54 protein-coding genes and 1 tRNA gene (2 of these 55 running past the window's edge) are annotated in these 56,247 nt (G+C 65.1%); 30 read left to right on the forward strand and 25 right to left on the reverse strand.

Features of this window, described 5'->3' with window-relative positions; translation table 11 throughout:
• On the reverse strand, positions 1–637 hold the 5' portion of the coding sequence (locus tag VGR99_RS03455) for a polysaccharide deacetylase family protein (protein ID WP_326896901.1). It extends 425 nt beyond the left edge of the window; the window shows 637 of its 1,062 coding nt (coding positions 1–637); it begins with the start codon at positions 635–637; its stop codon lies off the left edge, out of view.
• 252 nt (positions 638–889) lie between these two features.
• Between VGR99_RS03455 and VGR99_RS03460 the strand changes: the two genes are divergently transcribed.
• The gene (locus VGR99_RS03460; protein ID WP_326896902.1) at positions 890–1,198 is read left to right on the forward strand and encodes a hypothetical protein; all 309 of its coding nucleotides are present in this window, start codon (positions 890–892) and stop codon (positions 1,196–1,198) included.
• 187 nt (positions 1,199–1,385) lie between these two features.
• Positions 1,386–1,601, forward strand: a complete 216-nt coding sequence (locus VGR99_RS03465) for a hypothetical protein (RefSeq protein WP_326896903.1) — start codon at positions 1,386–1,388, stop codon at positions 1,599–1,601.
• A gap of 94 nt (positions 1,602–1,695) precedes the next feature.
• On the opposite strand, the gene VGR99_RS03470 is transcribed toward VGR99_RS03465, so the two are convergent.
• The gene (locus tag VGR99_RS03470) at positions 1,696–3,384 is read right to left on the reverse strand and encodes an MFS transporter (RefSeq protein WP_326896904.1); all 1,689 of its coding nucleotides are present in this window, start codon (positions 3,382–3,384) and stop codon (positions 1,696–1,698) included.
• 137 nt (positions 3,385–3,521) lie between these two features.
• Here VGR99_RS03470 and VGR99_RS03475 point away from each other — a divergent pair, with 137 nt between their 5' ends.
• The 7 genes from VGR99_RS03475 to VGR99_RS03505 all read left to right on the forward strand — a co-directional run bounded on the left by VGR99_RS03475 (position 3,522) and on the right by VGR99_RS03505 (position 11,285).
• Positions 3,522–4,895, forward strand: coding sequence for a hydrolase (locus VGR99_RS03475; RefSeq protein ID WP_326896905.1), 1,374 nt, complete (start codon positions 3,522–3,524; stop codon positions 4,893–4,895).
• Positions 4,896–4,928: 33 nt separating this feature from the next.
• Positions 4,929–6,296 carry a cytochrome P450 gene (locus VGR99_RS03480; RefSeq protein WP_326896906.1) on the forward strand — a complete coding sequence of 456 codons (1,368 nt, stop codon included), beginning with the start codon at positions 4,929–4,931 and terminating at the stop codon, positions 6,294–6,296.
• Positions 6,297–6,346: 50 nt separating this feature from the next.
• Positions 6,347–7,756 carry an adenylate/guanylate cyclase domain-containing protein gene (locus tag VGR99_RS03485; RefSeq protein WP_326896907.1) on the forward strand — a complete coding sequence of 470 codons (1,410 nt, stop codon included), beginning with the start codon at positions 6,347–6,349 and terminating at the stop codon, positions 7,754–7,756.
• A gap of 175 nt (positions 7,757–7,931) precedes the next feature.
• Complete coding sequence (locus VGR99_RS03490; RefSeq protein ID WP_326896908.1) at positions 7,932–8,420, forward strand: TerB family tellurite resistance protein; 489 nt, start codon at positions 7,932–7,934, stop codon at positions 8,418–8,420.
• Positions 8,421–8,645: 225 nt separating this feature from the next.
• On the forward strand, positions 8,646–9,425 hold the full coding sequence (locus tag VGR99_RS03495; protein ID WP_326896909.1) for an SDR family oxidoreductase: 780 nt from the start codon (positions 8,646–8,648) through the stop codon (positions 9,423–9,425).
• A 129-nt stretch (positions 9,426–9,554) separates the two neighbouring features.
• The gene (locus VGR99_RS03500) at positions 9,555–10,349 is read left to right on the forward strand and encodes a glutamine amidotransferase (RefSeq protein ID WP_326896910.1); all 795 of its coding nucleotides are present in this window, start codon (positions 9,555–9,557) and stop codon (positions 10,347–10,349) included.
• Between the two features lie 123 nt (positions 10,350–10,472).
• Positions 10,473–11,285: an enoyl-CoA hydratase gene (locus VGR99_RS03505; protein ID WP_326896911.1), complete on the forward strand. Its 813-nt coding sequence runs from the start codon at positions 10,473–10,475 to the stop codon at positions 11,283–11,285.
• Between the two features lie 126 nt (positions 11,286–11,411).
• Here VGR99_RS03505 and VGR99_RS03510 read toward each other — a convergent pair.
• Positions 11,412–11,487 (reverse strand) — tRNA-Ala (locus VGR99_RS03510).
• Between the two features lie 203 nt (positions 11,488–11,690).
• On the opposite strand from VGR99_RS03510, the gene VGR99_RS03515 reads away from it, so the two are divergent.
• Genes VGR99_RS03515 through folD form a run of 3 tightly spaced genes read left to right on the forward strand, consistent with a single transcriptional unit; the run spans position 11,691 to position 13,236 of the window.
• Positions 11,691–11,981, forward strand: coding sequence for a YggT family protein (locus VGR99_RS03515; protein ID WP_007598721.1), 291 nt, complete (start codon positions 11,691–11,693; stop codon positions 11,979–11,981).
• Positions 11,982–11,996: 15 nt separating this feature from the next.
• The gene (locus VGR99_RS03520; protein ID WP_326896912.1) at positions 11,997–12,341 is read left to right on the forward strand and encodes a DUF167 domain-containing protein; all 345 of its coding nucleotides are present in this window, start codon (positions 11,997–11,999) and stop codon (positions 12,339–12,341) included.
• A gap of 10 nt (positions 12,342–12,351) precedes the next feature.
• On the forward strand, positions 12,352–13,236 hold the full coding sequence (gene folD, locus VGR99_RS03525; protein WP_326896913.1) for a bifunctional methylenetetrahydrofolate dehydrogenase/methenyltetrahydrofolate cyclohydrolase FolD: 885 nt from the start codon (positions 12,352–12,354) through the stop codon (positions 13,234–13,236).
• 153 nt (positions 13,237–13,389) lie between these two features.
• On the opposite strand, the gene VGR99_RS03530 is transcribed toward folD, so the two are convergent.
• The 3 genes from VGR99_RS03530 to VGR99_RS03540 form a co-directional block, all read right to left on the reverse strand.
• On the reverse strand, positions 13,390–14,871 hold the full coding sequence (locus VGR99_RS03530; RefSeq protein WP_326896914.1) for a M20 family peptidase: 1,482 nt from the start codon (positions 14,869–14,871) through the stop codon (positions 13,390–13,392).
• Between the two features lie 67 nt (positions 14,872–14,938).
• Positions 14,939–15,475, reverse strand: a complete 537-nt coding sequence (gene ppa, locus VGR99_RS03535; RefSeq protein ID WP_326896915.1) for an inorganic diphosphatase — start codon at positions 15,473–15,475, stop codon at positions 14,939–14,941.
• A gap of 180 nt (positions 15,476–15,655) precedes the next feature.
• On the reverse strand, positions 15,656–16,165 hold the full coding sequence (locus VGR99_RS03540) for a GNAT family N-acetyltransferase (RefSeq protein ID WP_008136728.1): 510 nt from the start codon (positions 16,163–16,165) through the stop codon (positions 15,656–15,658).
• Positions 16,166–16,431: 266 nt separating this feature from the next.
• Between VGR99_RS03540 and VGR99_RS03545 the strand changes: the two genes are divergently transcribed.
• The 4 genes from VGR99_RS03545 to VGR99_RS03560 are packed head-to-tail and all read left to right on the forward strand — an operon-like array spanning position 16,432 to position 19,530.
• Entirely contained in the window at positions 16,432–17,331 is a 900-nt protein-coding gene (locus VGR99_RS03545; RefSeq protein WP_326896916.1) for a dienelactone hydrolase family protein, read from the forward strand.
• A complete protein-coding gene (locus VGR99_RS03550; protein ID WP_326896917.1) occupies positions 17,328–17,795 on the forward strand; it encodes a DUF2269 domain-containing protein in 468 nt (155 codons plus the stop codon). The genes VGR99_RS03545 and VGR99_RS03550 overlap by 4 nt, the downstream gene beginning before the upstream one ends.
• A gap of 8 nt (positions 17,796–17,803) precedes the next feature.
• Positions 17,804–19,123 carry an SDR family oxidoreductase gene (locus VGR99_RS03555; RefSeq protein WP_326896918.1) on the forward strand — a complete coding sequence of 440 codons (1,320 nt, stop codon included), beginning with the start codon at positions 17,804–17,806 and terminating at the stop codon, positions 19,121–19,123.
• A complete protein-coding gene (locus VGR99_RS03560) occupies positions 19,123–19,530 on the forward strand; it encodes a thiol-disulfide oxidoreductase DCC family protein (protein ID WP_326896919.1) in 408 nt (135 codons plus the stop codon). Before VGR99_RS03555 ends, VGR99_RS03560 begins: the two co-directional genes overlap by 1 nt.
• A 105-nt stretch (positions 19,531–19,635) precedes the next feature.
• Here VGR99_RS03560 and VGR99_RS03565 read toward each other — a convergent pair whose 3' ends face one another.
• The 3 genes from VGR99_RS03565 to VGR99_RS03575 all read right to left on the reverse strand — a co-directional run bounded on the left by VGR99_RS03565 (position 19,636) and on the right by VGR99_RS03575 (position 23,952).
• Positions 19,636–20,880: an NAD(P)/FAD-dependent oxidoreductase gene (locus VGR99_RS03565; RefSeq protein ID WP_326896920.1), complete on the reverse strand. Its 1,245-nt coding sequence runs from the start codon at positions 20,878–20,880 to the stop codon at positions 19,636–19,638.
• A 171-nt stretch (positions 20,881–21,051) separates the two neighbouring features.
• Entirely contained in the window at positions 21,052–22,878 is a 1,827-nt protein-coding gene (gene typA, locus VGR99_RS03570) for a translational GTPase TypA (RefSeq protein WP_326896921.1), read from the reverse strand.
• 297 nt (positions 22,879–23,175) lie between these two features.
• Entirely contained in the window at positions 23,176–23,952 is a 777-nt protein-coding gene (locus VGR99_RS03575) for a Crp/Fnr family transcriptional regulator (protein ID WP_326896922.1), read from the reverse strand.
• Positions 23,953–24,142: 190 nt separating this feature from the next.
• Here VGR99_RS03575 and VGR99_RS03580 point away from each other — a divergent pair, with 190 nt between their 5' ends.
• On the forward strand, positions 24,143–24,526 hold the full coding sequence (locus VGR99_RS03580) for a response regulator (protein ID WP_326896923.1): 384 nt from the start codon (positions 24,143–24,145) through the stop codon (positions 24,524–24,526).
• A 17-nt stretch (positions 24,527–24,543) separates the two neighbouring features.
• Here VGR99_RS03580 and VGR99_RS03585 read toward each other — a convergent pair whose 3' ends face one another.
• A complete protein-coding gene (locus VGR99_RS03585; RefSeq protein ID WP_326896924.1) occupies positions 24,544–26,085 on the reverse strand; it encodes an alkaline phosphatase D family protein in 1,542 nt (513 codons plus the stop codon).
• Between the two features lie 173 nt (positions 26,086–26,258).
• Positions 26,259–27,704 carry a TAXI family TRAP transporter solute-binding subunit gene (locus VGR99_RS03590; RefSeq protein ID WP_326896925.1) on the reverse strand — a complete coding sequence of 482 codons (1,446 nt, stop codon included), beginning with the start codon at positions 27,702–27,704 and terminating at the stop codon, positions 26,259–26,261.
• A 151-nt stretch (positions 27,705–27,855) separates the two neighbouring features.
• Between VGR99_RS03590 and VGR99_RS03595 the strand changes: the two genes are divergently transcribed.
• Positions 27,856–28,146: a 4a-hydroxytetrahydrobiopterin dehydratase gene (locus VGR99_RS03595; RefSeq protein ID WP_326896926.1), complete on the forward strand. Its 291-nt coding sequence runs from the start codon at positions 27,856–27,858 to the stop codon at positions 28,144–28,146.
• Positions 28,147–28,248: 102 nt separating this feature from the next.
• Positions 28,249–28,641, forward strand: coding sequence for a YkvA family protein (locus tag VGR99_RS03600; protein ID WP_326896927.1), 393 nt, complete (start codon positions 28,249–28,251; stop codon positions 28,639–28,641).
• Positions 28,642–28,822: 181 nt separating this feature from the next.
• Here VGR99_RS03600 and VGR99_RS03605 read toward each other — a convergent pair whose 3' ends face one another.
• The 3 genes from VGR99_RS03605 to VGR99_RS03615 all read right to left on the reverse strand — a co-directional run bounded on the left by VGR99_RS03605 (position 28,823) and on the right by VGR99_RS03615 (position 32,236).
• The gene (locus VGR99_RS03605; RefSeq protein WP_326896928.1) at positions 28,823–29,983 is read right to left on the reverse strand and encodes a TAXI family TRAP transporter solute-binding subunit; all 1,161 of its coding nucleotides are present in this window, start codon (positions 29,981–29,983) and stop codon (positions 28,823–28,825) included.
• Between the two features lie 18 nt (positions 29,984–30,001).
• Positions 30,002–30,838, reverse strand: coding sequence for a hypothetical protein (locus VGR99_RS03610; protein ID WP_326896929.1), 837 nt, complete (start codon positions 30,836–30,838; stop codon positions 30,002–30,004).
• 423 nt (positions 30,839–31,261) lie between these two features.
• Positions 31,262–32,236: an NADPH:quinone oxidoreductase family protein gene (locus VGR99_RS03615; RefSeq protein WP_326896930.1), complete on the reverse strand. Its 975-nt coding sequence runs from the start codon at positions 32,234–32,236 to the stop codon at positions 31,262–31,264.
• 259 nt (positions 32,237–32,495) lie between these two features.
• Here VGR99_RS03615 and VGR99_RS03620 point away from each other — a divergent pair, with 259 nt between their 5' ends.
• The 6 genes from VGR99_RS03620 to argG all read left to right on the forward strand — a co-directional run bounded on the left by VGR99_RS03620 (position 32,496) and on the right by argG (position 38,370).
• Positions 32,496–33,335: an SDR family oxidoreductase gene (locus VGR99_RS03620; RefSeq protein WP_326896931.1), complete on the forward strand. Its 840-nt coding sequence runs from the start codon at positions 32,496–32,498 to the stop codon at positions 33,333–33,335.
• A gap of 105 nt (positions 33,336–33,440) precedes the next feature.
• Positions 33,441–34,076, forward strand: a complete 636-nt coding sequence (locus tag VGR99_RS03625) for an invasion associated locus B family protein (protein WP_326896932.1) — start codon at positions 33,441–33,443, stop codon at positions 34,074–34,076.
• A gap of 184 nt (positions 34,077–34,260) precedes the next feature.
• Positions 34,261–35,463 carry a 23S rRNA (adenine(2503)-C(2))-methyltransferase RlmN gene (rlmN, locus tag VGR99_RS03630; RefSeq protein WP_326896952.1) on the forward strand — a complete coding sequence of 401 codons (1,203 nt, stop codon included), beginning with the start codon at positions 34,261–34,263 and terminating at the stop codon, positions 35,461–35,463.
• A gap of 163 nt (positions 35,464–35,626) precedes the next feature.
• Positions 35,627–36,121, forward strand: a complete 495-nt coding sequence (locus VGR99_RS03635; protein ID WP_326896933.1) for a hypothetical protein — start codon at positions 35,627–35,629, stop codon at positions 36,119–36,121.
• A 41-nt stretch (positions 36,122–36,162) separates the two neighbouring features.
• Positions 36,163–36,939 carry a phosphatase PAP2 family protein gene (locus VGR99_RS03640; RefSeq protein WP_326896934.1) on the forward strand — a complete coding sequence of 259 codons (777 nt, stop codon included), beginning with the start codon at positions 36,163–36,165 and terminating at the stop codon, positions 36,937–36,939.
• Positions 36,940–37,032: 93 nt separating this feature from the next.
• Positions 37,033–38,370 carry an argininosuccinate synthase gene (gene argG, locus VGR99_RS03645; RefSeq protein WP_326896935.1) on the forward strand — a complete coding sequence of 446 codons (1,338 nt, stop codon included), beginning with the start codon at positions 37,033–37,035 and terminating at the stop codon, positions 38,368–38,370.
• Between the two features lie 158 nt (positions 38,371–38,528).
• Here argG and VGR99_RS03650 read toward each other — a convergent pair whose 3' ends face one another.
• From VGR99_RS03650 to sdhC, 10 genes are all read right to left on the reverse strand, one after another.
• A complete protein-coding gene (locus VGR99_RS03650) occupies positions 38,529–40,706 on the reverse strand; it encodes an OmpA family protein (protein ID WP_326896936.1) in 2,178 nt (725 codons plus the stop codon).
• 210 nt (positions 40,707–40,916) lie between these two features.
• Positions 40,917–41,144 (reverse strand): hypothetical protein, encoded by a 228-nt coding sequence (locus VGR99_RS03655; RefSeq protein ID WP_326896953.1) that lies wholly within the window; start codon positions 41,142–41,144, stop codon positions 40,917–40,919.
• 63 nt (positions 41,145–41,207) lie between these two features.
• Positions 41,208–41,594, reverse strand: a complete 387-nt coding sequence (locus VGR99_RS03660) for a VOC family protein (protein ID WP_326896937.1) — start codon at positions 41,592–41,594, stop codon at positions 41,208–41,210.
• Positions 41,595–41,615: 21 nt separating this feature from the next.
• Positions 41,616–42,440: an FkbM family methyltransferase gene (locus tag VGR99_RS03665; protein ID WP_326896938.1), complete on the reverse strand. Its 825-nt coding sequence runs from the start codon at positions 42,438–42,440 to the stop codon at positions 41,616–41,618.
• A gap of 164 nt (positions 42,441–42,604) precedes the next feature.
• On the reverse strand, positions 42,605–44,563 hold the full coding sequence (locus VGR99_RS03670; RefSeq protein ID WP_326896939.1) for an ABC transporter ATP-binding protein/permease: 1,959 nt from the start codon (positions 44,561–44,563) through the stop codon (positions 42,605–42,607).
• Between the two features lie 53 nt (positions 44,564–44,616).
• Complete coding sequence (locus VGR99_RS03675; protein ID WP_326896940.1) at positions 44,617–46,755, reverse strand: ATP-binding protein; 2,139 nt, start codon at positions 46,753–46,755, stop codon at positions 44,617–44,619.
• A gap of 189 nt (positions 46,756–46,944) precedes the next feature.
• Positions 46,945–47,727 carry a succinate dehydrogenase iron-sulfur subunit gene (locus tag VGR99_RS03680; protein WP_212303218.1) on the reverse strand — a complete coding sequence of 261 codons (783 nt, stop codon included), beginning with the start codon at positions 47,725–47,727 and terminating at the stop codon, positions 46,945–46,947.
• A gap of 24 nt (positions 47,728–47,751) precedes the next feature.
• The gene (gene sdhA, locus VGR99_RS03685; protein ID WP_326896941.1) at positions 47,752–49,587 is read right to left on the reverse strand and encodes a succinate dehydrogenase flavoprotein subunit; all 1,836 of its coding nucleotides are present in this window, start codon (positions 49,585–49,587) and stop codon (positions 47,752–47,754) included.
• Positions 49,588–49,590: 3 nt separating this feature from the next.
• The gene (sdhD, locus tag VGR99_RS03690; RefSeq protein WP_326896942.1) at positions 49,591–49,995 is read right to left on the reverse strand and encodes a succinate dehydrogenase, hydrophobic membrane anchor protein; all 405 of its coding nucleotides are present in this window, start codon (positions 49,993–49,995) and stop codon (positions 49,591–49,593) included.
• Positions 49,992–50,390, reverse strand: a complete 399-nt coding sequence (gene sdhC, locus VGR99_RS03695; protein WP_326896943.1) for a succinate dehydrogenase, cytochrome b556 subunit — start codon at positions 50,388–50,390, stop codon at positions 49,992–49,994. Before sdhC ends, sdhD begins: the two co-directional genes overlap by 4 nt.
• 523 nt (positions 50,391–50,913) lie before the next feature.
• Here sdhC and VGR99_RS03700 point away from each other — a divergent pair.
• Positions 50,914–51,774 (forward strand): sulfite exporter TauE/SafE family protein, encoded by an 861-nt coding sequence (locus VGR99_RS03700; protein WP_326896944.1) that lies wholly within the window; start codon positions 50,914–50,916, stop codon positions 51,772–51,774.
• 151 nt (positions 51,775–51,925) lie between these two features.
• Here VGR99_RS03700 and VGR99_RS03705 read toward each other — a convergent pair whose 3' ends face one another.
• A complete protein-coding gene (locus VGR99_RS03705) occupies positions 51,926–53,455 on the reverse strand; it encodes a malonyl-CoA synthase (RefSeq protein WP_326896945.1) in 1,530 nt (509 codons plus the stop codon).
• Positions 53,456–53,549: 94 nt separating this feature from the next.
• Here VGR99_RS03705 and VGR99_RS03710 point away from each other — a divergent pair, with 94 nt between their 5' ends.
• The 4 genes from VGR99_RS03710 to VGR99_RS03725 all read left to right on the forward strand — a co-directional run.
• The gene (locus VGR99_RS03710; RefSeq protein ID WP_326896946.1) at positions 53,550–54,311 is read left to right on the forward strand and encodes an SDR family oxidoreductase; all 762 of its coding nucleotides are present in this window, start codon (positions 53,550–53,552) and stop codon (positions 54,309–54,311) included.
• A 406-nt stretch (positions 54,312–54,717) separates the two neighbouring features.
• A complete protein-coding gene (locus VGR99_RS03715) occupies positions 54,718–55,272 on the forward strand; it encodes a fasciclin domain-containing protein (RefSeq protein WP_326896947.1) in 555 nt (184 codons plus the stop codon).
• A gap of 181 nt (positions 55,273–55,453) precedes the next feature.
• On the forward strand, positions 55,454–56,083 hold the full coding sequence (locus VGR99_RS03720) for a cytochrome b/b6 domain-containing protein (protein ID WP_326896948.1): 630 nt from the start codon (positions 55,454–55,456) through the stop codon (positions 56,081–56,083).
• A gap of 12 nt (positions 56,084–56,095) precedes the next feature.
• Positions 56,096–56,247, forward strand: partial view of a molybdopterin-binding protein gene (locus VGR99_RS03725; RefSeq protein WP_326896949.1) — the beginning only. 631 nt of this gene lie beyond the right edge of the window; only the first 152 of its 783 coding nucleotides appear in the window; the start codon lies at positions 56,096–56,098; the stop codon falls past the right edge of the window.

Genomic DNA, 56,247 nt, shown 5'->3' on the forward strand with positions numbered 1-56,247 from the left:
CCGCGCTGATACCCTTTTCGACCTCGTCCTTGGCCTGCTGCTCCGTCATCTTCTTGCTGTTCAGATTGACATGCGACCAGGTGTGCGTGCCGACCGTGTGGCCCTGGGCCAGCACCTGGCGCAGGATTTCGGGATGATAGGTCGCATGCTTGCCGACCGAGAAGAACAGGCCCTTGGTGCATTCATCCGCGAGCGCCTTCAGCACCGCGGGCGTGTTCACCGGCCAGGGACCGTCGTCGAAGGTCAGCACGACCTCCTTGTCGGTGAGGAAGTCGAACTGCTTGAAATGGTCGAAGCCGAAGCCGGGGCCGCCGGTGGTGTCGATCTCGACCACGCGGGAGACGCCCAGGGCGTTCGGATTGGCGCAGGTCTGCTTCGGCTGCACCGGCATGACCGGGGCGGGCGCCGGCGCAGGCGCCTGGGCAACGGTCGTCGGCTTGGCCGCGATCGTCGCGGTGGTCGCGACGTCGTCCTTGGCGGCAAGCTTCGCCGGTGCCGGCAACGGGTCGGCGGCACGGGCGGCAACTGTCTGGGGAGCGCCCTGATCGGCGCGCGAGGAATAATAAAACCAACCGCCGGCGGCGATCACGACCGCGGCAACTACACTGGCCAGCATCAGGCCCAACGCATTACGCATCGCTACTCTTTCCAATTACGCAACCAAACCGGCGGAATCCCCGGTGCGACGAGCCATTAATGCGAAGGAACAGTTAACGTGACACCAACACGACAGCGGATGCGCAGGAATTTCAGCATGGTGCGCCAACGTGACCGATGTCACAGTTGGGGTGCCACTCGTGACCGTCATCACAGTGGAAACTGTTTTGCTGGAGCATCGTAGTTCCCATCAACAACGGGCCCGCTTTTGCGGCGCTAATGGGAGCTTCAAATGACCACCTCTCTGACTGCCAAGTCCCTGACCAGCAAGATCCGCGACACCAGCCTGGCGCTGGGCTTCGCCGCGATCGTCTCGATCATCTCGACGACCTCGAGCTTCGCCTTCTCGGCCGAGGCGCAGCAGCAGTGCACCGGCGATGCCTTCCGCCTGTGCTCGTCGGAGATCCCCAACATCCCGAAGATCACGGCGTGCATGATGAAGCATCGTTCGGATCTGAGCGCCGGCTGCCGCGCGGTGATGGACAAGGACCTCGCCAAGGGCGCCTCACGCAAGGTCGCTGACGCTCAGGACAGTCAGTAAGAGAACGCGCAACGCCGCAAGCGTTGCAATCGAACGAGCTCCCCTCGCGATGGCTCCGGCGTCAAGCCGGGGCCACGTGGCGGCGCCGATCAGCCTGCAAGTTCAGCCCTCCAATAAAGCCGTTGCGGCTGAGGGATCGTCGCACTAGCTTCGCCCGCACATTCTTCCGGGTAAGAGGCATTATGCGATGACCAGATTTCTTTTCATTCTTCCTTTGCTCCTGTGCGCATCGGCCGCGTCGGCGCAACAGCAGCCTGGCCACGATGCCTGCGCGCGCGACGTCACGCGCTTCTGCCGCGCCGTGATGAACAATGGCGATGGTGCCGTGCTCGCCTGCCTGAAACAGAACCGCACCAAGCTCAGCAAGGCCTGCGACAAGATGCTGACCGATCACGGGCAGTAAGACGTGACGTCGTAGCCCGGATGAGCGTAGCGATATCCGGGACGCCTGGCCCCGCATGTCGCTTCGCTCATGCGGGCTACGGTTCTGGCAAACCTTACGTGCTGCTCCCCGCCGCGGTCGCGACCACCGGCAGCACCTCGTCCTTGGTGCGATCCGGCGTCTCTTCCTTCCAGCGCACCGAGCCGAACGGCCGCTCCAGCATGCGACGGATCCGCACCGGGTCGGGGCCCATATGGTAGTCGATCGCCTGCTGATGCAGCGCGCGCTCGGACTGGGTCGAGCGGTTGCGCTGGCGCAGGTAATCGAACCAGGTCGGGCAGTGATAGCGCTCGGTCCACAATTCGGGATCGGCGATGTCGCGTGCGATCGACCAGCCATAGGCGCCGTTGCGCTGCCGGGAGAGCTGCACGTCCTGCATCACATTGTGGAAGGCGCGCGCGTTCTCCTGAGACACGCGGTATTCGATCTCCACCACCAGCGGCCCGCTGCGGCCGGTGATCGACAGCTTCACCTCGGGATCGGCCAGCACGTCGGCGTCCTCGTTGCGGGCACCGACGCGCGGCATCGCGAGCCAGATTCCGAGCAGCGGCGAGAGCAGCATCAGGCCGGCCGCAACCAGCAGCGCGACCTCGACGCCGGCATAGTCGGTGAGATGGCCCCAGCCCCAGGCACCGATCGCGATGCCGCCGGAGATCGAAGCCTGGAACGCGGCGAGCGAGCGGCCGGCCACCCAGCGCGGCGCCGAGAGCTGCACGCCGATATTGAACAGCGCGACCGCCGCCATCCAGACCGCACCCGCGAGCACCAGCGCGGCCGCCGTCAGCACCGGCTCGTTGCTGACCGCAAGCGCGGCCATCGCGAAGGCCATCGAGAGGGTGCAAGCGCGGATCGCGGCCTCGCCGCTCATGCGCTTGCGCAATTCGTGGATGTTGAGCGCGCCGACGACCGCGCCCATGCCGAAGGCGCCGAGCATGATGCCGTAGGTCTGCGCGCCGCCATGCAGCAGATCGCGCGCGACCAGCGGCATCAGCGCCATCACGGCGCCGCCGATCAGGCCCATCACCAAGGTGCGCAACAGCACGATCTTGATCGGCGGCGAATTGGTGATGTAGCGGAAGCCCGAGACCATGGCGCGGTTGAGCTTTTCCCGCGGCAGGCGCGACGGTTCGACCGAGCGGCGCCACATCAGCAGCACCACCAGCAGCGGCAGATAGAGGATCGCGTTGCAGGCAAACGCCGCTACCGCGCCGAGCGAGGCGACGATGACGCCGCCGACCGCGGGGCCGAAGCTGCGTGCGATGTTGTAGCTGATGCCGTTCAGCGCGACGGCCGACGGCAGCGCTTCGGGCGGCACCTGCTCGCTGACCGAGGATTGCCAGGCCGGTCCGAACAGCGCGTTGCCGCTGCCGACGACGAAGCAGAAGGCGAGCAGCGTTTCCGGCGTGATCAGCTTGAGCCCGGCCAGGATCGTCAGCGCGGTGGCGCCGGTCAGCGCGATCGCGAGCGAGACCAGGGTGACGATGCGACGGTCATACATGTCGGCGATGGCGCCGGCCGGCATCGAGATCAGCATGATCGGCAGCATCAGGGCGGTCTGCACCAGCGCGACCTTGTCCGCCGAGGCCGCCATCTGCGTCATCGCCCAGGCCGCGCCCACGCCCTGGATCAGGAGGCCGAGATTGGAGAGCAGGCTGGCGAGCCAGATGCGCCGGAATACGGTGTACCGCAGGGGTGCGGTGATGCCGTCGCCGGCGAATTTCTGACGGTTCGGCTGCTCGGTCATATCCCCTTCCAAATGGGCTGGCAGAAGTGGTCTTTGGGTGATTCCGGCAATGTCAGTGATGCCCGCGAAAGTCCTTCGCTGTCCAGTGCTTAGGCCGCTATAAGCGGTGCAAAGTTGGGTTTGCCGGGGAGGAACGGATGAAGCTGTCGCGACGGACGATCTTGCAGGGTGCCGGCAGCTTGCCTTTCGCGGTTGCGAGCTTGCGGACGGGCGCACTGGCACAATCGGCGCCGATCGCGGCGCAGCCTCCGGAGCTGCCTCCGATCCTGTTCGTCCACGGCAATGGCGACTACGACGCGCTCTGGATGACGACGCTGTGGCGGATGGAATCCAACGGCGTCGCGCGCGAGCGCATGATGGCGATCAATTTCACCGATCCCAATGCGCGCACCGACGACAAGGTCGAGCAGGCGGGCCGCTCCTCGACCGAGGATCAGCGCCGCGAGCTCGCCGCCGCCATCGCTGAGTTGAAGCGCCGTACTGGCGCACCTCGCGTGGCGCTGGTCGGAAGTTCCCGCGGCGGCTACGCCATTCGCAACGTCATCAAGAACGGCGGCGCGGGCGATGTCAGCCATGCCGTGCTGTGCGGCACACCCAATCACGGCGTGTTCGCGACCGACGATCAGCCCAACAACGAGTTCAACGGCCGCGGCACGTTCCTGCGCGGCCTGAACGAGGGCGAGAGCGAGGTAACGCCGGGTGTCGCCTTCCTCACGCTGCGCAGCGACGGCATGGACAAATACGCGCAAGCCGACGGCCGCTTCATCGGCAAGCCCGGCACGCCGACCGGCGTCACCACCGAAGGACCGGAGCTGAAAGGCGCGACCAATCTCGTGCTCGGCGCGCTCGATCATCGCGAGGTGGCATTCCACCCGCGCGCCTTTCGCGAGATCTACAAATTCATCGCCGGACGTGAGCCCGCACGGATCGCGATTGTCCCGGAACAGAGCGTCAGGCTGAGTGGCCTCGTCACGGGCACGCCCGGCGGCGTTTCGACCAATCGTCCGGTTGCGGGTGCAACCGTCGAGATATTCCGCGTCGATCCCGATACCGGTGAGCGCAAGGGCAGTGCGGTGCACAGCGCTAAGACCGGCGCCGACGGCCGCTGGGGGCCGGCACAGGTCGATCCGTCCTGGTCGCTCGAATTCGTCCTGACGTCGCCGGATGCGCCGACAACGCATATCTACCGCTCGCCATTCCCGCGCTCGTCCGATGTCGTGCATCTGCGGCCTGCGCGTCCGCTCGGGCCGCCGGATAAGGAGGCCGGAGCTGTCGTGATCATGTCGCGGCCGCGCGGCTATCTCGGCCTGCCGCGCGACGTGGTGCTGCTCGACGGCAAGGAGCCGGCCGACGTCAAGCCGGGCGTGCCCACGGATTCGGCAGCGACCTTGCGGCTGCCGCCGAGCGAGATCGGGCGTAACATCGTGGCCCAGTTCGACGAAGAACGGATTGTGGCACGCGCCTGGCCCGCCGCCGAGAACAGGATTGCGGTTGCCGAGCTGACTTACTAGCTATTTCCCTGCGTCACATCTCGGGAGGGAGCCATGAATATCGCCAGCGTGCGTCGGCCCATCACTCCTCCGGCCCCGCCGCGTGCGCCCGACGACATGACGTTCCTTGGCCGGGTCGCACTCCTCCGGCAGAACATGATCGCGACCTGGGCGCAGCGCGCCTATGAGGAAGAGGTCATCAAGGGCCGCTTCTTCCTCCACAACAGCTTCATCCTGAACCAGCCGGCCGCGATCCGGCACGTCCTGCTCAACAACTACGAAAATTACACGCGAACGCCGGCCGGGATCCGCATGCTGCGTCCGGTGCTCGGTGAGGGCCTCCTGATCGCCGAAGGTCATTCCTGGACGTTTCAGCGGCGCACGCTCGCGCCTGCGTTCACGCCGCGCGCGACCGCGAATCTCGTCCCGCACATGACAGCCGTGCTCGACGAGACCATTGCGAAGCTGGATACGCAGACCGGCGCACCGGTCGATCTGCGCGAGATCATGCAGCGCATGACGCTGGAAATCGCCGGGCGCACGATGTTCTCGTTCGGCATGGACCGCCACGGCGCGACCCTGCGCAACTTCGTCATGGAGTATGGCGAGCGGCTGGGACGGCCGTATTTCCTCGACATGCTGCTGCCGGTGTCGTGGCCGACCCCGATGGATTTTGCCCGCGCCCGCTTCCGCAAGCGCTGGACCGAATTCGTCGCGATGCTGATCGCCGAACGGCGCAAGATGGGCAAGAAGGACGGCGCGCCGCCGCGCGACCTGTTCGACCTCATGGACGAGGCGCGCGATCCCGAAACCGGCAAGGGTTTTTCGGACGAGCAGCTCGTCGACGAGGTCGCGACCATGATCCTCGCCGGTCACGAGACCACGGCGACCGCGCTGTTCTGGGCGCTCTATCTGCTCGCGCTCGATCCGGAGACGCAGGAGGAGGTGGCGTCCGAGACCCGTGGCGAACATCTCGACAGCATGGCCGATATCGATCGCCAGAAATTCACCCGCGCCGTGATCGACGAGACGATGCGGCTCTATCCGCCGGCCTTCCTGGTCGCGCGGGCCGCGCGCGAGAAGGACAATGCCGCCGGCGTCGAGATCGGCAGGGGCGACATTATCATGATCGCGCCGTGGCTGCTGCACCGGCACGAGAAGCTGTGGGACCAGCCGAACGCGTTCATTCCCAAGCGCTTCATGTCCAAAGAGGCGCCCGATCGGTTCGCTTATCTGCCGTTCGGCGCAGGCCCGCGCGTCTGCATCGGCGCGCCGTTCGCGCAGGCCGAATCCGTGCTGGCGCTGGCCCGGCTGATCGGCGCCTTCCGCGTCCAGCTCGCCGACAAGACTCCCGTGATCCCGCTCGGCGTCGTCACGACGCAGCCGGACCGTTCGCCCCTGTTCAGCATCACGCGCCGATGACGGGCTGTTGCCCGGCCGATGGCGTGATCAAACCAAGATAGAGTTACGCCATGAGCGATATCCAGGCCCAGTTCTCCGTTCTGAAGCAGACTGCGGACGCAAAGGTGGTCGATGCGATTGCCGAGCTCATCGAGCACGGCGAGGACCACGAGCTCAACCGCGTCAACGTTCTCGATTTCTCCCGGCAGCACGGCCTCGACGAGGAGCGCGTCATCTCCGCCTTCCTGCATTCGGCCCGGCTCGGTCTGTTCGATCTCGGCTGGAACGTGCTGTGCCCGGGCTGCGGCGGCGTCCTTGGCGCGCACTCGACGCTGAAGGCGCTGAAGCCCGATGACTACCACTGCGCGCTCTGCGCCTGCGGTTACAAGGCCTCCGTCGACGATCAGGTCGAAGTCTCCTTCACCGTGAACCCGCGGGTGCGGCGCATCGCGGCGCACGACCCTGACACGCTTCCGGTGTGGGAGTATTTCAAGCAGGTGTTCTGGAGCTCCGGCGTCGACTTCAACAAGGAATCGTTCGCGACCTTGTCCGACGAGGTGACGCTCGACACGATGGAGCTGCCGGCCGGCGAGAAGGCGACCATGTCGCTGCAATTGCCGAACGACTTCATCATCATCTTCGAGCCGGTGACGCACGCCGCCCATTTCATCGACGTGCAGGGCGAGCCGACCAAGGACCGTCAGCAGCTCGCTATCATGTACAACAGGGTGCAGGCGCCGACCGGGACCACGACGATGCGGCCGGGTCCGCTGCGACTGTCGCTGGAGAACCAGGCCGGCGTGCGCGTGCTGCCGTCGGTGTTCATCGCCGCCGAGGCGCTCCACCACCTCATCGGCAAGCGCAAGCCGTTCCTCACCGCCAAGCGGATGCTGTCGAACCAGACGTTTCGCGATGTGTTCAAGGCGGACAATCTCAGTCTCGACCAGCGGCTGCAGATCACCTCGCTGACATTCCTGTTCACCGATCTGAAGGGCTCGACCGCGCTCTACGAACGCGTCGGCGATCTCGCCGCCTTCGATCTCGTGCGCGCGCATTTCCATGCGCTGCTCGAGATCATCTCGTCGGAGAAAGGCGCGGTGGTGAAGACGATCGGCGATGCGGTGATGGCGACATTCGTCCGTCCCGAGCATGCGATCGTCGCCGGCTTGCGGATGCGCGCGGCGATGGACGCGCTCAACGCGCAGCGCGGCACCGACGATCTCATCGTCAAGATCGGCATCCACGAAGGTCCATGCCTCGCGGTGATGCTCAACGAGCGGCAGGATTATTTCGGCCAGACCGTCAACATCGCAGCACGCGTGCAAAGCCTGTCGACCGCGCAGGAGATCCACATCACGGGTCCCGTGCTGGACGCACCGGCCGTCGCCGAGGTGCTGGAGCAGCGCGCAATCAAGCCGATCCAGAAACAGGCTGCGTTGCGCGGCATCGCCGACAAGATGGTGGTGTACGAGATTCCGTGAGTTCTCATTCGTCATTCCGGTTTCGCGCTTAGCGCGCCCCGGAATGACAGGGAACAGATTGCCGAAACGTAATCAGCGCGCGGAGTTGACGCACGTTGCGCTGGTTGGGTTTCCTGCTCATATAATGCTGGTAACGGCCGCGCTCCCGCGGCGTCATTGATTTTGGTAGGACCTTATGCTCGACGGCCTGCGCCAATTCATCGCCGACATTGTTGCTCCCCAAGCCCAGGATCGCGCGTTCGGCGACAGCGATTACAGGCTGGCGGCGACGGCGTTGCTGGTCCACGTGGTCTCGCTGGACGGACAGCCGACGGCGACCGAGCAGCGCAAGCTGCACAGCCTGATCGAAAGCCATTTCGGGCTCGATCGCGGCACGGCGGATCGTCTGATCGCCGACGCGACCCAGGTCGAAGGCGATGCGGTCGATCTCTATCACTTCACCAGCGTCATCATGCGCTCGCTCGACGAAGAGGGTCGCAAACGCATCGTCCAGATGATGTGGGAGCTGGTCTACGCCGACGGCCAGGTTTCTGAATTCGAAGATAATGTGGTCTGGCGGGCCTCCGACCTGCTCGGGATTTCCCAGCGTGACCGGATCGACCTCAAGCATGCCGTCGCGGGCCGGGCCGGTGGTCAGGTCAAGGACGGCGCCGTCGGCGGCTGATAGCTGGCCGGTGGCAGATCGCCGGTTGTATCGGGCACATGACGAAACTTTAATGTAGCCCTCGGCCGCCCGGTTCCGGATTCGCCTGCAATTCCGGGGTTTTCTGCCCTCCCTGTTGCCTGCTCAAGCCGCCATGACGATGGCGACGCTTGCCTGTCGCGCATGCCCTATGCTCTCGTTCGGCGATTGTGGGGCCAAAAAGCGTCAATTCAAGAGACTTCGATCGTGACTGAGCGGGTAACGTTGATCACCGGTGCTTCGGCGGGCATAGGTACGGAGCTGGCGCGTGTGTTCGCCGCCAACGGGCATCGTCTCGCGCTGACGGCGCGACGAGCGGACCGGCTGGAAGCGCTCGCCAATGAGCTTGCCGCCAAGGGCGGCAAGAAGCCGATTGTGATCGCCTGTGATCTCCGGGACATCGACGCCGGCGAGAAGATCGCCGCGGCGCTCGCGGCCGAAGGTGTCGAGCTCGACAACCTCGTCAACAATGCCGGCTTCGGCGTGTTCGGCGATGCCATCGAGCGCGACCGCTGTGAGCAGGTCGGCATCGTCGACGTCAACGTCCGCGCGTTGACCGATCTGTCGCTGCGCTTTGCCGATCAGCTGATCAGGAACAAGGGTGGCCTTCTCAATGTCGGCTCGGTCGCAGGCTTCCTGCCCGGCCCCGGCATGGCCGTGTACTACGCGTCCAAGGCCTATGTGATTTCTCTCACCGAGGCCTTGCGGGCGGAGCTCGCGCCGCACGGCGTTCGTGTCACCGTGCTTTGCCCGGGTCCGGTGCCCACCGAATTCCAGGCGCGCGCCGGCGTCGGGTCCGGCCATGACACGGCTCTTCTCAACGTGCCTGCGGCCGTTGTCGCGGAGCAGGCCTATCGCGGCCTGATGGCCAACAAACGTGCAGTGCTGCCCGGTCTCGGCATCAAGATCGTGCCATTCGCGCTGCGCTTCTTCCCGCGTGGCTTCATCCTGTCCGCCACCAGCCGGTTCCAGCGGCAGCGGCACTGAAGAAAGCCCTCAGCATCCGTAGTGGCCCGGAGCTTGCTTCAATATCGGTGCGTGTGTGCGCGAACTCACGCGATGTTAACCTTCGCTTAGCTATGCTGGCGATCTGAACCGATAGCACTCGCAGAGGCCATGTCGTTCCGGACGGACAGGTTTGGTGGCGCAGAATTGGTGCCCTTCCCCAGAAGGACGCCGGGCGCGGCCGCCTCCGAGGCCCGGTTGCCGGTTCTGATCGTCCTGCATCAGGAATCCTCGACGCCCGGCCGCGTCGGCAATGCGCTGCGCGCGCTCGGCCATCGCCTCGACATTCGCCGTCCCCGCTTCGGCGATCCCCTGCCCGAGACGCTCGACCGGTATGCCGGCGCCGTGTTCTTCGGCGGCCCGATGAGCGCCAACGATTCCGACGACTACATCCGGCGCGAGATCGACTGGATCGAAATTCCACTCCGCGAACAGCGGCCATTCCTCGGCATCTGCCTCGGTGCGCAGATGCTGGCGATGCAGCTTGGTGCGCGCGTCGCGCCACATGCGGAGGCACTGACCCAGATCGGCTACTACCCGATCCGGCCCACAGCGGCGGGTCACGCGCTCTGCCCGCACTGGCCGGCGCAGGTCTATCACTGGCATCGCGAGGGATTTCAATTGCCTGCCGGCGCTGAACTGCTGGCGGAAGGCGATGATTTTCCGATCCAGGCGTTCCGCACCGGCAATACCTTCGGCGTGCAGTTTCATCCCGACGTGACCTACGCGATGATGCATTGCTGGACCACGCGCGGCTATGACGGTCTCAGCGCGCCCGGTGCGCGCGAGCGGCATCATCATTTCGCCGACCGCGCCGTCTATGACGCCGCGGAACGTGCCTGGCTCGATCATTTCATCGACGGCTGGCTGGCGCGCCGGCCGGTGCTGGCGCAAGCCGCCGAGTGATCGCGGCTTCGCTCAGGTTCTTGGCGCAAGTCCTTGGCGCAAGTGTCCTTGCCTCTTCCCTGGATATGCTAGGCTCGCTGCCAACGAGCGCGCGCGAACGCGTGCCGGCAAAGGGAGAGCGCCATGGCCTACGAACACATTCTCTATGAGGTGAGCGACAAGATCGCGACCATCACGCTCAATCGTCCCGATCGCATGAATGCGTGGACGCCGATCATGGAGCGCGACGTGCGTCATGCGATGGAAGCATCGAGCGCGGACGACAATGTCCGCGTCATCGTGCTGACCGGTGCAGGCCGCGCCTTCTGTGCCGGCGCCGACATGGATGCGCTGAAAGGGCTCGATCCCAACGATGTCAGGCGCGCATCGAATCTGCCGCCGTTCGACATGAACCGCCGGCCGGACTGGCAGACCCGCTACGGATTCTATCCGTCGATCGCAAAGCCGGTGATTGCCATGCTCAACGGCGCCACCGCCGGCATCGGGCTCGTTCACGCGCTCTATTGCGACCTGCGCTTTGCCGCCGACAACACCGTGTTCACAACGGCCTTCGCGCGACGCGGATTGATCGCCGAACATGGCATGTCCTGGATGCTGCCGCACATCGTCGGCCACGCCAACGCGATGGATCTCCTGCTCTCGGCCCGGCGCGTGTCGAGCGAGGAGGCGCTGCGGATCGGATTGGTCAACCGACTCTGCCCGCCGGAAAAGCTGCGCGAGGAGACCTATGCCTATGCGCGCGACCTCGCCGATTTCGTCTCGCCGAGCGCCATGGCCGTGATCAAGCGGCAGCTCTACGAGGTGCCGTTCCAGACCCTGGCCGAGGCGACCATCGAGGCGAATCGCGAGATGATGGTGGCGCTGAACGGCAGCGACTTCCGGGAGGGGGTCGCAAGCTTCATGGAGAAGCGGCCGCCAAGGTTTACGGGGAAGTAGGGGGAGGAACTCGACCGGATAGAGCCCGCCGTCGCCCTCCGGGCTATGGCGGGGCAGCCTTCGCTCACTTCGCTGCGAGAGACTTCCCGGGCTTGCCTAGCCGTAGCTCGCGAAGCGAGCGAAGGCTGGTGGAGCCAGGCGGGATCGAACCGCCGACCTCGTCATTGCGAACGACGCGCTCTCCCAGCTGAGCTATGGCCCCTTTGCTGGCCGCTCTGGTAAATGCGGCCGACAACCGGCCGCCATTTAAGTCCCCGGCAGGGTCAAGTCAAGGACGCGTGTAACCCGGTTTTAGCCATCCCGACACCGACTTCCCTTGTTTGGGCGGGGGGGAACCGATATCTAGCAAAAGGCGTCAATCCCGACCGCAGCCAGAGTTTTCAAAAGCCAGAGTCTTCAAAAGTCATGCGTGCCGTTCTCGACATCGTCATCATCGTGCTCGACCTCTACGTCTGGCTGCTGATCGCCTCCGCGATCCTGTCCTGGCTGATCGCCTTCAACGTCGTGAACACCCGCAACCAGTTCGTTTCGGCGGTGGCGGAGTTCCTGTACCGGATCACCGAGCCGGTCCTGGCGCCCATTCGCAACTTCCTGCCCAGCCTCGGCGGCCTCGACATCTCGCCGATCATCCTGATCCTGCTCATCATGTTCATCGAGCGGGTGATCCTGTACTACATCTACCCGAACGTGATCTGAGCAGGCTGGAGCGCCTTGGTCGCCAAAGACGCCTTTAGGGAACCTTGGCGCTACTCGGCCGCTGGAATCAGCATCGCGCTGCGGGTGACGCCTCGCGGCGGCCGCGACGATATCGACGGGATCGAGCAATTGGCCGATGGCCGCAGCGTGCTCAAGGTGCGGGTGCGCGCGATCGCCGATGGCGGCGAGGCCAACAAGGCCGTTCTGGTCCTGTTGGCGAAATCGCTGGGCGTACCCAAGGCCAGTGTGAAACTGCTATCCGGTGCCACCTCGCGGCTGAAGCAGATCGCGGTCGACGGCGATCCGGCGCGGCTCGGCGAAGCCCTGCGCAAGCTCGCTGCGGCCAAATCGACAGACTGAGGGAACTGACATGACCGCCAAGATCATCGATGGAAAGATCATCGCTGCGGAACTCCGCGCCCGCGTCGCCGACGAGGTCGCGCGCGTCAAGCGCGAGGCCAATCTGGTGCCGGGTCTCGCGGTGGTGCTGGTCGGCAACGACCCCGCCAGCGAGGTCTATGTCCGCTCGAAACATACCCAGACCCAGGCCGCCGGCATGGCCTCGTTCGAGCACAAGCTGCCCGCTGATGTCTCGCAGGCGGATCTGCTGGCGGTCGTCGCCAAGCTCAACCGCGATCCCGCCGTGCACGGTATTCTCGTGCAGTTGCCGCTGCCGAAGGGCCTGAACACCGAGGCGGTCATCAACGCCATCGATCCCGCCAAGGACGTCGACGGCCTGCACCCGAACAATGCCGGCCGGCTCGCCGGAGGTTTCCAGGCACTATCGCCCTGCACGCCGCTCGGCTCGATCATTTTGACCAAGAGCGTGCACGCTTCGCTCGAAGGCATGAACGCCATCGTCATCGGCCGCTCCAATCTGGTCGGCCGCCCGCTGGTGCAATTGCTGCTGAACGAGAACGCCACGGTGACCATCGCGCATTCGCGCTCGCGTGATCTGCCCGGGCTCGTGAAGCGCGCCGACCTCGTCTATGCCGCGGTCGGCAAGCCTGAGATGGTGCGCGGCGACTGGCTGAAGCCGGGCGCGACCGTGATCGACATCGGCATCAACCGTATACCGAAAGAGGATGGCAAGACGCGGTTGGTCGGCGATGTCGCCTATCAGGAAGCGCTCGAAGTTGCCGGCGCGATCACGCCGGTGCCAGGCGGCGTCGGCCAGATGACGGTGGCGTGCCTGCTCGTGAACACGCTGCGTGCGGCGTGTGCGATCGCGGGCTTGCCGAAGCCGGCGGTGTAGCTTTTCTTCACCTCGCCCCGCTTGCGGGGAGAGGTAGGAATTCAAGTGCAGCTTGAATTCCGGGTGAGGGAGACTCTCCGCGGGTCCAACTCTCACCATCGTTGCGGAGGCTCCCCCTCTCCCCGCACGCGGGGCGAGGGAGAAAACAACAACTTACCCCGCGCTATTCTCGATCAGCCGCCGATAGAACCGGATCATGTCGGCATAGCCTTCGATGCTGAGCCGTTCATTGGTGCCGTGAAAGCGCTTGAGATCGTCGGAATTGGCGCGCACCGGCGAGAAGCGGAAGATGTTGTCGGTGAGGCCGGCATAGTGGCGTGAATCCGTCGCCGCGATCATCAGGCCGGGCGCGACGATCGCATCCGGAAACGCCTCGCGGATCGCGCGCGCCAGCGCTGCATAGGATTTGCTCGCGGTGCCCGTCACCGGCGGCGGATCGGTATTGCCGGGGAAGGTCGTGATCGAGATCTTCGGATTGGCGATGGTCGAGCGGACGTGATCGGTGACGCTGGCTTCGGTATCGCCGGGCAGCAGGCGGAAATTGACGGTGGCATCCGCATTGCCCGGCAGCACATTGTCCTTGTCGCCGGCATTGAAGATGGTCAGCGCCGTCGTGGTGCGGACCATCGCTTCGGTCGGTCCGCTCTTCTCGAACTCGCGCAGCAAGAGCGGCTTGAACAGCCACAGATTCGACAGCGCCACGCGGTTGAAACCGCCCATCTCGGGCGCCAGCGTGTCGAACATCTCGGCGACCGCGCCGCGAACGTGCATCGGCAGCCGGTGGTCCTCGAGCCGTGCCAGCGCGGCGCTCATCATGCCGATCGCGGTTTCGCGCGGCGGCATCGAGGAATGGCCGGGCGCGGTGCGCGCCGTCAGCACCAGCGTCGAATAGCCTTTTTCCGCGACGCCGATCAGCGCGGCCGGCTTGTCGAGGCCCTTCATGATGCCTTCGGTGATCAGCAGGCCCTCGTCGAGCACGAAGTCGAGCTTGACGCCGCGCGCAGCAAGCGTGGCTGCGATCGCCTTGGCGCCGCGGGTGCCCGCAACCTCCTCGTCATGGCCGAAGGCGAAGTAGATCGTGCGCTTCGGACGAAAGCCGTCCTTCGCCATCTGCTCGGCCGCCTCGAGCATCGCATAGAGATTGCCCTTGTCGTCCCAGGAGCCGCGGCCCCAGATGAAGCCGTCGGCAATCGCGCCGTCGAACGGTTTTTGCTGCCAGTCCTTTTCGGTGCCGGGGGCGATCGGGACCACGTCCTGATGCGCGAGCAGCGCAATCGGTTGCGCTTTGGGATCGGTGCCTTCCCAGGTGTAGAGCAGGCTGTAGCCGCCGATCACCTCGCGCCTGGCGGCGGCGTGGAAGGCCGGGAAGCTCGCGGCGATATGCGCCTGGAGGCCGCGCAGCGCGTCGGCATCCTGATCGGGGTTGAGGAAGTTCGAGATGGTCTGGAAGCGGATCGCTTCCGACAGGCGCTGCGCCGCGCCTTGCGTGTCGACGGTCGCGCGGGGAATGGCAGCGACCTGCATCTGCCGCGAGCCGCGCGTGACGACATTGAATGCCAGCACGCCGGCGAGGACGACGACGCCGAGAACGATGAGCAGGGCCAGATTGCGGAAGATCTTGAGAAAGCGGCGCATCCGGCCTTCTTGCCCCGGACGCAGCGCAGCACGCAAGTGGTGCGCCGGCGAGCCGGGGCCTGAAAGCTTACGCCTTCTTTTTCTTCTCGCGCTCGATGCCTTCGAGGATCAGCTGCTGTGCTTCCTCGGGGCCGCCCCAGCGCGTGATCTTCACCCACTTGCCCTTCTCGAGATCCTTGTAGTGCTCGAAGAAGTGCTGGATCTGCTGCAGCGTGATGTCGGGCAGGTCGGAATACGACTTCACCTTGTCGTAGCGCTGGGTGAGCTTCGACGACGGCACCGCCAGAATCTTCTCGTCGCCGCCGGCTTCGTCTTCCATGAACAGCACGCCGACCGGGCGCACGCTCATGACGGCGCCGGGGATGATGGCGCGGGTGTTGATGATCAGCACGTCGCAGGGATCGCCGTCGTCGGACAGCGTGTGCGGGATGAAGCCGTAGTTACCGGGGTAACGCATCGGCGTGTAGAGGAAGCGGTCGACAACCAGCGTGCCGGCCTCCTTGTCCATCTCGTATTTGATCGGTTCGCCGCCCACGGGGACTTCGATGATGACATTGACGTCGTGGGGGACGTTTTTTCCGATCGAGACCGCATCGATACGCATTAGAAAGGCTCCGTTATTGCCGAAATTAAACCTCGCCCGGCAGCGATTTCGGCGCTGTCTTACGCGGGCTTGGCCCGCCGATCCATCGTGTTTTTGCGAAATAATGAATCCAGCGATCACCGGCTCAAAAGGCAACGGTATCGACGGATGGGTAACGCTGCCGATTAAGCTTTCAGCAGCTCAATTGGTCCAAGCGAAGGCAACCTTGTCGAGCGACTTCGGCCCGAAACGCTCCGACGAGCGCGCCACCATGCGGCCGCCAAGGGCCCGGTAGAACTCGGTCGCGGGGTCGTTATCCGAGAGCGCCCACACTACCATGCTCTTCAGGCCGCTCTGCATCAGGTCGCGGCGGGCTGCGGCGAACAGGCGGCGGCCGAAGCCCAGGCCCTGGAATTCGGGACGCAGATAGAGCTCGTAGATCTCGCCATCGAAATGCAGGCTGCGGGCACGGTTACGACCGTAATTCGCGTAACCCGCGATCTTGTCGCCGAACACGAGCACGCTGACGCGGCTGCCCTTGCGGATCGCACTGTCCCACCACTGCGGTCCGCGGCGGTTGATCAGCTTCTCCAGCTCGGCGCCGGGAATGATGCCCTGATAGGCGGAACGCCAGGCTTCGTCATGGGTGGACGCCACCGCAGTTGCATCTGCAGCTTTGGCCGGCCGGACCTCGATCAGGGTTGTGCTCATGGGCGTGATCAAACCAAGTCGCCGCGCCGGCGGCAAGACCTATCGTTAATTATCGGTTAACGTGTGGACTTTGTGCATCAGTATTTTAACCATGTTGTACCGAAAAAAGACAAGGGGCCACTTCGATCGGCACCGGCGTGCCTTGTGTCGGTGCAAAACTGCTTTGCGGCAACGAATGAACGTCAATGGCAACGCAGAAAGTCCGCCAAGAGTGATTCGTTCCGACTAGTGTGGTCGTCGCTGTCCGTGTTCGCCTCCGGCAATTCATGCGGCTCTTCAATACCTTTGCGCTCCTGCCTCTGTTGGCCCTGCTGATCGCGTCACCTGTGTGCGCGCAGGTCACGTTCGGATCATCGGGCGAGGAAGGCGAACCTTTTCGCCGTCAGCTTTGGCGCGTGCCGTCGCCGGACTCCGATATTGCGGCGCGGGCCCTGCTGTTTCGCCCCGCGGGCAGCGGCCCATTCCGGCTCGCGGTGATCGCGCATGCCTCGACGCAGAACGCGCTGCGTCGCGCGCAAATGCCGCAGCCGGAATACCGCGCGCTCGCAGCCTTTCTCGTCGCGCGCGGCCTTGCCGTGCTGGTGCCGGAACGGCTCGGCCACGGTGCGACCGGTGGACAATATGTCGAGGACCAGGGCGGCTGTGACGAAGCGGACTACGCGCGTTCGGGCCGCGTGACAGCCGCGCAAATTTCACTCGCGCTGGAATTTTTGCGAAAGCAGGACTTCATTCGCAAGGATGCCGCGATCGTGATCGGTCATTCCGCCGGCGGCTGGGGCGCGCTGGCGCTCGCGAATGCCGATCCGAAGACGATCTCCGCCATCATCGCCTTTGCACCGGGACGCGGCGGCCATGCCAATGACGAACCGAACCGGATTTGCGCGCCACACACGCTGCTTGCGGCCGCAGCGGAGTTCGGCAGGACGGCGCGTATTCCCGTCACCTGGCTGGTTGCCGCCAATGACAGCTATTTCGCGCCGAAGTTCTCGCAATCTCTCGCGGATGCGTTTCGCGGCAGCGGCGGCAGGGTCGATGTCCGCACCTTGCCGGCCGTGGGCAGCGAGGGCCATTGGATGATCGAGACGGAAGCTGGCGTGAAGGCTGCGAGCGCCGAGCTCGACCGTGCGCTGAACCTGCCAAAGCCTTTGGCGACCAAGAAGCCATGATGCTGTATTTCCTGGTCGAATATCTCCATGTGCTCGGCGCCATCGTCATCCTCGGCACCGGAACCGGCATCGCCTTCTTCATGCTGATGGCGCATCGCACGCAGGACGCTGCGTTCATCGCGCGCACGGCGACGGTGGTGGTGATCGCGGATGCGATCTTCACGCTTTCGGCGGTGATCCTGCAGCCCGTCACGGGCGGTCTGCTGATGATGCTGTCGGCGACGCCGATCACCGAGCGCTGGCTGCTGGCCTCGCTTGCGCTCTACGTCTTCGCCGGCCTGTTCTGGATCCCCGTCGTGTTCATGCAGATCGAGATGCGCGATCTCGCGCGCAAGGCCGCCGAACAGCGCAGCGCGCTTCCGGATCGCTATGTCGTGCTGTTCCGCCGCTGGTTCGCATTCGGCTTTCCCGGCTTCGGTGCGACGATGCTCATTCTCTGGCTGATGATCGCAAAGCCGTTCTGAGGAAACCGATGGATCAGCGGACCATTCTGGTGCTCGGCGCCTCCGGCCTGATCGGCCGCTTCGTCACCGACGACCTTCGCGCGCGGGGTTTTCGCGTGATCGGCGTCGCGCGCAGCCTGTCGCCGGCGCAGACCATGAGCGCGCTGGACATCGAGCAGCCGATCCTCTCGCTTGATTCAGCCGCGCTGACGCGCTTGCTCGGCGAGCATGCCGCGGATGTCGTCGTGAATTGCCTCGGCGTGCTCCAGGACGGTCCCGGCAGCGACACCAACGCCGTGCATCGCGATTTCGTCGCGCGCCTGCTTCAGGCCATCGCCGACAGCGGTCGCGCGATCCGGCTGGTGCATATTTCCATCCCCGGGACCGCGGAGGCGGATCGTACCGCCTTCGCAACGACCAAGCGCGAGGCCGAGCGTCTGATCGCAACGTCCGGCATTCCCCATGCCATCCTGCGGCCCGGTTTCGTAGTCGCGCCGGCAGCCTACGGCGGCAGCGCGATGTTGCGCGCGCTCGCCGCCTTCCCGCTCGATCTGCCGGAGAAGGAGATGGCGACGCCGTTCCAGCCCGTCGCCGTCGAGGAGATCTCGGCGACCATTGCCTGGCTCGCCGCGCGCGAGAGCGACGATTTGTCCGTGAAAGCCGTAACCTGGGACCTGATGCAGGCCGAGCCGATCACGATGGCTGGCGTCATCAAGCAATTCCGCCTCGCGTTCGGCACGGCCGCCTGGCCGCATCTCGCGATGCCGGCGTTCATGCTCGATCTCGGCGCCAGAATCGGCGATCTCGCCAACACGCTCGGCTGGGTGCCGCCGATGCGCACCACGGCGATCGCCGAGCTGCGCCGCGGCGTGACCGGCGATCCCTCCGCGTGGATCGCCGCCACGAGCATTTCACCGAAGACGCTCGCTCAGACGATCGGGCGCCACCCCGCCAGCATTCAGGACAAATGGTTCGCGCGGCTGTTCCTGATCAAGGCGCTGATCTTCGCCTGCCTGGTCGCGTTCTGGCTCGTCTCCGGCTTCATCGCGCTGTTCGTGTCCTACCGCGCCGCCGCCGGCATCCTGACCGCGCACAATTTTCCGCCGGCGCTGGTCGATCCCATCACCATCGGCACCAGCCTGATGGACATGAGCATCGGCATGCTGATCGCCTTCCGCCGTACCGCGGCGATTGGCCTGATCGCAGGCATCATCGCCTCGCTCGGCTACATGTTCGGCGCGGCGATCCTCACCCCCGACCTCTGGATCGAGCCGCTCGGCGCGCTGGTGAAGACCGGGCCGGCGATCGTGCTGATGCTGGTCGCACTGTTGATGCTGGACAATCGCTGATGCGTAAGTGGCCCGACGACGACGTGATCCTGTACGACGGCGTGTGCATCTTTTGCTCGCGCTGGGTGCGTTTCGTCGCGAAGCGCGATACAGGGCGGCGATTCCGGTTCACGCCGATCCAATCGGATTATGGCGCAAGGCTCGCGCGAACGTTCGGCATCGATCCGAATGATCCCGACACCAACGCCGTCGTCCATGGCGGTGAGGCGTTCATGAAGTCCGACGCCGCGCTGACCGTGTTGTCGCTGCTTCCCGGCTGGGGTTGGGTACGTGCGTTGTTCGCCGTGCCGAAGCCGTTGCGCGACCCCGTCTACAGCCTCATCGCGCGCAATCGCTACCGCATTTTCGGCAAGTACGATGCGTGCTTCGTGCCGGATGCCGATTTGCGAGCGCGGGTGATCGAGTAGCGTCTCCTCGTCATTGCGAGGAGCGAAAGCGACGAACCAATCCAGGCTCTTTCCGCGGCGGCAGCCTGGATTGCTTCGCTGCGCTCGCAATGACGGAGTTCGTGGCTACGGCTTGCCCTGTGCCGCCAGCACTTCCTTCGCCGCCCGCTCGCCACTGTCTCGCGCCCCATGCGCCGTCGTGAAGAAGGTCGGCGACGTCGCTTCTCCCGCGAAGAACAGCCGTCCATCGACCGGCGCGGCCAGTACGGCGCGATCACCAGCGTGCCCCGGCAGCGCGTGCGAATACGACCCTCGCGCAAACGGATCATCCGCCCAGCGCGACTCGTAGAGCGGCTTCAGCTTGCGGCGGATGTCGTTACCCAAAAAGCCGGCGATCTCGTCGATGCTGTGCGCGGCGATGGCGCCTGCGCCGGCGTTTTCCAGGTCGCGGGCGAAGCTGCCGCCGAAGAAGCCCTCGATGCAGGGCTGGCCGAACGGGCGGATGTGGTAAGTGCCCATCTCGGTGCGCATGGTGGCGCCGCGCAAATTGCCTTCCTTCGGAAATGCTTCGGCGTCGTCGAGCGCCAGCGTCACCTTGTCGTCGACGCCGAGCGGGAGGCCGGCCGCGGTGCTTACCTTCGAGGGGAGCGGCGGCGAGAAGCGGATGGCTTCGTCCGCGATCAAATTGGTCGGGACGGTGACGATCACCTTGTCGGCCGTCAGCGTGCCCTGCGATGTCTCGATGCGGATGCGCTTGGCTGCATGGTCGATCAGCGTGACGTTGCAGTTCAGCGCCACCGGGCAGGGCGCGCCATACGCTGCGATCAGCGCGCCATAGCCGCGGCGGACGCGCCAGTTGAGCTCGCTGTCCTCATAGGCGTCCCAATCGAGCGTCGACATATTCTCGAGCTCGCAGCCGTTGATATAGGTCGAGATCGCGTCGATCATCGGGTTCCAGCGATTGCCGGGATCGAGGCTCAGGCTCGCCGGTTCGTCCTTGCCCTTTTGTGCGGCCTGCCACAGCCGATCGTAGAACGCGTCCATTGCGTGCATGAAATCATCGCGCTCGCTTTGCGGAAACGCATTGCCATAGGCGCGCTCGCGCCAGGGCGGCAGGTCCTTGTTGAGCTCGAAACCGAGTGCGCGTGCGATTGGAACGAAGGAGTTCTTGTCGGCCGAGTGAAGCCAGCCGCAGCCGACGTCGAAGGTGACCTCAGGCGAGGCCTGCACGGTCCAGGCGCGGCCGCCTAGCCGGTTGCGCGCCTCCAGCACGATCATGGAGAGCCCGGAGCCCGCCAGCGCATGCGCCGCGCCGAGGCCGGCGGCACCGGCCCCGATGATCGCGACGTCGACGGAGGAGGGAAGGGACATGGGTGGGCTCTAGCACGTCTCTGATACGCGCTAAAGGCACCACAAAATCAGGTGTCATCACCCGCGAAAGCGGGTGATCCAGTATTCCAGAGACGGTCGTGATTTACGGAGAAGCCGCGGCGTACTGGATGCCCCGGTCAAGCCGGGGCATGACAGTGAGGGAGCAGTGGCTTACGCCACCGCTTCCTTGGCCTTTTCGGCACGCTTGCGCTCGTTCGGGTCGAGGTGCTTCTTGCGCAGGCGGATTGACTTCGGGGTGATCTCCACCAGCTCGTCGTCCTCGATATAGGCCAGCGCCTTTTCGAGCGTCATGCGGATCGGCGGGGTCAGGCGCACAGCCTCGTCCTTCGAGGTCGTGCGGATGTTGGTGAGCTGCTTGCCCTTGAGAACGTTGATCTCGAGATCGTTGTCGCGGGTGTGCTCGCCGACGATCATGCCCTTGTAGACCTTCCAGCCGGGCTCGATCATCATCGGGCCGCGGTCTTCCAGCTTGAACATGGCATAGGCCACCGACTCGCCCTGGTCGTTCGAGATCAGCACGCCGTTGCGACGGCCCTGGATCGGGCCCTTGTACGGAAGGTAGTCGTGGAACAGGCGGTTCATGATCGCCGTGCCCTTGGTATCGGTCATCAGCTCGCCCTGGTAGCCGATCAGGCCGCGGGTCGGCGCGTAGAACACCAGACGCAGGCGGTTGCCGCCGGACGGCTTCATCTCGATCAGCTCGGACTTGCGCTCGCTCATCTTCTGCACGACGACACCGGAATGCTCCTCGTCGACGTCGATCACGACCTCCTCGATCGGCTCCAGGGTCTGGCCGGTGGCTTCGTCCTTCTGGAACACGACGCGCGGACGCGACACGGAGAGCTCGAAGCCCTCGCGGCGCATGGTCTCGATCAGGATCGCGAGCTGCAATTCGCCGCGGCCCGATACTTCCATCGCGTCCTTGTCCTGGGATTCGACGACGCGCAGCGCGACATTGCCTTCGGCCTCGCGCAGCAGGCGGTCGCGGATCAGGCGGCTGGTGACCTTGTCGCCTTCGGTGCCGGCGAGCGGCGAGTTGTTGACGATGAACGACATCGATACGGTCGGCGGGTCGATCGGCTGCGCCTGCAGCGGGGTCTCGACGGTCGGATCGCAGAACGTGTCGGCCACGGTGCCCTTGGGCAGTCCGGCGATGGCGACAATGTCGCCGGCTTCGGCAATATCGACTGGCTGGCGCTCGAGGCCGCGGAACGCGAGGATCTTGCTGATCCGGCCGGTTTCCACCAGCTTGCCGTCACGCGACAGCACTTTCACGGCCTGGTTGGGCTTCACCGTGCCGGATGTGATGCGGCCGGTGATGATGCGGCCGAGATAGGGGTTGGCCTCGAGGATGGTGCCGAGCAGCCGGAACGGACCTTCCTCGACCACCGGCGGCGCCACATGCTTGAGCACGAGATCGAACAACGGCCTCATGCCGACGTCATGGGATGCGTCCGGCGAGTCAGCCATCCAGCCGTTCTTGCCCGACCCGTAGAGGATCGGGAAGTCGAGCTGCTCGTCAGTGGCGTCCAGCGCGGCGAACAGGTCGAACACCTCGTTGACGACTTCGGTGACGCGGGCGTCCGGGCGATCGACCTTGTTGATGGCGACGATCGGCTTCAGGCCGAGCTTGAGCGCCTTGCCGACCACGAACTTGGTCTGCGGCATCGGGCCTTCGGCGGCATCGACCAGCACGATCACGCCGTCGACCATCGACAGGATGCGCTCGACCTCACCGCCGAAATCGGCGTGGCCGGGGGTGTCGACGATGTTGATCTGGGTGTCTTCCCAATGCACCGAAGTGCATTTGGCCAGAATGGTGATGCCGCGCTCGCGTTCCAGATCATTGGAATCCATCGCGCGCTCGACCTGGCGCTGGTTGTCGCGATAGGTGCCGGATTGCTGCAGCAGCTTGTCGACAAGGGTGGTTTTGCCGTGGTCGACGTGGGCGATGATGGCGATGTTGCGAAGGTTCATGGGGGAGCTTCTTTGCGGTCGAACAATGGGTTAAGCGCGATCTCGCCGGTCGGACCGGGACCTCTTCTCGAAACAACGCTGGAAGACTGGAAACGGGCGCTTTCCGCCCAAAAAGGGGAAGCCCGGCCATATCGACCGGGCACCCCACGCGTTGCGGCGCAATATATGCAAAAACCGCCAAAAAACAATGTGTTCTTTGCCCGTTGGCTAACTGAATTTTGTCCGGGAATCCCCGGAGCTTAGGGGCGATCCGGTGCCAAACCGGCCCTTGTTGGTTGGCGGGGCGTCCCGCCCGGGTCAGCCCTGTGCCGAGTTGGGGGCCGTCTCCTCGGTCGGGTAGACCCCGCGCAGCACTTCCTCGAAATGCATCTTCACGGCGTCGTTGCACAGGCAGGCGCGCAGCCGCAGGCCGTCGCGGTTGCGGACCAGGATCGAGCCGCGGCGCGTGTCGAGCACGCCTTCGGCCCGGAACGACTGGAGCACGCGGCTCGCATAGCTGCGGCCGACGCCGAGCAAGGTCGCGAGCTGCTCGTGGGTCAGCGGCACGCTGCTCTCGTCGCCGGTCCGCTCCATCGCCGCCAGAATCCATTTGGCGGTGCGCTGCTCGATCGAGTGGATCGCGTTGCAGGCGGTGGACTGGAAAATCTGCGCCAGCATGCAGTCGGCGTAGCGGGCAAAGATGTTGCGCAGCGACGGCGAACGCGCTTTGGCCGCCTCCAGCTTGCCGACGTGAATACGGGCAAACGGGCCGCCGAATTTCACGCAGATGCGGGTATAGGCGGGCAGAAATCCCTCGCTGACGATGCCGCCCACCGCGCCTTCGCGACCGACCAGAATGGTCTCGACATCGCGGCCGTCTTCATTCGGGACGAGAAACGTCGCAAGCGACGGACCGCAGGGAAAGTGCACGACCTGGACGTCGTCGCCGGGACTATAGAGCAGATGGTTCGGGCCGACGTCGTCAGCGGTGACGTGCGGTGCGAGCAGCGCATAATCCGCCGCGTTCAAGCGCCGCAGCAGATTGTTGGCGGGGCGGCTCTCGATCTCGTTTAACTTGCTGATACGCACATCCATTGTGAACTCCCCCATCCTCCTCTCCACATTACCGAGTTCCGTCCACGGCTTGTGTGCACATGTGGACAGACGTCAAAACTGTTCTGTGGTGAGTTTCGTTCCGGGAACCCTCCGATGCGCTGGGCGCAGGCGTCGGCATGAGGCTGTCCAGATCGGTAAAAACATGCAGCCCTCGATAGCACCCAGGATCATGATACCTGCTTCTCCGGAAGGTTCAGCCGACGTCCCTGCCGATGTTCTGATCGTCGAGGACGATCCGATCATCGCCATTGATTTCGAGGATCGCCTGCTCGGTTTTGGCGTGACGAGCGTGCGCACCGTGGGTTCGGTGGCGCAGGCGTTGCAGGCGATCACGGCACGCGCGCCCGACTTCGCGCTGCTCGATGTCGAGCTGATCCGCGAGAAGAGCTTTGCGATCGCCGAGCGGCTCGCCGCGCTGGAGATTCCCTTCGTCTTCGTCACCGGCTACGGCGCGGAAACCAGCATTCCCCCGCAATTTGCCGCGCGTCCGCGGCTGCAGAAGCCGTGCTCCAGCGATGCGCTGGAGGCGGCAGTGCAGGCGCGCGGCGACTGAAGCGCGCCTGCGTCAGCTCATGAGAGTTTCGGATCGAGCGTGGTCGACCACAGCGCGACGTCGGCGCGGTCGCGCAGGGTCACCGTCATCTGGCCGGAGGCGCCGTCGATCTTGACGTGGCCGAAGAACTGCATGCCGGCGGATGGCGGCAGGTTCTGGCTGTCCTTGCCCGGCGCCTTGACGAAGCGCACCTCGGGTCCGAACGTGTTGTCGAGCGCGTTCGGGCCGAACGTGCCCGCGTGCAGCGGGCCCGACACGAATTCCCAGAACGGTTCGAACTCCTGGAATTGCGCCTTGTTGGGATCGTAATAATGCGCGGCGGCGTAGTGCACGTCCGCGGTCAGCCACACCGTATTGCTGATCGGCGCCATCTTGATGAAGCGCAGGATGTCGGCGATCTCGAACTCGCGGCCGCGCACCGGACCGTCGCCTTGCGCAATGGCTTCCGAGCCGCCCTTCGGCGTGTCCGGCACGACGAGACTGAGCGGCATGTCGGAGGCGATCACCTTCCAGGTCGCGCGCGAATTGAGCAGGCCGCGCTTGAGCCAGGCGATCTGGTCCGGGCCGAGGAAGTAGCTGGCGGGGCCGTATTCCGTTTCGAGATTGGCGCCGTTCGGGCCGCGATAGCTGCGCTCGTCGAGCACGAACACGTCGAGATGCGGGCCATAGGAAATCTGGCGATAGACCCGGCCCGGCTCGACGATGCTCTCGCGCATCGGATACATCTCGTGGAAGGCGCGGCCGGCGCGGGCTGCGAGCAGCGAGATGTCGCGGACCTTGTAGGACGCCGGCAGATCTTTCGACAGCGACCAGTTGTTGGTCACCTCATGGTCGTCCCACTGTACGAAGATCGGCACTTCGGCATTGAAGGCGCGGACGTTCTCGTCGGTGAAATTGTATTTGTGCGCGGCGCGGTACTCGTCGAGCGTCTCCGCGACCTTGGCCTTTTCAGGGATGGTGACGTTCTTCCAGATCTTGCCGTCGGCGAGCTTGACCTCGGATTCGATCGGACCGTCGGCGTAGATGGTGTCGCCGGAATGCAGGAAGAAATCCGGACGATGCTTGCGCATCGCGGAGAAGGTGAGCATGCCGCCGTCATCGGGATTGATGCCCCAGCCCTGGCCTGCGACGTCGCCGCCCCAGACGAAGCTGACGTCGCGGCGATCGGCCGGCGCGGTGCGGAAGCGGCCGACCACGGATTCGCCCTCGATCGCGGCATGCGAGAGATCGCGGAAGCGCACCCGATAGAAGATGTCCTGGCCGCCGGGAAGATTTTCGAGCAGCATCTTTGCCGTAAAATCGCTTTCCGGCAGCGCCGCGATCGGCGGCAGCGCACGGGCGTTCTTGAACGACTCGGTCGTCGCGACCTCGACCAGCATCTGCGCCGGCCGGTCCGCGCGCGCCCACACCACGCCGCCGTCGACGGTGACGTCGCCCGACTGCACGCCATGGGTGACCGCCGGCCTGTCGGCCGCGCGCGAGAGGTGGGGCATCGCGATCGCGCCCAGCGCGCCCGCGCTGGTGGTGAGGAAGCGGCGGCGGGAGAATTTGATCTTCATGGGCTGGCTCGCTGGCTAGCTGTCTTGCGCGCATCTGCGCCGTCATTCCGGGATGGTGCGCCAGCACCAGACCCGGAATCTCGAGATTCCGGATTCGATGCTGACGCATCGCTCCGGAATGACGTTGGACCTATATTGAGACAATGTGACGCAGCAATTACGCGCGCAAGCGTTCAGGCGTTGCCGGCCGCCCTGAATTGCGCGCCGGTGCGCTGCAGGCTCTGCGGCATGCTGAACAGCACGGTCTTGCGGTCGGCGACCGCCGCGTGGAACTGCTCGAGCACGATGTTGATGGCGGTGAGTCCGCCCTCTTCGATGGCGCCGTGATCGAAGCAGCGCAGCGTATCGCGCAGGATCTCGTCGGCCTCCGTCTGCATCTGGTCGAGCTCCTCGGTCGTCTCGCTCTTGCGCGCCGCCGCAATCATGTCGAACAGACGGTCGCGCAGATGGCTGTTGTTGTCGCGCTCGTCTTTCTTCAGGTAGCCGGCGAACCACGCGCCGATCGAGCCCATGGCGGACAGCGCCATCAGACTCCACCAGATGTAATCGCTGTATTTGTCGAGGAAGGTCTTTTCCTCGCCGTCGACGAAGGCGGCCGCGCCCGGATGCACCGGAATCACCGCGTCCTTGTCGGTATCGGGCGTCTCGATCTTCGCCGCCAGCGGGAATTCCGTCACCAATTGCTGGCGCACGGAAAAGAGCTGGCGCGTGAATGCCGCGACGGTCGTCTCAGACAAGCCTCTGCGCGCCACGATATGGTGCGAGAAGCTGATGGTTTTGACCTCGTCGTCGGGACGATCCGGCGAGCCGCCGAAGGTACCGGCGGGGATCTCGGACGCTTCATAGACCGGATGGTTTTGCGCAATCGCATCGGCGGAATCGATCGCGAGGAAGGTCGGCGCGCCGGCATCCTTGGTCGAGGCGGCGATCGCATCCGCCGTGATCTTGCTGTTGACGGGGCCGGCCGCGAGATAGGCGTCGGCCTTCTGGGCCTTGATTGCCTCCGCGGCCTCGTTGGCCGGGTACTGCACGATCTCGACCTTGGCGGGATCGACGCCATATTGCTGCAGGATCACCTTGAGCAGATTGACGTTGGCCTGGGTGCGGCCGACGACGCCGACGCGATGGCCGGCGAGCTGCGCGATCTTGGTGATCTTCGCGCCACGCTTCTTGCCCTTGCCGGGGACCGACCACAGCACCACGACGTTCTTGCGCAGGGTCGCCACCGCTTGCGCGTTTTTCGGTACGTCGACGTCGCCGCGCACGATGGCGAGATCGACCTTGCCTTCCGCGAGCGCCTCGGCGCTGGCGGTGGCTCCGTCGGTCTGGATCGGACGCAGCCGTACGTAGCTCTTGTGTTGCGCGAAGGCCTGGGTCAGCGTCTGCACGACCTTGACATCGTCGCTGTTGGCGGGACCGACCGCCACCTTCAGGAACACCGGCCGCATGGCAAAGTAATAGCCGCCGACCAGCGCACCGACGATCGCCAGGACCAGTGCCAGAGACACGAGCGCCGTCTTCCGCGCCGCTGATCGCGGCGAAGGAGGAGTGGGCGCCTCGGCCAGGTCCAGACCCCCGGTCATCGATCTCCCATACAGGCGTTTCAGGCTCAGCTTCATCTTGGCCGGCGATTTACGCCGGCAATTGTAGCAAATTTCTTGTCCGGCGGGGTTACATCTCCGTCATGGTTAGCGGAGGGACGAAATCCCGTATGGATCCGAACCGTAAGCGTGGTGTTAGGGTAAAGTTCCCCTGAAAACGGAGGCCATCATGGCAGAGCGGCTGACGGCGGAAGCGCGCAAGCAGGCGCTGGGCGGTATCCCCGGCTGGACCGAGGTCCAGGGGCGTGACGCGATCGGGAAAACCTTTGTCTTCAAGGATTTCAGCGAGGCCTTCGGCTTCATGACCCGCGCCGCGCTGGTCGCCGAGAAGATGGATCACCATCCCGAATGGCGTAACGTCTACAAGATCGTGGAGGTGGTGCTGTCGACCCATGATTCCCGCGGCGTTACCGCGCTCGACATCCAGTTGGCCAAGGCGATGAACGCCATCGCAAGCTGACATCAGGCTGACATCTTGCAGTGGCCGGCCGCATCCCCATGTTGTGATCAGCAGGCGATGCGGCCATCGGCCGCCCCTCGCTGAACGGGGAGTTTGTCGAACATGGCAGCCGAACACAGCGTCGGCTTCGAGCCAGCGGACCGGCTCGCGGAAGATCGCGAGAGCGTGCGCCGCCGCTTCTGGCGCAAGCTGAAGCGCGTCGCCGCGCACCTGCCGTTCGCCGAAGATCTGCTCGCTGCCTATTACTGCGCGTTCGACCGGCAGACCCCGCGCCATGTCCAGGCCTCGCTGCTCGCAGCGATCGCCTATTTCATCCTGCCGTTCGACTTCGTTCCCGACGTGATGCCGATCCTCGGCTTCACCGATGACGCCGCCGTGCTCGCCACCGCCATCCGCATGGTCGCGGGCCACATCACGAACGAGCATCGTGAGGCCGCGCGTGCCTTGTTGAAGCGCGGTGTGGATGGGGCGGAGGTGGATGCCGAAGCGGCGTAACCGACGCGGACTCCGCCAAACCCACCGCTGTCATGCCCCGGCTTGACCGGGGCATCCAGTACGCCGCGGCGTCTCGGCTGAATCACTGCCGTCTCTGGAATACTGGGTCGCCCGGTCAAGCCGGGCGACGACAGCGAGTATGTGGATGCCCTTGCGACACCATGTGCCGCAATGACAGCCTCTACTTCTTCTCCACCTGCACCCGCGACTTGTCCGCGTCCCACGCCTGGAATTGCTTGAACAGCGTCTCCCTGTCCGCGTCGGACACCTTCGCGGCCGCGGGATTTTGTTGCAGGAACGACTCGAAGCGCTGGCGTGTCACCGGCTCGACGCCGTGCTTGTCGAGCCATTGCTGCGCCACCGGCAGCCTGTTCCAGCCGGACAGCGGCGCGGCGAGCGAGACCTCCTTCCACTTCGGATGGAACGGCGGGTTCTGCAGCGCGGGGAATTTCGTGAAGAACGCATCCACGAACAGCGCGATCTTGCGATAGCGCTCGGTGTTGGGCGCCCAGTTGTAGGCCGCGAGCACCGCGGGCACCGCGATCGTGTCCACGCTCTCGCCCTCCTTGATCAGGTTGGGATAGTCCTTCGCGGTCAGCGTCGCCGGCAGATAGTCGCTCTGGAGCGGCTTGGCATAATCGACCTTGGCGAGGTGGAAGCGGCCGTCATTGCCGAAGGTCGAGACCGATTTGTACGGCTTGCCGCCGACCACGATGACGGCGTCGATCTCGCCGGCCTTCAGCTTCTCCATCGCGATGCGCTGCTCGACATAGACGAATTTCGCCTTGATCCCGAGCCGCTCGAACACGGTGAGCGCGGTGACGAAAGTGCCGCCGTTCGGCAGGTCCACGCTGACCGTCTTGCCTTCGAGGTCTTTCAGCGTCGCGATCGATTTCGGCGCGATCACCTGCATCTCTTCGTTGTAGAGCTTCGTCACATAGGTGAACTGCCGCTTGATGTCCTTGGCAAAGCCCTTGCGCTCGAGATAGTCGAGCGTGTCGGCGCGCACGATTCCGAGATCGACGCCTTGCAGGAACAGGATGTCGGCGACGCTTTGCACCGAGCCGCGGCCGACGATCGGCAGCACGCGGATCCTGTTGCCGTCGTCGAGCACGGAAGCGAGGTCGGCGCCGAATTGCACATAGGTGCCGCCGATCGTGCCGGTGATCAGCGTGACGGTGTTGGCGTTCAGCGCCTGCTTGGTCGAGCTCGAGCCGAACTGGAAGATCGCCTTCAAACTGTCCGAGACTTTCGCCGGATCGTATTCGGTCTGCTCCGCGCGGGCAGCGAAGGCGCAGATGGTCATGATGGCGGCAAGCGCCATTCTCAAACTGTTACGCATGATGTCCTCTGAAAAAATCTAATTCGAGAGCCGGGCGAGACGCTGTCGCGCCTCCGCCGAGCCGAGGCTTGCCGCCCGCTGGTACCAGTCACGTGCGGCGGCGGCGTCGGCGCTGACGCTGCGCGCATCGCTGGTGCCGAGCACCGCTGGATCGTAGGTCTGCGCCAGCAGAAGCGCGGCCGTTGCATCCTTTGCGTTGGCCGCGCGTTCGAGCAGCAGGCGCGCCGCGACGATGTCGCCGACGCCGATCAGGCTTTTTGCGCGCGCCATCAGCCCTGCCAGCGTGTCGGCGTCGAGCGTCCGGACGGGCTCGGGCGGTGCGGGCTGTGCCGCGACGGGCGCCGGCATCTGCGCCTGCAGCGCGATCTGGTGGGCGGCTGCGATGGTCTCGCTGCTCGGCGGTGCAGGCAGGTCCTGCCGGTCGGCGCTCGCGAGCCTCGTGTCGGTCGCGCGGGCGGGATCCTTGAGCGGCGTCTGTCGTGTGACCGGCGGATTGGCCGGCGTCATGGCCTGCTCGGGAGCTCCGCCCGCCGAGCTACTGGCATTGACCGCAATGAGGCTGCGCAGGTCGGACTGAAACACCGCAGCCAAAATCGCCGCGCCGGATATCGCGAGCGTGGCAGCCAGAAGGCGCTGGACGAATTTGGTCCTGGAACGCAACGCCTGCGGCGCATATTCCCGTGGGTCCGGCGGCCCCAGCGGGTCGGACAGGAACAGCGGTATCGGATCGTCCTGTGGAAGATCGAGGCGGCTGGCGCGGGCACGAATGTAGGACGCGGTGGACGAATGTGATGCAGATCGATCGGAGTCGAACGCCCTCGACTCCCTTGACGGACGGTATGCCGTCGTCTCCATGGTGATGCTCCCCTTTACTGACGCAACGCAGGGGCCGTCCCGGCTTCAGTCTTCTTGTTGTTGTCCAGACGCACCCCGCAAACTGGAACCGGTAAATCGCCGTCCGATTCAGCCCAAAAAGCGACGGCGGTTTGCGCGAATCTGGAGATATTTAGGTTTGATTGCGGCGGAGCGGCGAAATACACCGCAATTTTGCCCGCGATGGTTGAGAGGATTTTACCAGGCGGGACGATGCGCAACCTGGTGCGGGAGGAGCGAGTTGGCCACGCTCCCTGTCCCATAAGGAGTGTCATGCCCCGCGAAGGCGGGGCATTCAGTACGCCGCGGCGTCTCGGCTAAATCACTGCTGTCTCTGGAATACTGGGTCGCCCGGTCCCGCCGGGCGACGACAGTGAGCGTGTGGCGATCGCGGAGGTCGCATCCTCACGGATGCAGGATCACCTTGCCCATGGCCTGACGGCCCGCGAGCACCTTCAGTGCATCCGCCGTCTGCGCCAGCGGGAAGGTGCGGTCGACATGCGATGAAATCTTTCCTTCCGCGGTCCACTTCACGAGCTTCTCGAGATTGGCGCGGTTCTTCGCCGGATTGAGTCGGGTCCAGGCGCCCCAGAACACGCCGCGGATATCGCAGCCCTTCAACAGTGCGAGGTTCAGCGGCATCTTCGGAATGTCGCCGGCGGCAAAGCCGATCACGAGGAAGCGGCCTTCCCAGGCGATCGAGCGCAGCGCCTGCTCGGCATACGCGCCACCCACGGGATCGAAGATGATGTCGACGCCCTTGCCGCTGGTGAGCTTGCGCAGGCCTTCCTTCAGATCTTCCTTGCCATAGTTCAGCGTCAGCTCGGCACCATGCGCCTTGGCGAATTCGAGCTTCTCGTCCGACGAGGCGCAGGCGATCACCTTCAGCCCCATCAGCTTGCCGAGTTCGCAGGCGGCAAGGCCGGTGCCGCCGGCGGCGCCGAGCACCGCGAGCGTCTCGCCCGGCTTCGGGCTGGCGCGATCTTCCAGCGCATGCAGCGCGGTGCCGTAGATGATGATGATGCCGGCAGCGCGGTCGTAATCGAGATTGTCGGGAATCTTGACGATCGATGCCGCCGGCAGCGCGATCTTCTCGCGCGCGCCGTTATGGCCGCAGGAGGCGACGACGCGATCACCGACTTTCAAATCGGTGACGCCGGCGCCGATGCTTTCGATCACGCCCGCGACTTCCGCGGCCGGCGAGAACGGGAACGGCGGCTTGATCTGGTACTTGCCCTGAATCATCAGGATGTCGAAGAAGTTCAGCGCCGCCGCCTTGATCGCGATCACGGCTTCGCCGGGACCCGCCACCGGATCCGGCACATCGGCGAGCACGAGATCGTCGGGCTGGCAATATTGCGAGCAGAGGATGGCTTTCATGGCGGCACCTTCTCGAGAGCACTTGGCGTTTCAGGACGGAATTATAGTTGGCCCGGTTTTGCCGGATTTGGGGCGACCCTACAATCAGGATTCTTTGTCTGAGGAGCGCACTGGCCTATCCTCGTCATTGCGAGCGAAGCGAAGCAATCCAGACTATTTCCGCCGGACGGACTCTGGATCGCTTCGCGGAGCTTGTCATCGGGCCGCGCTTCGCGCGGACCCGGTGGCTCGCAATGACGGAAGTGAAAGGATTCAAACGATGTTTGAAACGGGTCTGCTCAAGGGCAAGCGCATCCTCGTCACCGGCGGCGGCTCGGGCCTCGGTGCCGCGATGGGACGCCGCTTCCTCGCGCTCGGCGCCGAGCTCGTGATCTGCGGCCGCAAGCTCGACCGGCTGGACGCAACGGCGAGCGAGATGCGCGCGCAGACCGGCGGCAAGGTTACAACCATCGCCTGCGACATCCGTGATGGCGCCGGCGTCGACGGCATGATGGACGCGATCTGGCGCGAGGCGCCGCTCGACATCCTCGTCAACAATGCTGCCGCGACCTTCATCGCGCAGAGCGAACACCTCTCTTTCCGCGCAGCCGACGCGATCCTCGCGCCGACATTGCATGGCGCGATGTATTGCACGCTTGCCGCCGGCAAGCGCTGGATCGACGGCAAGCATGGCGGCGTCGTGCTCTCGATCCTCTCGACCTCGACCATCACCGGCCGCGCCTTCACCGTTCCCTCCGCGATGGCGAAATCGGCGGTGCTGGCGATGACCAAGAGCCTCGCCGTGGAATGGGGTCCGAAGGGCATCCGCACCGTCGCGATCGCGCCGGGCCCGTTCCCGACCGCCGGCGCGTCGGGGCAGCTCCGCCCCGAGGGACGCGACGAAGGCTGGACCGCGCGCAACCCGATGGGCCGCACCGGGGAACACAGCGAGCTTGCCGATCTCGCCAGCTTCCTGGTCTCCGACCACGCCGGCTACATCAATGGCGAGATGGTGGTGATCGACGGTGGCGCGCATTTGCGCAGTTCCGGCGCCGAGGACCTGCTCGGCTGGACCGAGGCGCAATGGGCCGATCAGCGCGCCGCACGATCCAAAGGCTGACCCGCTAACTGCCTTCCCAAATTGGACTTTCCCGGTTATCCCTGCCGGGGGACAAAGCGCGACCGGGCCATCTTCCAGTCACAATATTGAGGGAACCACTCCACCATGTGGCGGGTGCTATCTTTGGCTTTGATGACTGGCGTGGCGGCGTGGGGAATCACCGATTCCGCGCGGGCTCAGACCGCGCAACCAGCGCCGAAAGCTGCACCGAAAGCCGCTGCACCGGCAGCAAAGACGGCCGCAAAGCCCGAGAGCAAGCCGACGGGCCCGGCTGCGGCGGTTGCGGGCGGCGCCGAGCCGACCCTGATCGGCCAGTTCGGCACCTGGGGCGCCTATTCGGCGACGCCCAACGGCAAGAAGGTCTGCTTCGCGCTGGCCAAGCCCTCGTCATCGAAGACCAATCCGCCGAATCGGCCGCGCGATCCCGCCTATGCCTTCGTCTCGACCCGGCCGGCTGAGAAGGTGAGTAACGAAGTCTCGGTCATGATCGGTTACGCGCTGAAGCCGGGCTCGGAATCCTCGGTCGAGGTCGGCGGCGCCGCCTTTGCAATGTACACGCAGGGCGACGGCCTCTGGATCAAGAACGCGGCCGAGGAGGAGCGGATGGTGGAAGCCATGCGCAAATCCGCCGATCTCGTGGTCAAGGGCGTTTCGGCCAAGGGCACGGAGACGACCGACACGTTCTCGCTGAAAGGCCTCGCCCAGGCGCTCGACAAGATCGCGCAGGATTGCAGGCGCTAAGGCTGAAGACGTTAAGCCTGCGGGTGGTATCACGGTCGCAATCGGCAATTCCGGTTGCTATATAAGGCCGGTTCCGAGTTTTTCCGTCATTCCGGGATGGTCCGAAGGACCAGACCCGGAATCTCGAGGTTCCGGGTTCGACGCTTCGCGTTGCCCCGGAACGACCAAACAATCAGGCCCAATGATGCAACCGACGACCGAGCCGCGCGACGCAATCCTGGTGGAGAAGACTCCGCTCGAAACCTACGTGCCGCCGGCCAGGCCTTCGCTGATCGGCCTGTCGCGCACCGAGCTGGCGGACCGCCTCGGCGAGATCGGCGTCGCGCCTGCGCAGCGCAAGATGCGCGTGCAGCAGCTCTGGCACTGGCTCTATTTCCGCGGCGCCCAGAGCTTCGACGACATGACCTCGATCTCGAAGGGCATTCGCGCCGAGCTCGCCCAGCACTTCACCGTCGACCGTCCCGAAGTCGTGGCCGAGCAGATCTCCAATGACGGCACCCGCAAATGGCTGCTGCGTCTGCCGAGCGGCGACAATGTCGAGAAGGCGCATGAAGTCGAGTGCGTCTACATCCCCGAGACCGATCGCGGCACGCTCTGCGTCTCCTCGCAGGTCGGCTGCACGCTGAACTGCTCGTTCTGCCACACCGGCACACAACGCCTGGTGCGCAACCTCACCGCCGGCGAGATCGTCGGCCAGATCATGGTCGCGCGCGATCGTCTGAATGACTGGGCCGATCGCGAGGACGGCACGCGCCGCGTCACCAACATCGTGATGATGGGCATGGGCGAGCCGCTCTACAATTTCGACGCGGTGCGCGATGCGCTGTTGATCGTCGGCGACAATGAAGGCATCGGCATCTCCCGCCGCCGCATCACGCTCTCGACCTCGGGCGTGGTGCCGAACATCGTGCGCGCCGGCGAGGAGATCGGCGTCATGCTCGCGATCTCGCTGCATGCGGTGCGCGACGAGCTGCGCAACGAGCTCGTTCCGCTTAACCGCAAATATCCGATCAAGGAGCTGCTGCAGGCCTGCCGCGACTATCCCGGCGCCTCCAACGCGCGCCGCATCACCTTCGAATATGTGATGCTCAAGGGCGTCAACGATTCACTCGACGATGCCAAGCTGCTGGTGAAGCTGCTCAAGGGCATTCACGCAAAAATCAATCTGATCCCGTTCAATCCCTGGCCCGGTACGGCCTATGAATGCTCGGACTGGGACCAGATCGAAAAGTTCTCCGAATACATCTTCAACGCCGGCTATTCCTCGCCGGTGCGCACCCCGCGCGGCCGCGACATCCTCGCCGCCTGCGGCCAGCTCAAGTCGGAGACGGAAAAGCTCAGTGCACGCGAGCGCCAGGCACTGCGCGCCATGGCGATGACGGATTGAGGATGAGTGCCCGCACTCTCGCATCCTCGTCATTGCGAGCGCAGCGAAACAATCCAGAGTGTTTCCGCGGCGGCAGTCTGGATTGCTTCGTCGCGGAGCCTGTCATCCGGCCCGCCGGAGGCGGGACCGGGTGGCTCCTCGCAATGACGGCGAGAGTGACACCATGTCCCTGATCGGCCGCCTCATCGTCGTCTTCATCGGCTTTCTCGCCGCCTGCTTCGTCGGCGGCATGATCGTCGTCGGCGCGTTGCTGTTTCCGGAGTTTTCCGATCTCGGCGCCGGTCCCGTCGATCAGGGCGCGATCGACATCCTGCTCGGCTTCGGCTTCATCTTCGTCTCGGGCTTCGCGCTGGTTCCGGCCGCCGTGATCGTCGCCATCACCGAGGCGCTCTACATCCGCAGCGCGCTGGCCTATGCCGTCGGCGGCGGCCTCGTCGGGCTCGCCTGCTATCTCGGCCTCGTCCCCTTCCATTCCGACACGCTGCAGTTCGAAGGCATCGTGCGGCGTCATTTGGAGATCATGACCGGCGCGGGCATCGTCGCCGGCGTCGTCTACTGGTTGATCGCCGGCCGCAACGCCGGCGCCTGGCGCATCCCGCCGCCCCCACGCAAGCCGCCTCCGCCGCTGCCGTTGAACTCGCGGCCGGATGCGCAGTGATAGGGTTTTCATCCGCTCTCTACTCCGCTAAACCGCGCGCCATGAACCGGACTGGACTCTTCATCGCCCTGGCGCTGTGGCTCGTGATCGGCGTCGTTTTCGGGCTCTATCCCGAGCTCGATCTCAAGCTGGCCTCGCTGTTCTTCGACCCCGAGACCAGGACGTTTCCGGTCAAGTTGAACGGCTGGGCAGGTTTTGCGCGTGACGCCGCGATGTGGGTCTCCTGGGCTTTCGTGCTGCCGTCGCTGGTCGCGCTCGTGGTCAAGATGATCCGGCCCGACCGTCCCTTGATGGTGTCGGGGCGCGCGATCGTGTTCCTGCTTGCGACCATCATCCTGTCGGCCGGTATTCTCACCAACCTCACCTTCAAGACCTATTGGGGCCGGCCGCGGCCGGTGGTGGTGACGCAGTTCGCCGGCGAGCAGCACTTCGTGCCGTGGTGGGATCCGCGCGGCGACTGCGCGCGCAACTGCTCGTTCTTCTCGGGCGAGGGCGCGACCGCGTTCTGGACGCTGGCGCCGGCCGCGCTGGCCCCGCCGGCATGGCGGCCGCTGGCCTATGCCGGCGCGGTCATCTTCGGCGCCGTCACCAGCGGGCTGCGGATGGCCTTTGGCGGCCACTTCTTCACCGACGTATCGATCGCCGGCCTCGTCACCTTCGTCGTGATCTGGTTCGCCTACGCGATGATCTACCGCTGGCCGCGGACCCGGTTCTCGGACGAGGCGGTCGATGCCGCCCTGACCCGGCTGAACATGCCCGGCTACCGGCTCCGCCAGCGCCTGTTCGGCCGCAAGACGAGCGCCGAACCCTCGGTTTGAGCCATTAAATGCGTGCCCAGCCCGGCGAAATTTGATATTCGCCCGGTCAAGTTCGCCCTCATATCAGCCCCTTGAGACCCGATTGGAAGCGCCATGACCACGATCCTGAAAAGCCTCCCCAAGGGTGAGAAAGTCGGCATCGCTTTTTCGGGCGGTCTCGACACCAGCGCGGCGCTGCTCTGGATGAAGCAGAAGGGCGCGCGCTGCTACGCCTATACCGCCAATCTCGGCCAGCCGGACGAGGCCGATTACAACGAGATCCCGCGCAAGGCGGAAGCGTTCGGCGCCGAGAAGGCCGTGCTGGTCGATTGCCGCACGCAGCTCGTCCACGAAGGTATCGCCGCGATCCAGTCGGGCGCCTTCCACATCTCGACCGGCGGCATCACCTATTTCAACACCACGCCGCTCGGGCGCGCGGTCACCGGCACGATGCTGGTCGCGGCGATGAAGGAGGACGGCGTCAACATCTGGGGCGACGGCTCGACCTTCAAGGGCAACGACATCGAGCGCTTCTACCGCTACGGCCTGCTGACCAATCCGGGCTTGCGCATCTACAAGCCCTGGCTCGACCAGCAGTTCATCGACGAGCTCGGCGGCCGCGCCGAGATGTCGGCGTTCATGACGGCGCAGGGCTTTGCCTACAAGATGAGCGCCGAGAAGGCGTATTCGACCGACAGCAATCTGCTCGGCGCCACGCACGAGGCCAAGGATCTCGAAAGCCTCGACAGCGGCATCAAGATCGTCAACCCGATCATGGGCGTGCCGTTCTGGCGCGAGGACTGCGCCGTCAAGGCAGAGAAGGTCGTGGTGCGTTTCGAGGAAGGTCAGCCGGTCGCGCTGAACGGCCAGACCTTCTCCGATCCCGTCGCGCTGTTCCTCGAAGCCAACGCCATCGGCGGCCGCCACGGCCTCGGCATGAGCGACCAGATCGAGAACCGCATCATCGAGGCCAAGAGCCGCGGCATCTACGAGGCGCCCGGCATGGCGCTGCTGCACATCGCCTATGAGCGTCTCGTCACCGGCATCCACAACGAGGACACCATCGAGCAGTACCGCATCAGCGGCATGCGCTTGGGTCGTCTGCTCTACCAAGGCCGTTGGTTCGACTCGCAGGCCCTGATGCTGCGCGAGACCGCGCAGCGCTGGGTCGCGCGCGCCGTCACCGGCGAGGTCACGCTCGAGCTGCGCCGCGGCAACGACTATTCGATCCTCAACACCGAGAGCCCGAACCTCACCTATGCGCCGGAGCGGCTCAGCATGGAGAAGGTCGAGGACGCCGCCTTCACGCCCGCGGACCGCATCGGCCAGCTCACCATGCGCAATCTCGACATCGCGGACACGCGCACCAAGCTCGGTCTCTATTCGAAGACCGGCCTGCTGTCGGGCACCGAAGGCTCGCAGATCTTCCGGCTGGAGAGCGACAAGGGCTGATTGACGTCGTCGTAGCCCGGATGAGCGCAGCGATATCCGGGACTTTCTCGCCAAGTAGATAGATATCCCCGGATGTCGCTGCGCTCATCCGGGCTACGAACTCCAAAAACAAAAATGGCCGGGATCGCTCCCGGCCATTTGCTTTCGTGCGTGTCGCCTCAGCGCGGCGGCGTGGTGCCGGGCGGGGGCGGCGGCAGCGAGGCCGTCCCGCCGTTGAGCAGCGGCGTGATGCGGCGGACGGTGACGCGCCGGTTGATCAGGCTCGGCCCTTGCGTCTGCTCCTTCAGGTACTGCTCGCCGTAACCCTGCGACGTCAGGTTCTCCGCGGGCACATTGAACTGCTGCGTGAGCAGTTCGGCCGCGGACTGCGCCCGGCGGTCCGACAGCGATAGATTGTCGACCTCGTTGCCGACCGCGTCGGTGTGCCCCTCGATCAGGAACACCTCGCGCGGATTGCGCTGAATCGCCTGGTTGAGGCCGTCGGCGATCACCTGCAGCCGGGCCGCCTGGTCCGGCGGGATGGTCCACGATCCCGTCTCGAAGTTGATCGTGTTGACGTCGATGCTCGGCATCTGCATGCGAACGTTCGGCGAGTAGCGGATCTCGTCGAGCGAGTAGCGCCGATCGATCCGCTGCACCGGCGGAGCCACCATGGTCTGGTAGATCACGTCCGGCGACGCTTCCTGGGCGTCGACGATGTAGCGATCATAGGGGATGTTCACGACCGGTGGCGGCACGTCGACATAGAAGCCGCCGACAGCGCGAGGATCGCGATAGGAGTTGTCGATGATGACGATCTCTTGCCCGCGCGGATCCCTGCGGATTCGACGTAGCAGCGAGCCGTCCGGACCGACCACGGTGATCACCTCGCTGCCATCGGGACGGACCACGACGGTGCGGGTATCGCCGCCGTCATTGAAGGTGCGGATGTCGCGGGCGCCGTAGCGGAAGCGATAGAGATCGTTGCCGCGGACGTACGCTTGCCCACCCGGATCGCGGATGATGATGCGGTCCGGCTCGTTGTAGATGGTGCGGCCGCCTTCGACGACTTCGCGTCGCTGGCTGTGCATGTCGGCGATGGTGGCGCCGATCACGGCGCCGGCCACCACGCCCGCGCCGATCGCGAGCGGAGTCAGGTCACGCTGCTGCGGACGCGGCGGCGGCGGCAGCGGTGCTGCGATCGTGGGCGCTGCGCGGAAAGCCGGAGCAACCGTCGGCGGAGCATATTGCGCCCTGTTGGGCGGTGGTGCTGCGGCCGCCGTGCCAGGCACGACGCTCGGCGCTGCGGCGCCGGCGGGAGGAGCCGGCGGCCGAGGCGGCGGACCACCGGCCTGGGGCGGCGCAGCCGGGGCTCCGGCAGTGGGCGCACCGGCCGGAGGCGTTGCACCCTGTTGGCCAGGGGCCGGAGTCGCAACGGGGGCCGCGCCGGGCGCGGGCGCCGGTCCCGCGCCGGGACGGCCGGGCGGCGGCGTCGGAGCGCCACCGGGAGCCGGTGTGGTTGTCGGAGCAGGCGCGGCGCCAGGAGCCGGCGATCCTGCAGCCGGAGGTGCGCCGGGACGTCCGCCACCGGGCGGCGGTGCACCGGGGCGTCCAGCCGGCGGCGTGCCAGGCGCGGCGCCCGGAGCGGGTGTTGCGGTCGGCGCAGGTGTTGTCGCCGGTGCAGGTGTTGCCGGCGGCGTTGCGGTCGGAGCAGCCGCACCAGGACGGGCCGCAGGCGCAGCCGGTGAAGGAGCCGGCGCTGCCGAAGGTGCCGGCGCCGGACGTGCCGCTGGGGCCGCTGCGGGCGGCGGTGCTGCCGGTGGCGTCGGAGCAGGACGCGAGGCCGGCGGCGCTGCAGCTGGAGGCGGTGTCGGCGCGTGCTGTTGCACGGCCGGAGGTGGCGGAGTCGGCGAGGGCGCATGCTGCTGGGGCGCCGCAGCCGGAGGCGGCGACGGTTGCTTCGGAGCAGCAGCCGGCGGCGGGGGCGGCGTGGGTGCGTGCGTCGCAGGCGGCGGCGGAGGAGGAGGCGGTGTCGGGCGCGCCGGCGCGGCCGCGGGCGGCGGCGGAGCGGGAGGATGCGGAGGCGCCGCGGCGGGCGGCGGCGCGGTCGGGCGTGCAGGCGCCGCAGGCGGTGGCGCGGCTGGTGGCGGCGGAGGAGGTGCGGCCGGACGCGCAGCGGGCGGCGGCGCCTTTGGCGCTTCCTTCGGCGGCTGCTTCGGTTTTCCGTCAGGGCCCAATTCTGGCTGGGCTTGCGCGACCACGAGCGGTGGCGCGCTCTGCGCATGCGATGCGGTGGTTGCCAATTGCATCGCGGTCAGAGCCGTTGTCGCAAGCAGCACGAAACGAAGGTTGGTCATGTGGTTCAACTTCCCCGGAAGGTTCTTTGACGAAGTGTTGGGATGAACAGCTACGCGTTAGGCCGGATTGTGGCGGGCGAAGCGGTCGCGACTCGATTTATTTCTGCACCGAAATCAACTCACTATGGTGACGTTCATTGCGCATTCAGACGCATGTTGCAATCGCCTCACATGTGATGCTTCGCCCCATATGTGATCCCGCTGCCGAGCTCAATCCGTCGCAGGATTCGGCGTGATCGGACCGTTCGGTCCGCGTGGCGGAATCTCTTCAGGCATGCGGCCGGGCAGCTCGTCGGGCCGCGGTGATTCGCCGGGCTCGCGCACCGGCGGCGTGATTTCAGGCTGCGGATTGCCCGGCGGAATCCCGGGCGGCGGCTCTGTCGGAGTCCCCGGTGTTGCCGGTGGAATCTCGGGCGGTTCGATCGGCTGCGGCATCATCGAGATCAGTTCTCTGGAGAACGACAACGATGATGCCGCGCCGATGTTCCTCGTCGTCTTGCCCTATTCCGGCGTGTGGCAGACCGCCTCGATGTTGTGGCCGTCAGGATCGAGCACGAACGCGCCGTAGTAGTTCGCATGATAATGCGGGCGGATGCCGGGCGCGCCGTTGTCGCGACCGCCGGCTGCCATCGCCGCCTTGTAGAAGGCATCGACCGTGGCGCGATCCTTGGCGAGAATCGCGACGTGCACCGGCTTGTTCATCGCGCCTTTTCCATCGATCCAGAAATCCGGCTTGCCGCCGGCGCCGAAGCCGGCGGCTGCGGCGTGACCGGTCTGCTCTTCCGTCACTTCCATGATCAGGCTGTAATCAAGCGGCGCCAGTGCCTTGGCGTAGAACGTTTTCGCGCGCTCATAATCGGAGACGGACAAGCCCAAATGATCGATCATCGTAACCTCCGTGGTTCGTCGTCAGCGCGACAGGAACGTATTGCTCCGGGTCTTGCGCACGATCGCAAAACCGCGCGCGACCATGTCAGCGATACAATCCTGCTGCCATTCGTTTTGTGACAGATGCTCGATCACCACCGCGCGCGGCCACAGCGTTTGCGGCGCGTCGCGGAAGAAGCCGATCAGCACGCGGTCCTCAAAGCCCTCGACGTCGATCTTGAGCGAATTGACTTGCGTGACGCTGGCTTCTTCAAGGATGCGCGTCAGGCGCAGCGACGGGACCTTGATCGCCTCCGCGCTCGCAGCGCCGGTGACGACATGCGTAGCGCCGAGATTGCCGCCGCCGCTCTCGATCATCAGCTCGCCGTCGCTGTCGCCGGCGGCAGCCTGCACCAGGCGCACCTGCGTTGCTTTCGATGCGGCGTGATTGAACGCGAGCCGTCCGAATGTGATCGGGTGCGGCTCGATCGCGACCACCTTGCCGGATGCCCCTACCTGCCGCGCCATCACCAGCGCGAAAGTGCCGACGTTCGCGCCGACGTCGACGAAGGTACCACCCGCCGGCGTGTGCTGGCGCAGGAAGTCGAGCTCGTCGAGATTGTAGTCGGGATTGAACAGCGCGCCACGCTCGGTCGCGCTGCCCTGGTGATAGAGCCGGAACGAGGCGCCCTGGTATTGCACGTCGATCGGGCCGCCGCGCAGCAGATTGACCAGCCGCGACATCCATGGACGGAATGCGCCGCGCTTCAGCCCCGACTGCTGCGTGAGGCGAATGATCGCGGCCTGCGCGGCATTCGGCGCAAACGCGCCGAACGGCGCGGTCGATGAGGCGTTGTCGGGCGTCAAGCAGGCGGTCCTCGTTATAGGCGGCGCATGCATAGCCGGTTTTGATGAGGACTCCAAACTTCACGGGAGATCCGTAGCCCGGATGGAGCGCAGCGAAATCCGGGGTTCTTGCCGTGCGGAGAGATTGTCCCGGATTACGCTGCGCTCCATCCGGGCTACGGGCCTCACGCCGCCTTCTTCGGCGGCGCCTTGCGCTGGCGCAGGAAGCGGCCGAGCAGCTTGCGCTTGCCCTTGCGCGGGATCAGGTCGATGTCGCTGACGAGCTTGGCGCCGCCCTTGCGGCGCTCCAGCACGATCTTGCGGCTGTGGAATGCTTCCAGCTCGACGCGGTGCGCGACGCTGACGATGGTCGCCTTCGGCAGCTCGTCGGTGACCATCTGCATCATCTTGTCCTGGCTCTTCTCGTCGAGCGCGGAGGTCGCTTCATCGAGCACGACGATGTCGGGGTTGTGCAGCAGCAGCCGCGCGAAGGCGAGGCGCTGTTTCTCGCCGCCTGACAGCGTCTGGTCCCACGGTCCTTCCTCCTCGATCTTCTCCTTGAGATGATCGAGACCGACTTTGTGCAGGGCTTCGCCGATCTCGTCCTCGCTCCAGTTCTCGGCCGCGCCGGGATAGGCGACGGCACGACGCAGCGAGCCGGAAGGCACGTAAGGCCGCTGCGGCAGCATGAACAGCCGTCGGTCGGGATGGAAATTGACGCTGCCGCCGCCCCAGGGCCACAGCCCTGCGATGGCGCGCACCAGCGTGCTCTTGCCGGTGCCGGATTCGCCGGCGACGAGCAGCCGTTCGCCGGGCTCGATCGCCACCTCGGTCTCGCCGACCACGGCGGTGCCGTCGTCGAGCGTGACCGAGAGATCGTTCAGCTCCAGCATCGTCTCGTTGCTGGTCTCGCCGCGCTTGATGCGGCCGAGGCCGTCGCCCTCCTCGGCGCGCTCGAGACCGTCGAGCGACATCATCAGCGAGGCGATGCGGCGCGCGCAGGCGTTCCAGTCGGCGAGCCGCGGATAATTGTCGACCAGCCAGCCGAATGCGCTCTGCACGATGGTGAAGGCGGAGGCCGCCTGCATCACCTGCCCGAGCGTCATGCTGCCGTCGAGGAATTTGGGCGCGCAGAGCAGGAGCGGGACCACGGGCGCAACGAGGCTCGATCCCTGCGATACCAGCGTGGTGCGCATGTGCTGGCCCGCGAGCCGGGCCCATTGCCGCAGCACGCTGGTGAAATTGCGATCGATGCCGCCGCGCTCTTCCTCCTCGCCGCCGAGCAGCGCGATGCTCTCGCCGTTCTCGCGCACGCGCGTCAACGTGTAGCGGAAATCGGCCTCGGCCTGGTTCTTGTCCTCGGAGACCTGCACGAACTGGCGGCCGATCACCAGGATCGAGCCGGAGGCGATCAATGCATAGAGGATCGCCGCGATGACGAGGAAGCCGGGAATGGTGACGGCGGAGCCACTGATCGTGACGGTGAGGGCGCCGCCGATGGTCCAGAGCACGACGATGAAGGTCGCGGCCGACAGCAGCGCCGAGGTGACGCCGGCAAGGAAATCGACCGGCGAATCGGTCGCGATGCGCAGATCCTCGGCGATGCGGTATTCCGGATTCTTGTGATCGCCGCCGACGAGGTTGAGCTGGTAGTAGCGTCCGTTCTTGAGCCAGCGCGTCAGCACGCTGTTGGTCAGCCAGGCACGCCAGCGTCGCTGGATGCCCATCCGCGCGAACACCTGCGCGACGCCCAGCACGATGCTGCCGATCGCGAGCGGGAAGAACACCGCCGTGAGGTGGAAGACGGTGCTGGCATCGCGCTTCTCGATGGCGTCGAAGATCGCGCGATTCCAGACATTGATGCCGTATTGGAAGCCGACGGTGAGGACGATCAGCACGACGAGGCCGATCGAAAACGGCCAGGCGAGGCGGTCGCCGCTGCCGCCCCAGAAGCCGCGCGCGCTGATCCAGAACCGCGTCAGCAGATAGTCCTTGCGGGCCTGTTCGATCTCCTCGGGCGAGAGGTCTGAATCGGGCTCGAGCACCTCCGGTGGCGGCGGCGCGACCTCGTCGCCGTTCTCGCCCTTGATCTCGACAATGGGCGGCTTCTTCGCCCCCTCGCGCTTTGCGGCCGGCTTGCTCATGCGCGGACAACGCGAAGGAAATCAGCCGGTTCCCTTCGGTTCCGGCGCGTCGCTCACTCCGCGGCGCCGTTTCGGACCCGGCGCAGCCGCGCCGCCTTGTGCAGCACCCGCGACAATTCCTCAATGGAATAGGGCTTTTGCACGAGGTCGAAGCCAGCGACGCCGTCCTGCGACAGGGCTTCGCTATAGCCGCTGGTCAGCACCACGGGCACGCCGATATCGCGCTCGCGGATCGCCAGCGCCAGATCGAGCCCGGTCATGCCGGGCATCACCACGTCGGAGAACACGACATCGAAGCGATCGGAATCCACGACCAGCTCGGCCAGCGCATCGCTGGCATTGTCGACCAGCGTGATGCTGTAGCCGAGCTCGGTGAGGCCGTCGGCCGCGAAATTGGCAAGCTCGATGTTGTCCTCGACCACCAGCACCGACATGCCGCTGCCGGCCTCCGCCGGCGCCGTGTTCGGGGCCTGCCGCTGCGGCAGCAGATCCGGCGGCACCCGCGGCAGATAGAGCGAGAAGGTGCTGCCATGGCCGACCTCGCTCGTCACCGTCACCTCGCCGCCCGATTGCCGCGCGAAGCCGAACACCTGCGACAGGCCGAGTCCGGTGCCCTGGCCGACCTGCTTTGTCGTGAAGAACGGCTCGAAGATGCGACCGAGCCGCGCGGCGGGAATGCCGATGCCGGTGTCGCTGACGCCGATGCTGACGAAACCGTGGCTGCCGGAGAGATGCGCGAGCGTGTCGGGGACGGTCGTTGCGGGCTCAACGGCAAAGGTGATCCGGCCCTTGCCCTGCATGGCATCGCGCGCATTGGTCGCCATGTTGATCAGCGCGGTCTCGAACTGGCTGGCATCGGCATTGACGAGGCACGGCTCGCCCGGCAGGCGCATGCTGATCTCGATCGCCGAGCCCAGCAGCGTCGCGAGCATGTCGTGCAGCGACTGCACGCGCTCGCCGACGTCGAACACCTCGGGCTTCAGCGGCTGTCGCCGCGCGAAGGCGAGCAGCTGCGAGGTCAGTTTCGCTGCGCGCGCGACCGCATCGGCGATCGCGGTGATGTAGCGCTGCCGCCGTTCCTCCGTGAGCTGCGGCCGGTTCAAGAGGTCGACCGAGGCACGGATCACCGTCAGCAGATTGTTGAAGTCATGCGCGACGCCGCCGGTGAGCTGTCCGAGCGCCTCCAGCCGCTGGCTGTGCTTGAGCGCCTCCTCGGCCTCGCGCTGCTTGGCGGCCTCGGCCTGCAGATGCTGGGCGCGCCGGAACGCTAACGCCAGCAGCACGAACAGCAGCGCGGTGGCGGGCACACCGAACACCAGATGCTGGCCGATGGTCGCGTACCAGCGCGCGCGGATCGCCGAGGTCTCCAGCCCGGCGCTGACATAGATCGGATACTCGGCAACGCGCCGATAGCCGATGCGCCGCTCGATCCCGTCCGACGGCCAGGCGACGGTGATGAGGCCGTGGTCCGGGTGAGCGGCGATCTCGCGCCCAACCGGTCCGTTCGGATCGAGCCGCAGATCGCGGTCCGCCCGCGGGAAATGGGCGATCAGCACGCCGTCGGCGCGTCCCATCGCGAAGAAGCTGCCGGGATCGGTGCCGATCCTGGCGTAGAAGCTCTCGAAATATTCCGGCAGGACCGAGGCCTGGATCACGCCGATGAAGCTGCCGTCGTCGGTCTCGCGGCGCCGGCTCACGCCGAAGAAGCGCGCACCCTGATAGGGTGGGCGCGGCGTCAGCGAGGCGCCGATGAAGCTTCCGACGTCGTGGTCGATATGGGCAGCGAAATAGTCTCGGTCGGCAAAGCTCTGTTCCGGCGGCGGCGATGCGAGGCTGTTGACCAGCGATTGGCCGTTCGCATCGAAGATCCAGGCCGATTTGAGCTGCGGCAGCGAATCGGTGAGGCGCTTCAGGCGCCGGTGCAGCGCCGGCTCGCGCGCGCGGATGACGTCGTCGGGAAGCCCGCGCACCACCTCGTTGATCTCGGCGAGGCTCCGGTCGATGGTCTCGAACACTTTGAGCGCGTGTTCATGCGCGACGTCGAGCGTGCGCTCGATCTCGCGGTCGGCGGTCTCTTGTATCGAGGTGTAGGAGGTCGTGGAGGCGAAGACGAACAGCGCAACCGGAAGCGCCAGGGATGCAGCCATCATCCACTGCAGCAGTCTCAGCGAGTTGCGTTGCGCGCCCTGCACAGTCGCTCCCGGTCCCCCGGCCGGAAGCTTACTTGAATTTCCCGCCGGGAAGGAAGCGGCTTGTAACAGTAATCTTTGGTTGTATTCGGGGAGTTCGCCCGCAGGGCGGGTCTCGGCAAATTCTACTCAAACTGACGCAGATCGTAGAATGCCCCGGCCGTTTCGGCCGGGGCGTAGCATGAACGCGGCCTAGATCTGACGCTCGACCATCTTGAGCTTGAGCTCGGCGATGGCTTCGGCCGGGTTGAGGCCCTTCGGGCAGGCCTTGGCGCAGTTCATGATGGTATGGCAGCGATAGAGACGGAACGGATCCTCGAGATTGTCGAGCCGCTCGCCGGTCGCTTCATCCCGCGAATCGGAGACCCAGCGGTTGGCCTGGAGCAGCGCGGCGGGACCGAGATAGCGGTCGCTGTTCCACCAATAGCTCGGGCAGGAGGTCGAGCAGCAGGCGCAGAGGATGCACTCGTAGAGGCCGTCGAGCTTCTCGCGGTCCTCGTGGCTCTGGCGCCATTCCTTCTGCGGCGTCGGCGAGGTCGTCTTCAGCCACGGCTCGACGGAAGCGTACTGCGCGTAGAAATTGGTCAGGTCGGGAACCAGATCCTTCACCACCGGCTGATGCGGCAGCGGATTGATCTTCACCGCGCCGTCCTTCACGTCGTGCATCGAGCGGGTGCAGGCCAGTGTGTTCTGGCCGTCGATGTTCATCGCGCAGGAGCCGCAGACGCCTTCACGGCAGGAGCGGCGGAAGGTCAGCGACGGGTCGATGTGGTTCTTGATCCAGATCAGGCCGTCCAGCACCATCGGACCGCAATCATTGGTGTCGACGTAATAGGTGTCGACGCTCGGATTCTTGCCGTCATCCGGATTCCAGCGATAGACGCGGAATTCGCGCGTCTCGGTCGCGCCCGCGGGCTTCGGCCAGGTCTTGCCGCCGGTGATCTTGGAGTTCTTCGGAAGTGCGAATTCAACCATTTCGATAAAGCTTTCGCTGTTCGCTCAGTACACGCGCGCTTTGGGCGGGATGTACTGCACGTCGTTGGTCATGGTGTAGTCGTGAACCGGGCGATACTCGATCTTGACCTTGCCGGAGTCATCCAGCCAGGCCAGCGTGTGCTTCATCCAGTTCTTGTCGTCGCGGTCGGAGAAGTCCTCGCGGGCATGCGCGCCGCGGCTCTCGGTGCGGTTGGCGGCCGAGTTCATCGTCACCACCGCCTGCGAAATCAGATTGTCGAACTCGAGCGTCTCGACGAGGTCCGAATTCCACACCAGCGAACGGTCCGACACGGCGATGTCGGTGATGCCGCTGTGGACCTTCTGGATCAGGTTCTGGCCTTCGCTCAGCACTTCGCCGGTGCGGAACACCGCGCAATTGTTCTGCATCACGTGCTGCATGCCTTCGCGCAGCTTCGCGGTCGGCGTGCCGCCCGAAGCGTAGCGGTAATGGTCGAGGCGGCCGAGCGCGAGGTCCGACGAGTTCGCCGGCAGCTCGGGCTGCTTGGCGTTCGGCGTCAGCTTCTCGGCGAGACGGAGCGCCGCGGCGCGGCCGAACACGACGAGGTCGATCAGCGAGTTCGAGCCGAGGCGGTTGGCGCCGTGCACGGAGACGCAGGCGGCTTCGCCGATCGCCATCAGGCCCGGGATGACCGCGTTGTCGTCGCCGTCCTTCTTGGTCAGCACTTCGCCGTGATAGTTCGTCGGGATGCCGCCCATGTTGTAGTGCACGGTCGGCACGATCGGGATCGGCTCGCGCGTCACGTCGACATTGGCGAAGATCTTTGCGGATTCGGAGATGCCCGGCAGGCGCTCGGCGAGCACAGCGGGATCGAGATGGTCGAGATGAAGGAAGATGTGGTCCTTCTTCTTGCCGACGCCACGACCTTCGCGGATCTCGATGGTCATCGCGCGCGAGACGACGTCGCGCGAGGCGAGGTCCTTCGCCGAGGGCGCGTAGCGCTCCATGAAGCGCTCGCCTTCGGAGTTGACGAGATAGCCGCCTTCGCCGCGCGCGCCTTCGGTGACGAGACAGCCCGAACCGTAGATGCCGGTCGGGTGGAACTGCACGAACTCCATGTCCTGCATCGGCAGGCCGGCGCGCAACACCATGCCGCCGCCGTCACCGGTGCAGGTGTGCGCCGAGGTGCAGGAGGCGTAGGCGCGGCCGTAGCCGCCGGTGGCGAGGATCACGGTCTGGGCGCGGAAACGATGCAGCGTGCCGTCGTCGAGCTTGAGCGCGATGACGCCGCGGCAGGTGCCCTGGTCGTCCATGATCAGGTCGATGGCGAAGAACTCGATGAAGAACTCGGCCGCGTGGCGCAGCGACTGGCCGTACATCGTGTGCAGCATGGCGTGGCCGGTGCGGTCGGCGGCGGCGCAGGTGCGCTGCGCCTGGCCCTTGCCGTAGTCCATGGTCATGCCGCCGAACGGGCGCTGGTAGATCTTGCCGTCCTCGGTGCGCGAGAACGGCACGCCCCAATGCTCGAGCTCGTAGACTGCGTCGGGCGCGTTGCGCACCATGTATTCGATCGCGTCCTGGTCGCCGAGCCAGTCCGACCCCTTCACGGTGTCGTACATGTGCCAGCGCCAGTCGTCCTTGTGCATGTTGCCGAGCGAGGCCGAGATGCCGCCCTGCGCCGCGACCGTGTGCGAGCGGGTCGGGAACACCTTGGTGATGCAGGCCGTTTTCAGGCCGGCCTCGCTGCAACCGACCACCGCGCGCAGGCCCGCGCCGCCGGCGCCGACCACGACGACGTCATAGGTATGGTCTTCGATCGGATAGGCTTTGCCGTTGGTGGCGGGAGCGCCGTTGCCCTTGCCATTCGTCTCTGTGGCCATGGGTTACACTCCGGATGAGAGCTTGATGATCGCGTAGGTCGAGGCGAGCGCGACGGCGACCGAGAAGAAGTTGTTGAGCATGACCGAGATGAGCTTCAGCTTCTCGTTGTGGACGTAGTCCTCGATGACGACCTGCATGCCGATCTTCATGTGCCAGGTGCTGGCGAAGATGAAGAGCAGCAGGATCACTGCGATCGGCAGCGAGCCGAGAGTCTGCGCAGCGCCGGCATGGTTGCTGCGGAGCAGCATCATGACGATCACGAGCGCCGGGATCATCAGCAGCGTCATGGCGACGGCGGTGATGCGCTGGCGCCAGAAGTCCGAGGTGCCCGAATGCGCCGAGCCGAGATTGCGGACGCGGCCGAGCGGGGTGCGCATGCTGCGCTTCGGCGTATCGCTTGTGCTCATCGTCCACCTCCGATCGCGTAGGCGATGATCCAGATCAGCACCGTCAGCACGATGCCGCCGATCAATGCGCCCCAGGTCAGCGCTTCGCGCTCATCGGCCTTGAAGCCGTAGCCGAGGTCCCAGACGAAGTGCCGGATGCCACTCAACATATGGTGCATCAGCGCCCAGGTGTAGCCGAACACGATCAGCCGGCCGATGATGCTGCCGGTGAAGGCCTGCACATTGGCGTAGGCGGCGGGGCCCGAAGCCGCCGCAACCAGCCACCAGGCCAGCAGCAGGGTTCCGGCGTAGAGTGCGATACCGGTGGCGCGGTGGACGATGGACAGCGCCATCGTCAACGTCCAGCGGTAGACTTGCATGTGTGGTGAAAGCGGTCGTTCGATCCGTGCGGTCATGGGCTTTTGATGTTTTGTTGCGGCCCAGCATGGGGCGCGCGGGGATCGCGAAAGGTCGGCTCTATTTACGGAGTCGATTTGGCCTGCGCAATCACCAAATCGCCATAAATCGAACCGGCGTTCAGCTCTAGGCCCTTGATGAAACAAGGCCAATCAGGGTCTTGGTATACCAGAGCAGTGGCGCACCGACCAAGAAGAGAATATTAATTCACCTTTTATGGCGGGAGGCGAGGCGCATTGAAATCACTATTGGAACGGCTCTAAGCCGTCCGCGGCGGACCACAGTTCGAACCAGTCAGTTCATGACGCTTGAAGCCGCGAGAACGCTGAATGAGCCGCCGGTCAATTTCCGCCTCGCGTACTCATTTTTCGTCCGGCGGTTGGATATGCGCAAGCCGCATCCCACCCAAGACGGCCGGCGCGCCGTGTCGACCCCGCAAATCAGATCGCCTACAGCTTGGACCGCAGCCGAATCCGGGCGTGAGTCTCGGAGGCTGCGGCCAGTCGCCGGGGCAGGTCAGGGGTGATCGCAGGTCTTGATATCAAGGAGATCATCGAGCTCGCGCTGTTGCTGATCGCAACCGGCGCGCTCTCGGGTTTCCTGGCCGGTGTGTTCGGCATCGGCGGCGGCGCGATTCTCGTGCCGGTGTTCTACGAATGCTTCCGCATCGCCGGCGTGCCGCTGGAAGTGCGCATGCCGCTCTGCATCGGCACCTCGCTCGCGGTGATCATCCCGACCTCGATCCGCTCGTTCCAGGCGCATTACAAGCGCGGCGCCGTCGACATGATGATCCTGCGGGTGTGGTGGCTGCCGATCGTGATCGGCGTCGTCTCCGGCAGCGTGATTGCGCGCTATGCACCGGAGAAGCTGTTCAAGATCGTGTTCGTCTGTGTCGCCTATTCCGCGGCGGCACGCCTCATCTTCGCGCGCGAGGGCTGGAAGTTCGGTGACGATCTGCCGAAGGGCCCCTTGATGCGCGTCTACGGCTTCTGCGTCGGCATCCTCTCGACGCTGATGGGCATCGGCGGCGGCCTGTTCTCGAATTTGCTGATGACCTTCTACGGCCGCCCGATCCACCAGGCGGTCGCGACCTCGTCGGCGCTCGCCGTGCTGATCTCGATCCCCGGCGCGCTCGGCTACGTCTATGCCGGATGGCCGGCGGCGGCGATCTATCCGAGCGTTTCGGCCCTGCAGGTGCCGTTCGCACTCGGCTATGTCTCGCTGATCGGCGCCGTGCTGGTGATGCCGATGAGCCTCGTGACGGCGCCGCTCGGCGTGAAGGCGGCGCATGCGATGTCGAAGCGGACGCTGGAGGTCGCGTTCGGGTGCTACCTGTTCATCGTCGGCAGCCGGTTTGTGATGAGTCTGGTGGGCGGGCAGTAGTCGCCACGATCTCCGTCATTGCGAGCGACTTGTCCGCCATCGCTCGAAGAGCGACGGCGGAAGCGAAGCAATCCAGAATCTCTCCGAGGCGGCAGTCTGGATTGCTTCGTCGCAAGAGCTCCTCGCAATGACGGCGAGAGAGCCGAGCCCCTCACTTCTTCGCGTAAATATCCTTGTACGTGTCGCGCAAGATGTTCTTCTGCACCTTGCCCATGGTGTTGCGCGGCAGCTCGTCGACGATGAAGACGCGCTTGGGCATCTTGAATTTTGCCAGCCGGCCGTCGAGCGCCTTCAGCACCGCAGATTCAGTGACCTCGGCGCCTTTGTTGCAGACGAGAACCGCGGTCACGCCCTCGCCGAAATCGGCGTGCGGCACGCCGATCACGGCGGATTCGATCACACCAGGCATGGCGTCGATCTCGCTCTCGATTTCCTTCGGATAGACGTTGAAGCCGCCGGAGATGACGAGATCCTTGCCGCGGCCGAGGATGTGGACATAGCCCTTGTCGTCGATCTTGCCGAGGTCGCCGGTGATGAAGAAGCCGTCGGGCCGGAATTCCGACTTGGTCTTCTCCGGCATGCGCCAGTAGCCCTTGAACACGTTCGGGCCCTTGACCTCGATCATGCCGATTTCCTCACGCGGCAGCTCCTTGCCGGTCTCGGGCTCGGTGACGCGCACGGAGACGCCGGGAAGGGGGAAGCCGACCGCGCCGGGCACGCGCTCGCCGTCATAGGGGTTCGACGTGTTCATGTTGGTCTCGGTCATGCCGTAGCGTTCGAGCACCGCATGTCCCGTGCGCGCCGACCATTCGCGATGGGTTTCGGCGAGCAGCGGCGCCGAGCCCGAGATGAACAGCCGCATGTGCTTCGTCGTGTCGCGCGACAGCGCGGGATTTTGCAGCAGCCGCGTATAGAACGTCGGCACGCCCATCAGCACCGTGGCGCGCGCCATCAGCTTGATGATGAGATCAGGATCGAGCTTCGGCAGGAAGATCATCGACGCCCGCGAGAACAGCGTCACGTTGGTCGCCACGAACAGGCCGTGCGTATGGTAGATCGGCAGCGCGTGAATCAGCACGTCCTTGTCGGTGAAGCGCCAGTAGCCGACCAGCGAGAGCGAGTTCGAGGCGAGATTGTCGTGGCTGAGCATCGCGCCCTTGGAGCGGCCGGTGGTGCCGGACGTGTAGAGGATCGCGGCGAGATCGTCGTTGGCGCGCGAGACGGTCGCGAACTCGCTGCTGGCCTTGTCGGCCGCCTCGGTCAGCGAGCCCTTGCCGTCAGGCCGGAGCGTCTCGACCTTGGCTTTCACCTTGGCGGCGATCGGGGCAAGGCCTTCCGCCTTGGAGGGATCGCAGACCACCAGCGACGGCTCGGCATCGCCGATGAAGTAATCGAGCTCGTTCAGCGTATAGGCGGTGTTGAGCGGCAGATAGACCGCGCCGGCCCTGACAGTGCCGAGATACAGCACGATATTGGCGACCGATTTCTCGACCTGCACCGCGACGCGGTCGCCGGGCTTCACGCCGCGCGCGACCAGCACATTCGCCATCTGCCCGGCCCGGGCGATCAGATCGCCATAGCTGATATGGGCGCCGTCCTGCGTCTCGATCGCGAGGCGCTTGGGGTCGTCGAGGCCGTCGAACAGGCGGGAAAACAGATTGGCGTTGGCTGCTTGGTTCATGCAAGATTTCCTCGACCGCAAGGCAACAAGGCCGGTCAAAACCGAGGGCTGGATTAGCAAAAACCGCCCCAAAGAAGCAACGGAGACAGTTTGCATGTCCAAAAACGGGAAACGCGTGGCCTGGGTGACGGGCGGTGGCAGCGGGATCGGGGAGGCCGGTGCCGAGGCGCTGGCGGCCGACGGCTGGATCGTGGTGGTCTCGGGCCGCCGCAAGGATGCCCTGGATACCGTGGTTGCGAAGATCACCAAGGCGGGCGGTGTGGCCGAGGCTATCGCGTTGGACGTGGCCAACGCGGACCAGGCCCAAAAGGCGGCCGATCAAATCGTCGCGAAGCACGGCCGGATCGACCTGCTCGTGAACAATGCCGGCATCAATGTCCCCAAGCGGAGCTGGAAGGACATGGAACTGGAGGGCTGGGACAAGCTGGTCCAGGTCAATCTCAACGGCGTGCTCTATTGCATGCGCGCGGTGCTGCCGACGATGCGCAAGCAGCAGGACGGCTCGATCATCAACGTCTCGTCCTGGGCCGGCCGCCACGTCTCGAAGATGCCGGGCCCGGCCTACACCACGACCAAGCATGCGGTGCTGGCGCTGACCCATTCCTTCAACATGGACGAATGCGTCAACGGCCTGCGCGCCTGCTGCCTGATGCCGGGCGAGGTCGCGACGCCGATCCTGAAGTTGCGTCCGGTGGTGCCGAGCGAAGAGGAGCAGGCGAAGATGCTGCAGTCCGAAGATCTCGGCCGTACCATCGCGTTCATCGCCAGCATGCCGCCGCGCGTCTGCATCAACGAGCTCCTGATCAGCCCGACCCATAATCGCGGATTCATCCAGACGCCGACGAACAGGGATTGAGAGTTCGTAGCCCGGATGGAGCGAAGCGCAATCCGGGACAAGTCGATCCGTATGCGAAGACCCCGGATTACGCTTCGCTCTATCCGGGCTACACCCCGTCATTGCGAGCGAAGCGAAGCAATCCAGGAATATATCCGCGGAGACAGTCTGGATTGCTTCGTCGCCAGCGCAAAATTGCTTCGCAATTTTGTCGCGGGCTCCTCGCAATGACGGCTGAGCCACCACACGGCCTCACCGTCCCATAGTTTCACCCATCACAAAGAATTTTTCCTCGAAACCCCTACGCAAACCCTCCCGTAGTTCGGCCAACGACGCGCTGCTGCCTCACGTCAAACTGTCGCGGACGCCGTTGTTGCCCAACTCAACGCCGGCCATTGCCGGCCACAATTCAATCGGGAGATTCTCCATGTCGAAGCGTATTGCCTATCTCGCCGCCGCCGCCTTCAGCGCCCTGGCCGTCACCGCGACCGTCGTCGCGCCTGTCCGCGCCGAGGAGAAGACCGTCATGGTCGGTGGCGCCGCGATGTTCCCCTCGAAGAACATCGTCCAGAACGCGGTCAATTCGAAGGACCACACCACGCTGGTGGCGGCAGTGAAGGCGGCCGGCCTCGTGCCGACGCTGGAAAGCAAGGGCCCGTTCACGGTGTTCGCGCCGACCAACTCCGCCTTCGGCAAGCTGCCGGCCGGCACCGTCGACAATCTGGTCAAGCCCGAGAACAAGGCGACCCTGACCAAGATCCTCACCTACCATGTCGTGCCCGGTAAGCTCGAGGCGTCCGACCTCACCGACGGCAGGAAGCTGAAGACCGCCGAGGGCGAGGAACTGACCGTGAAGAAGCAGGACGGCAAGGTCTGGATCGTCGATGCCAAGGGCGGCACCTCGATGGTGACGATCTCCAACGTCAACCAGTCCAACGGCGTCATCCATGTGGTCGATACCGTGCTGATGCCGGCGACGTAACACCGCGTCCTCCTGTTTCATCCCCGACAGGGTGTGACGAAACGGCGAGCCGGGGACACCCGGCTCGCTTTATTGTGACCGCCATAGCCCGGAGGCATCGATTCGATGTCTGGCCGGGCGTAACGAAAGCGGAAGCAAAGGCGTATAATTGCTGTCACACGACGTTCAGGACGGAACCACGATGTCGAGCCTCACAGTCACCGACCAGCAGGTCAGCGCCGCCCCGGCCAAAGTGATCCAGCCGGCCTGGGTCCGCGTCATGCACTGGATCAACGCCCTAGCGATGATCCTGATGATCCTGTCGGGCTGGCAGATCTACAACGCCTCGCCGCTGTTCGGCTTCAGCTTCCCGCGCGAGTACACGCTCGGCGGCTGGCTCGGCGGCGGCCTGCTCTGGCATTTCGCCGCGATGTGGCTGCTGATGATCAACGGCCTCGCCTATCTCATCACCGGCTTTGCCACCGGCCGTTTCCGCAAAAAACTGCTGCCGATCACCGCGTCGGGCGTGCTCCACGACGTCAGGTCTGCCCTGACCTTCAAGCTCGGCCATGACGATCTCACCGTCTACAATTACGTGCAGCGCGTGCTCTATGCCGGCATCATCGTGGTCGGCGTGCTGATCGTGCTGTCGGGCCTGTCGATGTGGAAGCCGGTGCAGCTCTATTATCTCGTGATGCTGTTCGGCGATTATCCGACCGCGCGCTACGTGCACTTCTTCTGCATGGCCGCGATCTGCGCCTTCCTCGTCATTCACGTTCTGCTCGCGCTGCTGGTGCCGAAGAGCCTGCGCGCGATGATCATCGGTCGCTGAGCGGAGGGAGCCATGGCCAAGCGTTCATTCCTGATCCCCGGCGTCGACAAGCGGCTGCTGATCAAGGACGCCATCAAGACGATGCCGGATTTTACCCGCCGCCGCTTCATCGCCGGCGGTGCCAGCCTGGGTGCGCTGACGCTGCTCACCGGCTGCGACGTCGT

Source organism: Bradyrhizobium sp. (assembly GCF_035935975.1).
Lineage (GTDB): Bacteria > Pseudomonadota > Alphaproteobacteria > Rhizobiales > Xanthobacteraceae > Bradyrhizobium.

Coding starts and splice junctions, on each gene's coding strand:
- VGR99_RS03460 (WP_326896902.1), top strand. CDS start 890: ATGACCACCTCTCTGACTGCCAAGTCCCTGACCAGCAAGATCCGCGAC.
- VGR99_RS03465 (WP_326896903.1), top strand. CDS start 1,386: ATGACCAGATTTCTTTTCATTCTTCCTTTGCTCCTGTGCGCATCGGCC.
- VGR99_RS03470 (WP_326896904.1), bottom strand. CDS start 3,384: ATGACCGAGCAGCCGAACCGTCAGAAATTCGCCGGCGACGGCATCACC.
- VGR99_RS03475 (WP_326896905.1), top strand. CDS start 3,522: ATGAAGCTGTCGCGACGGACGATCTTGCAGGGTGCCGGCAGCTTGCCT.
- VGR99_RS03480 (WP_326896906.1), top strand. CDS start 4,929: ATGAATATCGCCAGCGTGCGTCGGCCCATCACTCCTCCGGCCCCGCCG.
- VGR99_RS03485 (WP_326896907.1), top strand. CDS start 6,347: ATGAGCGATATCCAGGCCCAGTTCTCCGTTCTGAAGCAGACTGCGGAC.
- VGR99_RS03490 (WP_326896908.1), top strand. CDS start 7,932: ATGCTCGACGGCCTGCGCCAATTCATCGCCGACATTGTTGCTCCCCAA.
- VGR99_RS03500 (WP_326896910.1), top strand. CDS start 9,555: ATGTCGTTCCGGACGGACAGGTTTGGTGGCGCAGAATTGGTGCCCTTC.
- VGR99_RS03505 (WP_326896911.1), top strand. CDS start 10,473: ATGGCCTACGAACACATTCTCTATGAGGTGAGCGACAAGATCGCGACC.
- VGR99_RS03515 (WP_007598721.1), top strand. CDS start 11,691: ATGCGTGCCGTTCTCGACATCGTCATCATCGTGCTCGACCTCTACGTC.
- folD (WP_326896913.1), top strand. CDS start 12,352: ATGACCGCCAAGATCATCGATGGAAAGATCATCGCTGCGGAACTCCGC.
- VGR99_RS03530 (WP_326896914.1), bottom strand. CDS start 14,871: ATGCGCCGCTTTCTCAAGATCTTCCGCAATCTGGCCCTGCTCATCGTT.
- ppa (WP_326896915.1), bottom strand. CDS start 15,475: ATGCGTATCGATGCGGTCTCGATCGGAAAAAACGTCCCCCACGACGTC.
- VGR99_RS03540 (WP_008136728.1), bottom strand. CDS start 16,165: ATGAGCACAACCCTGATCGAGGTCCGGCCGGCCAAAGCTGCAGATGCA.
- VGR99_RS03545 (WP_326896916.1), top strand. CDS start 16,432: ATGCGGCTCTTCAATACCTTTGCGCTCCTGCCTCTGTTGGCCCTGCTG.
- VGR99_RS03550 (WP_326896917.1), top strand. CDS start 17,328: ATGATGCTGTATTTCCTGGTCGAATATCTCCATGTGCTCGGCGCCATC.
- VGR99_RS03555 (WP_326896918.1), top strand. CDS start 17,804: ATGGATCAGCGGACCATTCTGGTGCTCGGCGCCTCCGGCCTGATCGGC.
- VGR99_RS03560 (WP_326896919.1), top strand. CDS start 19,123: ATGCGTAAGTGGCCCGACGACGACGTGATCCTGTACGACGGCGTGTGC.
- VGR99_RS03565 (WP_326896920.1), bottom strand. CDS start 20,880: ATGTCCCTTCCCTCCTCCGTCGACGTCGCGATCATCGGGGCCGGTGCC.
- typA (WP_326896921.1), bottom strand. CDS start 22,878: ATGAACCTTCGCAACATCGCCATCATCGCCCACGTCGACCACGGCAAA.
- VGR99_RS03575 (WP_326896922.1), bottom strand. CDS start 23,952: ATGGATGTGCGTATCAGCAAGTTAAACGAGATCGAGAGCCGCCCCGCC.
- VGR99_RS03580 (WP_326896923.1), top strand. CDS start 24,143: ATGATACCTGCTTCTCCGGAAGGTTCAGCCGACGTCCCTGCCGATGTT.
- VGR99_RS03585 (WP_326896924.1), bottom strand. CDS start 26,085: ATGAAGATCAAATTCTCCCGCCGCCGCTTCCTCACCACCAGCGCGGGC.
- VGR99_RS03590 (WP_326896925.1), bottom strand. CDS start 27,704: ATGAAGCTGAGCCTGAAACGCCTGTATGGGAGATCGATGACCGGGGGT.
- VGR99_RS03595 (WP_326896926.1), top strand. CDS start 27,856: ATGGCAGAGCGGCTGACGGCGGAAGCGCGCAAGCAGGCGCTGGGCGGT.
- VGR99_RS03600 (WP_326896927.1), top strand. CDS start 28,249: ATGGCAGCCGAACACAGCGTCGGCTTCGAGCCAGCGGACCGGCTCGCG.
- VGR99_RS03605 (WP_326896928.1), bottom strand. CDS start 29,983: ATGCGTAACAGTTTGAGAATGGCGCTTGCCGCCATCATGACCATCTGC.
- VGR99_RS03610 (WP_326896929.1), bottom strand. CDS start 30,838: ATGGAGACGACGGCATACCGTCCGTCAAGGGAGTCGAGGGCGTTCGAC.
- VGR99_RS03615 (WP_326896930.1), bottom strand. CDS start 32,236: ATGAAAGCCATCCTCTGCTCGCAATATTGCCAGCCCGACGATCTCGTG.
- VGR99_RS03620 (WP_326896931.1), top strand. CDS start 32,496: ATGTTTGAAACGGGTCTGCTCAAGGGCAAGCGCATCCTCGTCACCGGC.
- VGR99_RS03625 (WP_326896932.1), top strand. CDS start 33,441: ATGTGGCGGGTGCTATCTTTGGCTTTGATGACTGGCGTGGCGGCGTGG.
- rlmN (WP_326896952.1), top strand. CDS start 34,261: ATGCAACCGACGACCGAGCCGCGCGACGCAATCCTGGTGGAGAAGACT.
- VGR99_RS03635 (WP_326896933.1), top strand. CDS start 35,627: ATGTCCCTGATCGGCCGCCTCATCGTCGTCTTCATCGGCTTTCTCGCC.
- VGR99_RS03640 (WP_326896934.1), top strand. CDS start 36,163: ATGAACCGGACTGGACTCTTCATCGCCCTGGCGCTGTGGCTCGTGATC.
- argG (WP_326896935.1), top strand. CDS start 37,033: ATGACCACGATCCTGAAAAGCCTCCCCAAGGGTGAGAAAGTCGGCATC.
- VGR99_RS03650 (WP_326896936.1), bottom strand. CDS start 40,706: ATGACCAACCTTCGTTTCGTGCTGCTTGCGACAACGGCTCTGACCGCG.
- VGR99_RS03655 (WP_326896953.1), bottom strand. CDS start 41,144: ATGATGCCGCAGCCGATCGAACCGCCCGAGATTCCACCGGCAACACCG.
- VGR99_RS03660 (WP_326896937.1), bottom strand. CDS start 41,594: ATGATCGATCATTTGGGCTTGTCCGTCTCCGATTATGAGCGCGCGAAA.
- VGR99_RS03670 (WP_326896939.1), bottom strand. CDS start 44,563: ATGAGCAAGCCGGCCGCAAAGCGCGAGGGGGCGAAGAAGCCGCCCATT.
- VGR99_RS03680 (WP_212303218.1), bottom strand. CDS start 47,727: ATGGTTGAATTCGCACTTCCGAAGAACTCCAAGATCACCGGCGGCAAG.
- sdhA (WP_326896941.1), bottom strand. CDS start 49,587: ATGGCCACAGAGACGAATGGCAAGGGCAACGGCGCTCCCGCCACCAAC.
- sdhD (WP_326896942.1), bottom strand. CDS start 49,995: ATGAGCACAAGCGATACGCCGAAGCGCAGCATGCGCACCCCGCTCGGC.
- sdhC (WP_326896943.1), bottom strand. CDS start 50,390: ATGACCGCACGGATCGAACGACCGCTTTCACCACACATGCAAGTCTAC.
- VGR99_RS03705 (WP_326896945.1), bottom strand. CDS start 53,455: ATGAACCAAGCAGCCAACGCCAATCTGTTTTCCCGCCTGTTCGACGGC.
- VGR99_RS03710 (WP_326896946.1), top strand. CDS start 53,550: ATGTCCAAAAACGGGAAACGCGTGGCCTGGGTGACGGGCGGTGGCAGC.
- VGR99_RS03715 (WP_326896947.1), top strand. CDS start 54,718: ATGTCGAAGCGTATTGCCTATCTCGCCGCCGCCGCCTTCAGCGCCCTG.
- VGR99_RS03720 (WP_326896948.1), top strand. CDS start 55,454: ATGTCGAGCCTCACAGTCACCGACCAGCAGGTCAGCGCCGCCCCGGCC.